The 57,671-nt window shown below is 61.5% G+C and carries 50 protein-coding genes (1 of these 50 running past the window's edge); 20 read left to right on the plus strand and 30 right to left on the minus strand.

Features of this window, described 5'->3' with window-relative positions:
- Window positions 1-340: 340 nt before the first annotated feature.
- From CHU95_RS00465 to CHU95_RS00485, 5 genes are all read left to right on the plus strand, one after another.
- Window positions 341-1,723: an adenylate/guanylate cyclase domain-containing protein gene (locus tag CHU95_RS00465; RefSeq protein ID WP_094452632.1), complete on the plus strand. Its 1,383-nt coding sequence runs from the start codon at window positions 341-343 to the stop codon at window positions 1,721-1,723.
- A 54-nt stretch (window positions 1,724-1,777) separates the two neighbouring features.
- Window positions 1,778-2,968: a vWA domain-containing protein gene (locus tag CHU95_RS00470; protein WP_094452634.1), complete on the plus strand. Its 1,191-nt coding sequence runs from the start codon at window positions 1,778-1,780 to the stop codon at window positions 2,966-2,968.
- Between the two features lie 161 nt (window positions 2,969-3,129).
- Entirely contained in the window at window positions 3,130-4,380 is a 1,251-nt protein-coding gene (locus tag CHU95_RS00475; protein WP_165771916.1) for a murein hydrolase activator EnvC family protein, read from the plus strand.
- Window positions 4,381-4,382: 2 nt separating this feature from the next.
- Window positions 4,383-5,762 carry a S41 family peptidase gene (locus CHU95_RS00480; RefSeq protein ID WP_094452638.1) on the plus strand — a complete coding sequence of 460 codons (1,380 nt, stop codon included), beginning with the start codon at window positions 4,383-4,385 and terminating at the stop codon, window positions 5,760-5,762.
- 90 nt (window positions 5,763-5,852) lie between these two features.
- Window positions 5,853-7,127, plus strand: a complete 1,275-nt coding sequence (locus CHU95_RS00485; RefSeq protein WP_094452640.1) for a divergent polysaccharide deacetylase family protein — start codon at window positions 5,853-5,855, stop codon at window positions 7,125-7,127.
- 24 nt (window positions 7,128-7,151) lie between these two features.
- Here the strand turns inward: CHU95_RS00485 and CHU95_RS00490 are convergent, their stop codons facing one another.
- Entirely contained in the window at window positions 7,152-7,502 is a 351-nt protein-coding gene (locus CHU95_RS00490; protein WP_094452642.1) for a hypothetical protein, read from the minus strand.
- 218 nt (window positions 7,503-7,720) lie between these two features.
- On the opposite strand from CHU95_RS00490, the gene CHU95_RS00495 reads away from it, so the two are divergent.
- Window positions 7,721-9,619: a propionyl-CoA synthetase gene (locus CHU95_RS00495; RefSeq protein ID WP_094452644.1), complete on the plus strand. Its 1,899-nt coding sequence runs from the start codon at window positions 7,721-7,723 to the stop codon at window positions 9,617-9,619.
- Between the two features lie 281 nt (window positions 9,620-9,900).
- On the opposite strand, the gene CHU95_RS00500 is transcribed toward CHU95_RS00495, so the two are convergent.
- On the minus strand, window positions 9,901-10,365 hold the full coding sequence (locus CHU95_RS00500; RefSeq protein ID WP_094452646.1) for an Hsp20 family protein: 465 nt from the start codon (window positions 10,363-10,365) through the stop codon (window positions 9,901-9,903).
- A 304-nt stretch (window positions 10,366-10,669) separates the two neighbouring features.
- Between CHU95_RS00500 and CHU95_RS00505 the strand changes: the two genes are divergently transcribed.
- Window positions 10,670-11,071 (plus strand): DUF1465 family protein, encoded by a 402-nt coding sequence (locus CHU95_RS00505; RefSeq protein ID WP_094452648.1) that lies wholly within the window; start codon window positions 10,670-10,672, stop codon window positions 11,069-11,071.
- A gap of 34 nt (window positions 11,072-11,105) precedes the next feature.
- Here CHU95_RS00505 and CHU95_RS00510 read toward each other — a convergent pair whose 3' ends face one another.
- From CHU95_RS00510 to CHU95_RS00525, 4 genes are all read right to left on the minus strand, one after another.
- Window positions 11,106-11,849, minus strand: coding sequence for a protein phosphatase CheZ (locus CHU95_RS00510; protein WP_094452650.1), 744 nt, complete (start codon window positions 11,847-11,849; stop codon window positions 11,106-11,108).
- A 154-nt stretch (window positions 11,850-12,003) separates the two neighbouring features.
- Window positions 12,004-12,861 (minus strand): 23S rRNA (adenine(2030)-N(6))-methyltransferase RlmJ, encoded by an 858-nt coding sequence (locus tag CHU95_RS00515; RefSeq protein ID WP_094452652.1) that lies wholly within the window; start codon window positions 12,859-12,861, stop codon window positions 12,004-12,006.
- Window position 12,862: 1 nt separating this feature from the next.
- The gene (locus CHU95_RS00520; RefSeq protein ID WP_165771918.1) at window positions 12,863-13,840 is read right to left on the minus strand and encodes a DMT family transporter; all 978 of its coding nucleotides are present in this window, start codon (window positions 13,838-13,840) and stop codon (window positions 12,863-12,865) included.
- 115 nt (window positions 13,841-13,955) lie between these two features.
- Window positions 13,956-14,624, minus strand: a complete 669-nt coding sequence (locus CHU95_RS00525) for a transglycosylase SLT domain-containing protein (RefSeq protein ID WP_094452656.1) — start codon at window positions 14,622-14,624, stop codon at window positions 13,956-13,958.
- Between the two features lie 317 nt (window positions 14,625-14,941).
- Between CHU95_RS00525 and CHU95_RS00530 the strand changes: the two genes are divergently transcribed.
- Window positions 14,942-16,222, plus strand: coding sequence for a methyltransferase domain-containing protein (locus CHU95_RS00530; RefSeq protein ID WP_094452658.1), 1,281 nt, complete (start codon window positions 14,942-14,944; stop codon window positions 16,220-16,222).
- A gap of 54 nt (window positions 16,223-16,276) precedes the next feature.
- Here CHU95_RS00530 and accC read toward each other — a convergent pair whose 3' ends face one another.
- The 4 genes from accC to CHU95_RS00560 form a co-directional block, all read right to left on the minus strand.
- Window positions 16,277-17,623, minus strand: coding sequence for an acetyl-CoA carboxylase biotin carboxylase subunit (accC, locus tag CHU95_RS00535; protein WP_094452740.1), 1,347 nt, complete (start codon window positions 17,621-17,623; stop codon window positions 16,277-16,279).
- A gap of 31 nt (window positions 17,624-17,654) precedes the next feature.
- Window positions 17,655-18,125 carry an acetyl-CoA carboxylase biotin carboxyl carrier protein gene (accB, locus tag CHU95_RS00540; RefSeq protein WP_094452660.1) on the minus strand — a complete coding sequence of 157 codons (471 nt, stop codon included), beginning with the start codon at window positions 18,123-18,125 and terminating at the stop codon, window positions 17,655-17,657.
- A gap of 34 nt (window positions 18,126-18,159) precedes the next feature.
- On the minus strand, window positions 18,160-18,618 hold the full coding sequence (aroQ, locus tag CHU95_RS00545; RefSeq protein ID WP_094452662.1) for a type II 3-dehydroquinate dehydratase: 459 nt from the start codon (window positions 18,616-18,618) through the stop codon (window positions 18,160-18,162).
- Window positions 18,619-19,450: 832 nt separating this feature from the next.
- On the minus strand, window positions 19,451-20,224 hold the full coding sequence (locus CHU95_RS00560; protein ID WP_245837764.1) for a DsbA family protein: 774 nt from the start codon (window positions 20,222-20,224) through the stop codon (window positions 19,451-19,453).
- A gap of 237 nt (window positions 20,225-20,461) precedes the next feature.
- Here CHU95_RS00560 and CHU95_RS00565 point away from each other — a divergent pair, with 237 nt between their 5' ends.
- Window positions 20,462-22,033 carry a DUF3369 domain-containing protein gene (locus CHU95_RS00565; protein ID WP_094452668.1) on the plus strand — a complete coding sequence of 524 codons (1,572 nt, stop codon included), beginning with the start codon at window positions 20,462-20,464 and terminating at the stop codon, window positions 22,031-22,033.
- 84 nt (window positions 22,034-22,117) lie between these two features.
- Here the strand turns inward: CHU95_RS00565 and CHU95_RS00570 are convergent, their stop codons facing one another.
- Window positions 22,118-23,485: a M48 family metalloprotease gene (locus tag CHU95_RS00570; RefSeq protein ID WP_094452670.1), complete on the minus strand. Its 1,368-nt coding sequence runs from the start codon at window positions 23,483-23,485 to the stop codon at window positions 22,118-22,120.
- A 139-nt stretch (window positions 23,486-23,624) separates the two neighbouring features.
- Between CHU95_RS00570 and CHU95_RS00575 the strand changes: the two genes are divergently transcribed.
- Window positions 23,625-24,743, plus strand: coding sequence for a pyridoxal phosphate-dependent aminotransferase (locus CHU95_RS00575; protein WP_245837777.1), 1,119 nt, complete (start codon window positions 23,625-23,627; stop codon window positions 24,741-24,743).
- On the opposite strand, the gene CHU95_RS00580 is transcribed toward CHU95_RS00575, so the two are convergent.
- Window positions 24,730-26,238 (minus strand): alkaline phosphatase D family protein, encoded by a 1,509-nt coding sequence (locus CHU95_RS00580; protein ID WP_133065358.1) that lies wholly within the window; start codon window positions 26,236-26,238, stop codon window positions 24,730-24,732. The genes CHU95_RS00575 and CHU95_RS00580 overlap by 14 nt on opposite strands.
- 228 nt (window positions 26,239-26,466) lie before the next feature.
- Between CHU95_RS00580 and CHU95_RS00585 the strand changes: the two genes are divergently transcribed.
- On the plus strand, window positions 26,467-28,950 hold the full coding sequence (locus CHU95_RS00585) for a glycogen/starch/alpha-glucan phosphorylase (RefSeq protein WP_094452676.1): 2,484 nt from the start codon (window positions 26,467-26,469) through the stop codon (window positions 28,948-28,950).
- A gap of 12 nt (window positions 28,951-28,962) precedes the next feature.
- On the opposite strand, the gene CHU95_RS00590 is transcribed toward CHU95_RS00585, so the two are convergent.
- Entirely contained in the window at window positions 28,963-30,069 is a 1,107-nt protein-coding gene (locus CHU95_RS00590; RefSeq protein WP_165771919.1) for an energy transducer TonB, read from the minus strand.
- Between the two features lie 116 nt (window positions 30,070-30,185).
- Entirely contained in the window at window positions 30,186-31,253 is a 1,068-nt protein-coding gene (locus CHU95_RS00595) for a hypothetical protein (RefSeq protein WP_094452680.1), read from the minus strand.
- A gap of 458 nt (window positions 31,254-31,711) precedes the next feature.
- Between CHU95_RS00595 and CHU95_RS00600 the strand changes: the two genes are divergently transcribed.
- Both CHU95_RS00600 and CHU95_RS00605 read left to right on the plus strand, forming a co-directional pair.
- Window positions 31,712-33,484 (plus strand): DEAD/DEAH box helicase, encoded by a 1,773-nt coding sequence (locus CHU95_RS00600; protein WP_165771920.1) that lies wholly within the window; start codon window positions 31,712-31,714, stop codon window positions 33,482-33,484.
- A 119-nt stretch (window positions 33,485-33,603) separates the two neighbouring features.
- Entirely contained in the window at window positions 33,604-35,220 is a 1,617-nt protein-coding gene (locus CHU95_RS00605) for a peptide chain release factor 3 (RefSeq protein ID WP_094452684.1), read from the plus strand.
- Between the two features lie 12 nt (window positions 35,221-35,232).
- On the opposite strand, the gene CHU95_RS00610 is transcribed toward CHU95_RS00605, so the two are convergent.
- The 7 genes from CHU95_RS00610 to lptF form a co-directional block, all read right to left on the minus strand.
- A complete protein-coding gene (locus tag CHU95_RS00610; protein WP_133065359.1) occupies window positions 35,233-35,733 on the minus strand; it encodes a hypothetical protein in 501 nt (166 codons plus the stop codon).
- 190 nt (window positions 35,734-35,923) lie between these two features.
- Window positions 35,924-36,385, minus strand: a complete 462-nt coding sequence (locus CHU95_RS00615) for a spore coat protein U domain-containing protein (RefSeq protein ID WP_207762328.1) — start codon at window positions 36,383-36,385, stop codon at window positions 35,924-35,926.
- 191 nt (window positions 36,386-36,576) lie between these two features.
- On the minus strand, window positions 36,577-37,431 hold the full coding sequence (gene rsmA / locus CHU95_RS00620) for a 16S rRNA (adenine(1518)-N(6)/adenine(1519)-N(6))-dimethyltransferase RsmA (protein ID WP_094452690.1): 855 nt from the start codon (window positions 37,429-37,431) through the stop codon (window positions 36,577-36,579).
- Window positions 37,424-38,446 carry a 4-hydroxythreonine-4-phosphate dehydrogenase PdxA gene (gene pdxA, locus CHU95_RS00625; RefSeq protein ID WP_094452692.1) on the minus strand — a complete coding sequence of 341 codons (1,023 nt, stop codon included), beginning with the start codon at window positions 38,444-38,446 and terminating at the stop codon, window positions 37,424-37,426. Before pdxA ends, rsmA begins: the two co-directional genes overlap by 8 nt.
- A gap of 3 nt (window positions 38,447-38,449) precedes the next feature.
- Complete coding sequence (locus CHU95_RS00630; protein WP_094452694.1) at window positions 38,450-39,772, minus strand: peptidylprolyl isomerase; 1,323 nt, start codon at window positions 39,770-39,772, stop codon at window positions 38,450-38,452.
- Window positions 39,773-39,822: 50 nt separating this feature from the next.
- Window positions 39,823-40,917 carry an LPS export ABC transporter permease LptG gene (gene lptG, locus CHU95_RS00635; protein WP_094452696.1) on the minus strand — a complete coding sequence of 365 codons (1,095 nt, stop codon included), beginning with the start codon at window positions 40,915-40,917 and terminating at the stop codon, window positions 39,823-39,825.
- Between the two features lie 3 nt (window positions 40,918-40,920).
- Window positions 40,921-42,039, minus strand: coding sequence for an LPS export ABC transporter permease LptF (lptF, locus tag CHU95_RS00640; RefSeq protein ID WP_094452698.1), 1,119 nt, complete (start codon window positions 42,037-42,039; stop codon window positions 40,921-40,923).
- Window positions 42,040-42,358: 319 nt separating this feature from the next.
- On the opposite strand from lptF, the gene CHU95_RS00645 reads away from it, so the two are divergent.
- A complete protein-coding gene (locus CHU95_RS00645; RefSeq protein ID WP_094452700.1) occupies window positions 42,359-43,852 on the plus strand; it encodes a leucyl aminopeptidase in 1,494 nt (497 codons plus the stop codon).
- 74 nt (window positions 43,853-43,926) lie between these two features.
- Window positions 43,927-44,436, plus strand: a complete 510-nt coding sequence (locus CHU95_RS00650) for a hypothetical protein (RefSeq protein ID WP_094452702.1) — start codon at window positions 43,927-43,929, stop codon at window positions 44,434-44,436.
- Between the two features lie 40 nt (window positions 44,437-44,476).
- Here the strand turns inward: CHU95_RS00650 and tatC are convergent, their stop codons facing one another.
- The 7 genes from tatC to CHU95_RS00685 form a co-directional block, all read right to left on the minus strand.
- Window positions 44,477-45,277 carry a twin-arginine translocase subunit TatC gene (gene tatC / locus CHU95_RS00655; protein ID WP_245837768.1) on the minus strand — a complete coding sequence of 267 codons (801 nt, stop codon included), beginning with the start codon at window positions 45,275-45,277 and terminating at the stop codon, window positions 44,477-44,479.
- Entirely contained in the window at window positions 45,274-45,828 is a 555-nt protein-coding gene (tatB, locus tag CHU95_RS00660; RefSeq protein ID WP_094452704.1) for a Sec-independent protein translocase protein TatB, read from the minus strand. Before tatB ends, tatC begins: the two co-directional genes overlap by 4 nt.
- 6 nt (window positions 45,829-45,834) lie before the next feature.
- Window positions 45,835-46,032 carry a twin-arginine translocase TatA/TatE family subunit gene (gene tatA / locus CHU95_RS00665; protein WP_094452706.1) on the minus strand — a complete coding sequence of 66 codons (198 nt, stop codon included), beginning with the start codon at window positions 46,030-46,032 and terminating at the stop codon, window positions 45,835-45,837.
- 142 nt (window positions 46,033-46,174) lie between these two features.
- Complete coding sequence (locus tag CHU95_RS00670; RefSeq protein ID WP_245837770.1) at window positions 46,175-47,347, minus strand: ABC transporter ATP-binding protein; 1,173 nt, start codon at window positions 47,345-47,347, stop codon at window positions 46,175-46,177.
- A 93-nt stretch (window positions 47,348-47,440) separates the two neighbouring features.
- Window positions 47,441-47,851 (minus strand): DUF1850 domain-containing protein, encoded by a 411-nt coding sequence (locus CHU95_RS00675; RefSeq protein ID WP_207762329.1) that lies wholly within the window; start codon window positions 47,849-47,851, stop codon window positions 47,441-47,443.
- Window positions 47,851-49,938 (minus strand): TRAP transporter permease, encoded by a 2,088-nt coding sequence (locus CHU95_RS00680; protein WP_094452750.1) that lies wholly within the window; start codon window positions 49,936-49,938, stop codon window positions 47,851-47,853. The genes CHU95_RS00675 and CHU95_RS00680 overlap by 1 nt, the downstream gene beginning before the upstream one ends.
- 120 nt (window positions 49,939-50,058) lie before the next feature.
- Complete coding sequence (locus CHU95_RS00685; RefSeq protein ID WP_342744685.1) at window positions 50,059-51,030, minus strand: TAXI family TRAP transporter solute-binding subunit; 972 nt, start codon at window positions 51,028-51,030, stop codon at window positions 50,059-50,061.
- 200 nt (window positions 51,031-51,230) lie between these two features.
- Between CHU95_RS00685 and CHU95_RS00690 the strand changes: the two genes are divergently transcribed.
- The 4 genes from CHU95_RS00690 to CHU95_RS00705 are packed head-to-tail and all read left to right on the plus strand — an operon-like array spanning window position 51,231 to window position 54,365.
- Window positions 51,231-51,680: an SRPBCC family protein gene (locus CHU95_RS00690; RefSeq protein WP_094452708.1), complete on the plus strand. Its 450-nt coding sequence runs from the start codon at window positions 51,231-51,233 to the stop codon at window positions 51,678-51,680.
- Between the two features lie 53 nt (window positions 51,681-51,733).
- Complete coding sequence (locus CHU95_RS00695) at window positions 51,734-52,060, plus strand: XdhC family protein (protein WP_094452710.1); 327 nt, start codon at window positions 51,734-51,736, stop codon at window positions 52,058-52,060.
- Window positions 52,057-52,767 carry an XdhC family protein gene (locus CHU95_RS00700; protein WP_094452712.1) on the plus strand — a complete coding sequence of 237 codons (711 nt, stop codon included), beginning with the start codon at window positions 52,057-52,059 and terminating at the stop codon, window positions 52,765-52,767. Before CHU95_RS00695 ends, CHU95_RS00700 begins: the two co-directional genes overlap by 4 nt.
- The gene (locus CHU95_RS00705) at window positions 52,752-54,365 is read left to right on the plus strand and encodes an NTP transferase domain-containing protein (protein WP_245837772.1); all 1,614 of its coding nucleotides are present in this window, start codon (window positions 52,752-52,754) and stop codon (window positions 54,363-54,365) included. Before CHU95_RS00700 ends, CHU95_RS00705 begins: the two co-directional genes overlap by 16 nt.
- A gap of 18 nt (window positions 54,366-54,383) precedes the next feature.
- On the opposite strand, the gene CHU95_RS00710 is transcribed toward CHU95_RS00705, so the two are convergent.
- Window positions 54,384-54,917: a hypothetical protein gene (locus tag CHU95_RS00710; RefSeq protein WP_094452716.1), complete on the minus strand. Its 534-nt coding sequence runs from the start codon at window positions 54,915-54,917 to the stop codon at window positions 54,384-54,386.
- A gap of 57 nt (window positions 54,918-54,974) precedes the next feature.
- Window positions 54,975-55,322: a hypothetical protein gene (locus tag CHU95_RS00715; RefSeq protein WP_094452718.1), complete on the minus strand. Its 348-nt coding sequence runs from the start codon at window positions 55,320-55,322 to the stop codon at window positions 54,975-54,977.
- A 198-nt stretch (window positions 55,323-55,520) separates the two neighbouring features.
- Between CHU95_RS00715 and uvrB the strand changes: the two genes are divergently transcribed.
- A protein-coding gene (uvrB, locus tag CHU95_RS00720; protein WP_094452754.1) for an excinuclease ABC subunit UvrB crosses the window boundary here: on the plus strand, window positions 55,521-57,671 show its 5' portion. The gene runs 42 nt beyond the window's last position; the window shows 2,151 of its 2,193 coding nt (coding positions 1-2,151); its start codon is at window positions 55,521-55,523; the stop codon falls past the right edge of the window.

Raw genomic sequence — 57,671 nt, forward strand, 5'->3', positions numbered from 1 at the left:
TGGTGGCGTTATCGCCTTCCTGAGAACCAAGGATTGCAGGGGGTATGCCAAAGGGTTGGGCGGCGGAGAATGAGGAGTTTCACGCAAAATTGAGCCGAAACCGGGCTGCAGATCGTTGTAATATGCAAAGCATTAAATAAATATTGCACAATGCAACGCAATAAACTAGCCGAACCTGCCATCACCCCGCCATCACTGCTCCTTTTTTGCGGTCTATCGTTGCAGTGGCTTGCGGGATCGGGCGGGGTGGGGTGATGCTTCATCCTGTTCGACGATGACGTTCCCACGATAAACTGGCCAGGGGACGACACCACCGCAGGCATCGGTGGGGAAGGGTGGCATGAGCAACCAGACGGATCGCAATCTGGGAACCGAGGAACGGTTAAAAGCCGTTTTCCAGCGTGAACAGTCGCGCGGGATTGAGGTGGCGACCTGGGCGCGGCTGATTGCGCTGGCCGCCATCTTTGCCTGGGTGGCGCTGCTGGACCAGACAGGGGAGAACACAGCCGGATATCTGGGCATCGCCATTGTTGCCTGTAATGGCTTGGCGCTCTGGGCCTTGCATCGCACCCAACTGTTCCGCCCCTGGCACTTGTTTGCTTCCGTAGCCTTTGACCATTTTGCCATTTCGATGGTGATGACCACCCCCATCACCATCGGTGGCGAAATTCTGTCGCCAGCAATGAATACCCGCACGGTCTGGTACAATGTCTACTTCCTGATGATCGCCAGTTGCGTGATGGTCCAGAGGCCTGCCCTGGTGGTCTGGAGTGGTTTTACCGCGGCTTTGTCCTGGTCCGCCGTGGTGGTCCATGCCATGCGGCAACCGGGCACGTTTACCATGCCGTTTGACTGGATATGGGCCAGTACCCATGCCGATGATTTCCTGTTTGTGATGCAGAACCCGCGATATGTTGATCTTTCGAACTGGCTGACGCAGGTTTTGCTTCTGCTTCTGGTGGCGCTGACCCTGGCAGCCGCCGTTCGGCGGTCGAAGATGCTGCTGGTCAGTCAGGCGGCGACGGAATGCGAGCGGGCCAATCTGGCCCGTTATTTCTCTCCCGATATGGTGGAACGGCTGGCCGCCAGTGACAGCCCCCTGTCGCGACCCAATACCCGCGTGGTGTGTGTGTTGTTTGCCGATCTGACCGGCTTTACGCGGTTATGCGAGAATGCACCGGCGTCAGAGATTATTGATCTGTTGCGTCAGTTCCGCATCCGAATGGAAAAAGCGGTTTTTACCCATGGCGGTACGGTCGATAAGTATATCGGTGATTGCGTGATGGCCACATTCGGCCTGCTGGCGCCCAGCGGACGGGACCCGGCGGCAGCCCTGGCCTGTGCCCATGACATGCAGACAGCGGTGGTGGAATGGAACCGCGAACGGGCTGAGCGTGGCCTGCCGTCGGTTGGTCTCGGGATCGGCGTGCATTACGGGGCCGTGGTGGCCGGCGATATCGGGTCGGATCAACGGCTGGAATTTACCGTGATCGGTGACACGGTGAATGTGGCCAGTCGGCTGATGCATCTGACCCGCGAGTTGGAGGCCGGTATTGTCATTTCGGACGAGGTGGCGGGGGCGGCCCTGGTTACCGATGGCGAGGCGGCCCTGGCGGGATACCGACGGATGGAGGAAATGTCGCTGCGGGGACGCGAAGGCGCCATCGCCCTCTGGTATCGGCCACTGGCCACCGGCCATACGGATGCGACGTGCGCAGCCTGAGGGCTGTGTTATGCTCGCCCCCATACTTTACCGACGTCTGGAACCGCCCCGCCCATGTTTACCGGTTTCTTTTATGATTTGCGCAAGGCCGGCGTGCCGGTCAGCCTGAAGGAATATCTGGCGCTGATGGAGGCCATGCAGGCTGGCATCGCCGGCTATGCGGTTGAGGATTTTTATTATTTGTCCCGCGCCATTCTGGTGAAGGATGAGCGTAATCTGGACAAGTTTGACCGTGTCTTTGCTACGGTTTTCAAAGGGTTGGAAGGCGGTGGTGCGGTCGGGTCGGAGGAATTGACAGCCCGCATTCCGGAGGATTGGCTCCGCAAACTGGCCGAGAAGTTCCTGACCGAGGAAGAAAAGGCCCAGATTGAGGCGCTCGGCGGTTGGGACAAACTGATGGAAACGCTCGCCCAGCGATTGGCCGAACAAAAGGACCGCCACCAGGGCGGCAATAAATGGATCGGTACAGCCGGCACCAGCCCCTTCGGCGCCTATGGCTACAATCCCGAGGGGGTGCGTATCGGCCAAGATGGCAGTCGCAACCGGCGCGCCGTCAAGGTGTGGGATAAGCGTGAATTTCGCAACCTCGATGACAGTGTCGAACTGGGCACCCGCAACATCAAAGTGGCGCTACGCCGGCTGCGGAAGTTCGCCCGTACCGGGGCAGCGGAAACGCTGGATCTGCCCGACACGATCAGTTCAACCGCGCGCAATGCCGGCTGGTTGGACATCAAGATGGTGCCGGAACGGCATAACGCCGTGAAGGTCTTGTTGTTCTTGGACGTGGGCGGGTCCATGGACGACCATATCCGCCTGTGCGAGGAACTGTTCAGCGCGGCGCGGGGAGAATTCAAACATCTTGAATATTATTATTTCCATAATTGCGTTTATGAGGGCGTCTGGAAGGACAACAAGCGAAGGCATGTGGAACGGCTGTCCACCTTTGATGTCATCAACACCTATGGTGCGGACTATAAGCTGGTCTTTGTTGGCGATGCCTCGATGAGCCCCTATGAGATCACCCAGCCCGGCGGCAGTGTGGAACATTTCAACGAAGAAGCTGGCATCGTCTGGATGCGACGTCTGCTGGATAAATACCCGCATGCCATATGGCTGAACCCGTCGGATGAACGTTATTGGACCTACACACAATCCATTGGTCTGATGCGCCAGATCATGGCGGATCGCATGTTCCCGTTGACACTGGCCGGGCTGGATGCGGGTATGCGTGAACTGATGCGGTGACGGGCAGGGAGACGCTGGAACCCATTGCCCCATCGACGCCGTGCATTCTAGTCCGTACACTGGGTCCATCAGCGGGAAATGCCCTGCATGCCAGTTCCAGATCAAAGGCTTGTGCGGCATCCTTCATGTTAAATCTTGTTACGATTCGGGAAGCTGTTTCTGTGTCCCTGCGTTATCCGCCCGTGACCGCCTTGACGCTGCTGCCGGCTCTGCTGGTGGTACCGGCCATGGCGCAGGAGAGACAGCCCGATCCGGCCAGACAGTTGCAACAGGTGGAACGCGACCTGCAGGAGGCGGACAAGGCCAAAGCGCAACTGGATGCCAAGGCCGAAGCTTTGGAAAAGGAACTGGCCGATCTGCGCGCCCGCGCCATTGAGGCCGCCGATCAGCAGCGCAACCAGGCCGATGAACTGGCCCGGCTGGAAACGGCCTTGGGCGAACTGGGCGCGGAAGAGAAGGCCCGGCTCGACCGGATCGAGGCCGACCGGGCCGCCCTGGCCGAGCTTCTGGGCGCTTTGCAACGCCTGTCCCGACTGCCACCGGACACGATGATCGCTGCCCCGCAATCGCCCAGCGACACGGTGAAAAGTGCGCTGTTGCTGCGATCGGCTGTGCCGGAGTTGAAAACCCGTGCCGATGCCCTGTCAAAAGAGCTTCAAGGCTTGGTCGATCTGCGTCGAGAACTGGCGGCACAGAAGGATCGGACAGCCCGCGCGGCAGAAAGCTTGGCCCTGCGGCAAAGAGACCTGGCTGCCCTGGTCGCCCGGCGCGAGGAATTGTCGAAAAGCACAGACACTGAACGGGCGCGTCTGGCGACACGGGTGACAGCCCTGGGCGAACGGGCCGGCGATCTGAAGGACCTGATCGAAAAACTGGAAGCTGAACGCAAGGTTCAGGCAGCCCGAAAGGCCGAGGCCGAACGGCGGCGTCAGGCCCAGGTCGAAGCGGACCGCGAAAAGCGGGCCCGCGACCGGGTCGCCGGCCTGAAACGCGCCCCGGCAGAGCCACAATCAGCCGGCATCCTGGGCGGTATGGTGGCCCCGGTCAGTGGCAAGGTGGTCCGCCGCTATGGCCAGACGGACGATGTGGGAGCAACCAGCCGGGGACTGACCTATAGCGGACGGGCCGGCGGGCCGGTCGTGGCGCCGGCTGATGGAGCTGTGATGTTCGCAGGACCGTTCAAGGGCTACGGGCTTCTCTTGATCCTTGAACATGCCAACGGATATCATTCCCTTCTGTCCGGTCTGGGCCGTATTGACGCCCAGGTCGGACAGCGCGTGCTCGGCGGGGAGCCGGTAGGTCTTCTGTCAGGGGATGGGGCCCCGACATTGTATTACGAGCTGCGGCGGGGGGGACAGCCTGTCAACCCGGCCCGCGGCCTTGCAGCCTCCGACGGCAAAGGACAAGGTTGATGATGAGCAAGCTGTTCTCCACTGCCGCGATCGCGGCCCTGATGGCCTTCTCCGCCCCCCTTGGCCTGACGGCGGATGCGTTGGCGCGTGAGCCGCTGAAGTCGGAAACCTATAAACAACTGGACCTGTTCGCTGACGTGTTCGAGCGGGTGCGGTCAGAATATGTCGAGGAAGTCTCAGACGAGCAACTGATCGAAGCGGCCATCGACGGTATGCTGACATCGCTTGATCCGCATTCTTCCTACCTGAACAAGAAAAACTTTGCCGATATGCGGGTACAGACACGCGGGGAGTTTGGCGGGCTGGGCATTGAGGTCACGACGGAGAACGGCTTCGTCAAGGTCATCTCGCCCATGGATGATACGCCCGCCGCCCGCGCCGGGGTGCAGCCCGGCGATTACATCACCCACCTGAATGACGAGCAGATCGTTGGCCTGTCCCTGAATGAAGCGGTGGAAAAGATGCGCGGCCCTGTCGGCAGCGATATCAAGGTGACCATCCGCCGTCCCAGCATGGCCGAACCGATCCAGTTAAGCCTGACCCGTGCCAGCATCAAGGTGCAGTCGGTGCGTTTCCGGGCGGAGGATAATGTCGGCTATATCCGCATCTCCAGCTTCAATGAGCAGACGCAGCCTGGCTTGGATAAGGCGATGGCCAAGCTCAAGGAACAACTGGGTCCAAAACTGATCGGCTATGTGCTGGATCTGCGTAACAATCCCGGCGGGCTTTTGGATCAGGCTGTGTCGGTGTCCGACACATTCCTGGACAAGGGGCGTGAAATTGTTTCCACCCGAGGTCGCGGCGGCAAGGAAGGCGACCGGTATACCGCCAAACCGGGCGATGTGGCAGATGGTCTGCCGGTTGTGGTGCTGATCAATGGTGGTTCGGCCTCGGCATCAGAGATCGTGGCCGGCGCCCTGCAGGACCATAAACGCGCCATCATCCTGGGCACCCAGAGCTTCGGCAAAGGGTCGGTTCAGACCATCATTCCGTTGCAGGGCCAGCAAAGCGCCATGCGTTTGACGACATCGCGCTATTACACACCAGCGGGGAAGTCGATCCAGCAACTGGGGATCACCCCGGATATTGAGGTGCAGCCGGCCAAGATTGAGGAATTGGCTGCGGCCGGCCAGCGTCGGCGCGAAGCCGACCTGCCCAATGCCCTGCGCAACACTGATCAGGGGGGTGCCCGTCCAGCCCCGGCCCCCGGTGCAGCGGCATCCCCGTCCACTCCCAGCGCGGCCAACCCCACCCCGGCCGCAGCAACACCAGCGGCCGCCACCAGCAATGCCGACGCACCGCCTGTAGATTATCAGTTAGCCCGCGCCGTTGACCTGTTGCGCGGTGTTTCCCTGTTCAACCACCCTAAACACACCAACTAACCGAGCCAAAGCACCCGCACCGTGGCCTTGTTCCCGCTCTCCAGGAAGAAAAAGACAGAAGCCGAACCGGCGGAGGGCGGAAGCGCTGCCGTGCTGGCCGGCCGCCTGGGGGCCAAACGGCCCGCCAAGACACATGACCGTGCGGCCAAAAAGGAGGGCAAACGCTGGTCCTTTGGCCGCAAGGGTAAAAAAGCCAAGGCAGAAGCCGCCGCTACCGATGACCTGGACATGGCCTTTATGGCCGATCCGGAGCCGGGGACCGCCGACAGCGGCGAGATAACCGGCTTGTCGGCTGGCAAAAGGCCCAAGGCGCCGCGTGGCAAACCGTCGCCGCCGATGATCGCCGCCATGGTGCTGGTTTTGACCCTGGCGGGAACGGCCGGGTGGCTGGCCATTCAGGCGCCCGAGACCATGCGTCGGCTGGACGCCGTCCGTAGCCTGGGTCGGGGTGTGCCGGTTCTGCTGCCCGATGGTACCCCGCGCTTTGCCGATACAGCCCAGGTGATGCCAGAGGAAGAGGTGCCGCTGGACCCGGTTGATATGCCCGTAACCCTGAACCCATCGCGCAATGATCAGTTACTGGAGCGGTTGCGCGTGGGGCGGGTGCCGCGGGTGGCACCGGACGGTACTGCCGCGTGGCAATACTACGCCCGCCCTTTTCCACAGGAGGATAAGCGGCCGCGAATTGCCATCGTGGTGACAGGGCTCGGCCAGTCAGAAACAGCTACACATGCGGCCATTGACCGTTTACCCGGCGCCGTCAGTTTTGCTTTCACCCCGTCGTCGGAGAATTTGCAGGCCAAAGTGGACGAGGCACGGGCCAAGGGGCATGAGGTACTGCTGTCGGTACCGATGCAACCACTGGGTTATCCAGCAAACGACCCAGGTCCCAATACGCTTTTGTCGAACCTGTCGGATGAGGAAAATGCCCGTCGGCTGGAGGCTACGCTTGCGGCCTTCACCGGCTATGTCGGTGTGACGTCGAAGACTGATACCGGGACCGATTTCCTGACCCAGCGAGACAGCCTGCGGGGGGTGCTTTTGCAGGTGCAGCGTCGGGGCCTGATCTTTCTGGATCTTTGGCAGGTATCGGGCAGCAAGGCCGCGGCGGTATCGAAAGAATTGTCTCTGCCCCGCGCTTTCAGCGACCTGCAGATCGACCGGATTCCCTCGGGGATCGGTATCGATGCCCAACTGGCACAGTTGGAACGGCTGGCGCAGGCCAATGGTGTCGCGGTTGGCTTTGCCGAGGTCAGCAACCCTGTCAGTCTGGACAGGTTGGCGATCTGGTCGGCGGGGCTGCGTGATCGGGGTATTGTCCTGGCGCCCGTGACCGCGGTGGTGAACCGTCAGGCCGACCGATAGGCGGAACGGCCGACCGGTGTTCGGTCAGCTTCCCGCTGCCCGCTGCATCATCAGCGCCTTTGACACGATCAGGGCGATATTGTCACCGTCCACCTCTATCGATTTGCTGGCGGTACGGGGCAGCGGGATTTTGATCTTGCGGCAGAACAAGATCAACATGGCCGCGACCTCGCTTTCATCCATTTCCACCTCACGATAGAGACTGGACCCTGTCGCCTGGATCTTCACCCCAAGGACCAGCGGATCACGGCTTCGGATCATGATCGGACCCAAAAGGCCCGGTGGCTGTTTGGTCGGAAACAGGTCGCGAAAGGTCTTCACGGCTTCCCGGATGGCTTCCGGGGAAAACATGATGTGGCGGCTGTCAACAATCATCGGGGCAGTGGCTTTCGGTCGGGCAAATCAGGGTGCGAATGTCGCAGACCAAGGTCGGGGATGAATAAGGGCGCAGGTTCCGGCTGATTCAGGACCAGGTTGTGCAGGTGTTTCCGGTCCGGTTCTATCCCATCCGTCCAAGGGCTTTCCATAAGCAGATGGGCGTAGATAGAGCGGCGGATGCCCCACTGATCGCAGAAAATCAACGGGAGGATACAATGACCGGAGCCTATCAGCCTCTCTACGCCCGTTCCTTGTCCGATCCGACGGGTTTCTGGGCGGAAGCGGCAGCCGCCATTGCCTGGGATGTCTTTCCCGGTACGATCCTGGATGACAGTGATATACCATTTTATCGCTGGTACCGTGGCGGGCGGTTGAATATCTGCCATAACGCGCTGGACCGGCATGTGGCCGAAGGGCGCGCGGATCAGGCGGCCCTGATTTATGACAGTCCTGTCACCGGTGTGAAGCAGACGCTGACCTATAAAGGGCTGTTGGACAAGGTTGCCCGCTTCGCCGGGGTGCTGCGCGAGATTGGCGTCGAGAAAGGTGACCGGGTCATCATCTACATGCCGATGATCCCGGAAGCGGTGGTGGGCATGCTGGCCTGTGCGCGTATCGGCGCCGTTCATTCCGTGGTCTTTGGGGGTTTTGCCCCGCATGAACTGGCCACCCGCATCAACGATGCTACGCCCAAGGTGATCTTAACGGCCAGTTGCGGTGTGGAAGGCAGCAAGGTTCTGCCCTATAAGCCGATGCTGGACGCGGCCATTGATCAAGCCAGCCACAAACCCACCCATTGTGTGATTTTCCAGCGCCCGCAGGTGACGGCGACGCTGATGCCCGACCGGGATATCGACTGGAGCGCCGCCGCCGATGCGGCGGAGCCGGCGGCCTGTGTACCGGTGGAGGCCACAGATCCGCTTTACATCCTGTACACGTCCGGTACGACGGGCCAACCCAAAGGCGTCGTCCGGGATACCGGCGGCTATGCGGTGGCGCTGAAATGGACCATGGAACATTTTTACGGGGTCAAACCGGGCGAGGTCTTCTGGGCGGCCAGTGATGTCGGTTGGGTGGTCGGCCATTCCTATATTGTCTATGGCCCGCTGCTGCAGGGTTGCACGACCCTGGTCTATGAGGGCAAACCCGTGGGTACGCCCGACGCGGGCGCCTTTTGGCGGGTCATCGCCGAACATCAGGTCGCCGTGCAGTTCACCGCCCCCACAGCCTTTCGCGCCATCAAGCGGGAAAACCCAAATGGCGAATTGCTGGCGGGGTACGACCTGACCAGCCTGCGTGCCCTGTTCCTAGCTGGCGAACGGTCTGATCCGGATACGCTGAACTGGGCGGAGACCCATCTGAAGGTCCCAGTCATCGATCATTGGTGGCAGACAGAAACAGGATGGCCCGTGGCCGGTAATCCACTGGGTCTTGAACGGATGAAGGTCAAATATGGCAGTACCGCTGTCCCGCTGCCGGGGTGGGACATCCGTGTTCTGGCGCCCGATGGCAGTGAGGTCAAGCGGGGCGATATTGGCGCCATCGTCGCTAAACTGCCCCTACCGCCGGGAACGTTGCCCACGCTGTGGAATGCCCGTGATCGGTTCTTCAAAAGTTATCTGGCAGATTTTCCAGGCTATTATCAGACGTCTGACGCCGGCTTCATCGATGATGAGGGCTATATCTATGTGATGGCCCGCACCGATGACATTATCAATGTCGCTGGGCATCGCCTGTCCACGGGGGCCATGGAGGAGGTGTTATCCGGCCATCCGGATGTTGCCGAGTGTGCCGTGATCGGCGTTGCAGATGATCTGAAAGGCCAATTGCCGCTGGGTTTCATTGTCCTGAAACGGGGCGTCGATCGGCCTTATGCAGAAATCATCAAAGAAGTGGTGAAAAAAGTCCGCGACGAGATCGGCCCTGTTGCCGCCTTCAAACAGGCCCTGGTGGTGGACCGGCTGCCGAAGACAAGGTCCGGCAAAATCCTGCGCGGCACGATGCAGAAGATCGCCGACAATGAACCCTGGAATATGCCCGCCACCATCGACGATCCGGCCATCCTTGAAGAAATCGGTGATGCTTTGAAGGGCGCGGGCTATGCGAAAGGATAGGGTGAGGGGTGCGCTAATTCGGCAACAATGATTACCATTTCTTTACAGTCATCGTTGTCAGCCATCCAAGGCCGGTTGACCCGGCGTCGTCGCACACATAGGGTCCATGGGCTCGTTCGGCAGCGTTGAACGGGTGGGGCTTCAGGGAAACGGGTAAAAATAGAGGGCCGCCAACGTAGCGGCCCTCATTTTTTTGCCCATCATTGCCGGCAGTCAGCCACCGGTGGGACATAAGCCAACAGCCGTGACCCCGGTGCCGGCCGCGCCGTATCACCGCCACATCAAGCGGCGGCCTGTGACACGCCTGGCAGGGCAGGTGGCGTTGCAGTATTGATCTGAATGGTACGGGGCTTCATGGCTTCGGGCACCTCACGCACCAGTTCGACATGCAACAGGCCATTTTCCAGGGCCGCATTGTTGACACGGATGTGGTCGGCAAGCTGGAACCGACGCTCAAAGGCGCGACCAGCAATTCCACGGTGCAGGAATGTGCCCCCCTGAGGTTCCTTGGCTTTACCCTGCACAATCAGCAGGTTGGGGTGCGCGGTGATTTCCAGATCCCCCAGGCCGAAACCCGCCACCGCCATCGTGATGCGGTACTGGTCGTCGCCCAGCTTTTCAATATTGTAGGGGGGATAGGCGTTCTGGCTGTTATCCTCGCCACTCAGCGCGCTTTCCAGCAGGCGTGTCATACGGTCGAAACCGACGGTGGACCGGAACAGCGGCGAGAGATCATAGCTGCGCATAGGTATCCTCCAAGAGCGATACGTTGATGGTCAGGGCTGCCGTCATCGGCCAGCCCCTTGGTGCTGTGGTGTTTTTCGACCCCGACACCGGGCGTCGCCTCCACATGATTTCAGGTAAGCAGCGCCATTTCCCCCTTCAAGAGGGTTGGTTTGAAATTGTCACATGCCGGATCATACGATACCGGGGCCAACCACCACCTTTTGCCGCAATTGTCAGTCGGGATTGAAGGGACCACACTGATATCCGGTGTGGTGGGCAACCAATGTCGGTTGCTTTGGTCCGGATTGAAGCAGGGAGAAACGGGTGAACCGACCGACGGCCTTCTTCAATCGGGCCTATGATGAGACCATGTCGCTTCTGGTCGAGGCCCGCAACTACGTCGCCTATCAGGAGGCAGCGGACCAGCGTGGCTTGCCCCCGACTGTGCGTCTTCAGGTTTCGTATGAAAGTATGCGGGTCACCAGCCGTCTTACCCAGGTCATGGCCTGGATGCTGGCCCAAAAGGCGGTGCATGCCGGTGAGTTAACCCAGGCGCAGGCTGTGGGAGATGAGTACGCCCTGTCCGGTGGCGCCATCTGTGCCGATCCATCCGGCAGTGACAATCAACATCTCCCGATCGCCCTGCGTTCCCTTCTGGACCGCAGTCACAGCCTTTACATGCGGACAAGCCGGCTGGAGGAAATGGTACGACGGAACGTGGCGTGACGTTCCGTCGGTCTGTGGTCTGGTCCGAGCGTGGTTAATCGAACAGTGCGTCGATATCAGCCTGGGAGATGCTGCTGGGCTTGCCTTCCTGCGGGCCGTGCAGAGCCAACCCTTCATCATGTTTGGAGATATCGGGCGGCAAGGGCATCGCCTCGAACTCCTTGGTGTTCCACACGGACATCATGCCGTCGATACGTTCTTCGATAAAGGCCAGCGCCTGTACCACTTTGGTGATGCGCTGCCCCGTCAGATCCTGGAAGTTACAGGCCTCAAAGATCCGCAGGGTAATGTCGTTGAGATCCTTCAGACGGCTGTTCTGATAACCTTCGGGCAACTGTGACCGCACCTCGCTGACAATATCCTCAATCTCTTCGGCGGCGGTGATAATGGTGTTGGTTGCAGTTTCCGTGGCCCGGACCACGGCGGACAGCTGTTCGCTGGCCTCCATGAACGTGTCCTGATTCGACAAGGGATGGCGCAAGGCCGCCATCTCTACCTTTGTCGCCTTGATCCGTCCGGCAATGTCAGAGATTTCGATCTGGATTTTCTCAATCTGGGTATGATCGACGGTCAGGAAACGGTCCAGTTTGGCGCCAAGGGCACCAATCGCCGCCATGACCTCCTTATTGTCCATTTCGATATGCACAGGAGCGGGCGGCAGGGGCGCGGGCAGGGCCGCACCCGACGAACCGCCTGTTGTGTCCCCGCCACGGGGTCCCGGCGACTTTTTGGCCATCTGGATTTCCGCCATAAAGGGCCGCCGCGGCGTATGCACCATTCCAATCTCTCCCCAATTCCCCGATTGCTGAGCGCGACCTATCCGAAAGGTGTCATACCATGGGGTGCAACACAGCCGGGTGCAGTCTGACCGATGGTGAAGGCCGCTGCAAGACGCGAACCATGACCAAAAGATGAAGGAGGCAAACCAGCAATTATGCCGGTTTTCCTGTCTCGTCGCGCAACCAGCGGCAGCCAACAGGCCCGGTCCCGGCGGCTAAAGCGGTCTGCAAAGCCGGCAACAGGTCCGAAAGGGTTTCCTCTGTCTTCCAGGGCGGATTGACCAGAATCAGGCCGGAACCGTTCAGCCGGTCGGAGCGATCATCGTCTGACCAGCACAGTTCAGCAGAGAGCATCTTGGGGATACCCGTATCCTCCAGCATCTGATGGAAGCGCCAGACCGCCGCCCGGTCCTTTACCGGGTACCAGAGCAGATACTGACCTGTTGCCCAACGGCGATAGGCCAAGACAAGCGCGGCGACCATCCGCTCATACTCATCCGGTGCTTCAAAGGGCGGATCAATCACCACCAAACCCCGGCGTTCCTTGGGTGGCAGGTGGGCCTTCAGCGATAGCCACCCATCCATATGGTGAACCGAGACCTGCGCATCTGTCCGGAACAGGTTGCGTAATGTCTGGACATCCTCGGCGTGCAGTTCCGCCAGGAGCAACCGATCCTGGCCGCGCATCATCATACGGGTGATCAGCGGAGAGCCGGGATAGTGTCGTACCGTCGTGGCCCCTTCATTCAACCGGGCCAGCAGGTCCAGGTAGGGTCTTGCCGCGTCGGGCAACGCAGAGGCGCCGGCAATGACACGCCTTACTCCGCGCAACGCTTCACCCGTGCGGCTGGCAGCCTGATCATCCAGATCATAGCGACCGATTCCGGCATGAGTATCCAAGACAAAGAATGGCGCCTCCTTGCCCCGCAACCGCTCCAATACCCATGCCAGGACAGCATGTTTCATGACATCAGCAGCATTGCCGGCATGGAAGGCGTGGCGGTAATTCATTTCACACATTCTTTGTAATGGTCTGGGCCTTGACAGGATTGGTCACGCCCAGCCGGGTTTCGCGCACCGTGATGTAGACGCCGCTGGCGATGACGATCAAGGCCCCTAGCGCCACCGCCGGATGCGGAACTTCGCCCCAGATCAGGAACCCATAGCCTGTTGCCCAGAGCATGGCAGTGTAGTCAAAGGGCGCGATCACGGCCACCGGGGCGTTACGATAGGCCGTTGTCAGGAGCACCTGCGCCAAGCCGCCGACCGTGCCCAGCAGAACCAGAAGGGCTGCATCCTGCGCTGTCGGCATGACAAATTCCCGCGACATGGCAATGCCGGCGACAATGATGCCGGTGAGCATAAAATAGAACACGATGGTGGTGCTGGGTTCTGTGGAAGACAGGCGGCGCACTGAGATCATGGCACACGCCGCCAGAAACGACGAGGCGAGACCGAACAGACTGCCAATGGCCTGCGTTCCCCCCGTCATAATGCCGTGCAAAAGCGCAGCGTCAGGCCGCACCATAATCAGCACACCACTGAAACCCACCACCAAGGCCACGGTTCGTCGCCAGCGAACCTTTTCCCCCAGCACCAGCACACCCAGCAATGTGGTCCATAATGGTGCCGTAAAGGCCAGCGCCGAAGCATTGGCCAGAGGCAGATAGGTGATGGCGGTAAAGCCGCAGGTCATGGACACAACGCCGATAACGCTGCGACCCAGATGGCCCCAGGGGCGCTGTGTCCGTAACGACAGGAGCCCGCCCGCCCGCCAGATCAGCGGCAGCAGGATCACCATGGCAAACAGGGCGCGAAAGAAAATGATCTGGCTGACCGGATAGCGCCCGCCCAGCCATTTGATGCTGGCATTCATGGCACTGAACAGCGTGACGGCCGCAATCATCGCCAGAATGGCGCGGGCGACAGGCGGCAATGTGGCAAGGCGCAGCATGAAGAAAAGGTTCGGCGTGCGTGGCAGACAGTTCATGCCTGCGCCTTCACGCAGGCACATACCAGCCCAACCTTCACATGGCTGACATCGGTTGGTGTGTTGATTCTGTTTGGGAGATTAGCTCTGCCCGGAATGGTCGGGCACAGGCGCGTCAGCCAATGGGCGTGTTCACATCATGCTTTTCAAAAGCCCGGCGTGTGCGCGGGGCAACCGATGGCGGATTGCTGACATCGCACTTACCGGCAGTGCTGATCAGATCGGCGCTGGTATCAGCCCCGAGGCTGACCAATTGATTCTTGATCTTGCACTGATAAGACGCCGCCTTTACGCCCGAGGACCCATTGTAGCGGGTGACGGCAGCGGCCCAGCTCCCCGTTTCACGACGCAATGAGACCAGATATTTGGCCGCATAACGCACGTTGGCTTCCGGATTGACGATCCTTTCAACCGGACGGAAAGCCTGCTTGTGATGAGCCAGGGATAATTGCATGCAGCCGGCAAAGACATTGCCACGCAGGTTGCCCTGGTTGTCACGCAGGTAGGTTGCGGCCTCAGCCTCCGACCGCGGGAACAGCACACGACCACGAACGTTCATAATGAACGGGTTGGGCGTGCCGCCCCCGCCGCTTTCAACCAGCGAAACCGCGAGCAGAATGCCCTTGGGGATATTCATTTCCTTCTCGGCCTCGACAATATGATCCAGGCAACCGGCACGGGCCGGGATCGCCAGAAACATGAGACCGATCAGAAAGATGAAGGCGATGAGCAGGCCGGATTCCTGGCGGGGGCGGGTGGCAACGCGGGATTGGCGCATCGTCATCTCAATCGTCCCTTCCGGTTCCGGTTGTCCGTAGCGGGTCACCCCGCCGGTTCCTCCCGCTTGCCCTGCGGGTCCTGCAATCAGGCCACCGTTACGAAAATGCGGTGGCCGCTCCCTCTAAGTCACCGGCATCATGCGCCGGCCGCATACCAATCCCAGAATTGACGCATTGGGTCAACCAAGAATCGCCCTGGTTGATGCGACTTTGTCACATATCGGTGATTTAAGGGTGTTTGTAGCCCCTGCCAGCGGTGCCGGAACATGCTATAGCGCGGTTTCGACCCTTCAAAAGCCCCAGCCAGATACCGGAATTCGCCATGTCCGATGCCCTTGCCCGCGCCTATGACCTGCTGGATGCCCAGGACCGGTTGGGTGCCATGAGCTGTTTGCGCGAGGCCCACGGGGCAGAGGCGGCCGGGTTACTGGGCGAACTGCTGCTGGAGGATGGCCACGCAGCGGAGGCCGCAGAAGCCCTGTCGCGGGCCCTGGCGGTGGACCCGGCCCATACTCCCTGGCAGCGGGCGCTGGTTACCGCGCTGATCATGGCGGGCCGCCGGGCGGATGCGCTGGAGGCTTGTCGTAGCTTGCTGGCCAGACGGCCTGACGACGCAGCAGGCCATTCCAGCATGGCCCGCCTGACACTGGATTTGGGGGACCGGGAGGCAGCGCTGGCCCATGCGCGTGAAGCGCGGTTCCTGGCACCTGCCGATCTGACGATCCTGGCGGCGACAGGTCATGTGCTGATTGATGCCGATGAGGCGTTGATGGCTGTGGAGATGTTGGACGCCGCCCTGCGGCAGGCACATCCGGCCGATCCGGCGCAGCCAGCGGCCTGGGTTGTTTTGGGCAAAAGTTGGCAGCATCTGGGCGAACCGGATAAGGCGGAAAAAGCGTGGCAATCCGCCCTATCCCTGGATGATGCTGATCCGGCGGGCGCCGCCTCGCTGCTGGCCGGATTGGCCGAAAGGGGAAACCAGACCAGCCTGCCCACAGCCTTTGTCCGCGCCCTGTTCGATACCTATGCCGACCGGTTCGACCGCGAACTGGTGGGAAAATTGCACTATGACGCGCCGCAGGCGCTGCGGCAGCTTCTAACAGATCAAGCAGTGCCGACAGGCGGCCGGGTGCTGGATGCAGGATGCGGGACAGGTCTGGCCGGTCTGGCTGTGCGTGACCGGGCGGATTATCTGGCGGGTTTTGATCTGTCACCCCGCATGGTGGAAAAAGCGCAGGCCCGCGCCGTCTATGATGTGCTCTGGGTTGGCGATCTGGTGGAGAGCATGCAGTCGCGGCCCGCAGCCTTTGATCTGGTGCTGGCAGCGGATGTTCTGGTCTATGTCGGTGACCTGACACCGGTGATGTCGGCAGCAGCCCAAACCCTGACCCCAGCGGGGTATTTTGCCTTTACCTGCGAGCGGTCTGAGGGCGACGGTTTCTGTCTGCATGAGGGCCGGCGCTTCGCCCATGGCGAGCGGCATATAAGAGCGGCTGTAGAGGCTTCGGGACTGCGGCTGGCCCATCTGGCGCCGCACAGTACACGCATCGACCGCGGCGCCCCTGTGCCAGGCTGGATCGCCCTGGCCATAAAGCCGTCATGAAAAACCCCCGATGGCCGAGCCACCGGGGGGCATGAGCGGGGCGGAACCCTCAGATCAACCCTGCTGGCGCTTCATCCAGCCTTCCATCCATTTGATATCGTAGTCGCCATTGATGAAATCCGGCTCTGCGATGATCTTCTGGTGCAGGGAAATGGACGTGTCGACACCGGAGATCACAAATTCCTCCAGCGCACGGCGCAGGCGCATCAGACATTCGTTGCGCGTGTTGCCATGGACGATGAGCTTGGCAATCATGCTGTCATAGTGCGGCGGCACACGGTAACCATCATAGAGTGCGCTATCCACCCGCACCCCCAGACCGCCCGGCGCATGATACTGCTTGATCTGGCCTGGCGACGGCATGAACGTTTCGGGATGTTCGGCATTGATGCGGCATTCAATGGAATGACCGTGGAAGCGAATGTCCTGCTGCGTGTACCCCAGTGGTGCACCCGTCGCCACGCGGATCTGCTCGCGCACCAGATCGACACCGGTGATCATTTCCGTGATCGTATGCTCGATCTGCAAACGGGTGTTCATTTCAATGAAATAGAACTGCCCGTTTTCGTACAGGAACTCCATGGTGCCGACACCGCGGTAGCCCAGCAACTTGGCTGTGCGGGCCGCCAGCGACCCGACCTTTTCCCGCTCCTCGGCGTTCAGCGCGGGCGAGGGGGCCTCCTCCACCACCTTCTGGTGGCGGCGCTGAATGGAACAGTCGCGTTCGCCGAAATGCACCACATTGCCATGGTGATCGCCCAGCAACTGCACTTCGATATGGCGCGGATTGGCGAGGTACTTTTCCAAGTACACCTCGTCATTGCCAAAGGCGGCGCGCGCCTCGCCACGGGCCAGCGAATAGGCTTCCTTCAACTCATCCCGGCTGAAGGCCACCTTCATACCCTTGCCGCCACCGCCGGCCGCGGCCTTGATCAGAACCGGGTAGCCGATCTGATCCGCGACACTGGCGGCCGTTTCGAAACTGTCCACCGGACCGTCAGAGCCGGGGACACAAGGCAGACCACGGGCAATGACCGTCTTTTTGGCGGTAACCTTATCGCCCATGATGCGGATATGGTCAGGCGTGGGCCCGATCCAGGCGAAGCCATGCTCAATCACCATATCGGCGAACTGGGCATTTTCGGCCATGAACCCGATACCGGGATGAATAGCGTCGGCACCGGTGATGGTCGCCGCCGACAGGATCGCCGGGATGTTCAGATAACTGTCCTTGGCAGCCGGCGGGCCAACACAGACACTTTCGTCGGCCAGACGCACATGCATGGCATCGGAATCGGCCGTGGAATGCACGGCCACAGTCTTGATACCCATCTCGCGGCAAGCGCGATGGATGCGCAGAGCGATCTCGCCGCGATTGGCGATCAAGACTTTTTCGAACAGCCCGTCCTGGGGTTTCGCCGTCATGGGTCGATCACTCAATGATCAGCAGGGGCTGGCCGAATTCGACCGGCTGGGCATTGGCCACCAGAATCTGGGTCACGGTGCCACCCTTGGGCGCCTTGATCGGGTTCATGACCTTCATGGCTTCGATGATCAGGATGGTCTGGCCAGCCTTAACCGTATCGCCTTCCTTCACGAAGGGCGGGGCGCTCGGTTCGGAGGCCATATAAGCGGTCCCCACCATCGGCGACTTCACGGCACCGGGATGCTGAGCAGGCGCAACAGCAGCAGCGGCAACCGGCGCGGCGGCCGGAGCAGCCGCCGGGGCTGCAACGGGGGCCGGCGCATAGGCCGGGGCATAGCCCATCGGGGCCGGCGGGGCGGCCCGGCTCAGCCGGATGCGGCGTTCGCCTTCCGAATATTCCATCTCCGTCAGGCCGGACTCCTCCAGGAGTTTGGCCATGGTACGCACGAACTTGGCATCCAGATCGAAGCTCGACATGGTATTCTCAACCTTATGAAAAGGGCCGTGAGTATCAGGACTGGGCCGTGGCGCGAACCAGACGGTCGGCCGCCTGCAACGCCAGGACATAGCCGTGGGAACCCAGGCCGCATATGACCCCCCGGGCGGCCATCGAGACATACGAGTGATGTCTGAACGGTTCGCGACGGAAGATGTTGCTCAGATGCACCTCGATGACCGGCAGGTCAACCGCCGTCAGCGCGTCCAGTATGGCCACAGAGGTGTGGGTATAGGCTCCGGCGTTCAAAAGGATGGCGGACCGGGTTTCCCGGGCCTGCTGAATCCAGGTGACCAATTCCCCCTCATGGTTCGACTGACGGAAATCGATCTCCAGACCCAGGCGCGCCCCTTCAGCACGGCACAAGGCCTCGACATCGGCCAGCGTCTCCGCCCCATAGATATGGGGCTCGCGGGTGCCGAGCATGTTGAGGTTCGGCCCGTTGAGGATAAGGATCGAAGGCTGTTGGGCCAAGTCGGCCGTCCCTTGTGATGATCGCCAAAAGCCGGGGCGTTATAACATGGTCAGCCGCCGGGGCAATGGTCATCGACATGACGTTACGGAAGGTGATCAATCGCCGCCCCTGATCATGGGCTCTGCGTCGCGCTCCGCGCAGGCGCTGGCGACAATCGGATGATGTCACTATTGGCGGGACAAGGGTACCCGCCAACGATAAAAATAATCACCGAGGCGAAAAAACTGGTCTGATTTTGAACAATGTCCAGCGGCCGGTCAGCCGCGACGCGCGGCGCCCTTTTTGTCCATCCACCGACAATCAGGTCGAACAAGCGATCAGGGGTGGCCCCCTCCTGCGGCGGCAGGTCCATATCCGGCACCAGCAATTTGATATCAAAGGTTTTCAGGCCGGCAAAAGCCGCTTCCCAACCATTGGGATCGGTCGGAACAACATGACGCCTGCCGGCAGGATCGACGGCGGTGGCAGCGAGGCCAACCCATCGCCATCGGTTTGAGTTCGCCCATAGAACCGTCACTCCAGGGGATGTATCCGATCCCCCGACGGCGGCCGGTGATCAATGTCTGCTCTCGGGACCGAAAGGGCGGCATGGATGGGTTCGCCCATCTTATGGCGCCGGTCCAGAGCATCCTGGTCACTGGCCGCACGGACCCGGCCAGAACGGTCGGTTCGGGTCGTCTGCACCGATGACGCCGCCGCCGCGCCCACCATATCGCAACGAATCGCAGCATCGAACGCGGTATGCCCGGCGGGTCGCCACGGGGCCCCCCGCAGATCAGACCCGCAGCCGTTGGCCGGGACATAAAGCGGCTCCCGGCCAAACCAGGTTTGTCAGCCACCGACCTTTTTCGCCGCACGGGTGGCGTTGAACAGCGCAATGAATTGTTCTGTTTCAATCGCACCAGGGATTACCGTGTCACCGACCACAAAACCGGGTGTCCCACGGATGCCCAACTTCTGTGCCAGTTCCATATTTGCTTTGATCTCTGCATCGATCGCGGGGTCACCCATGTCCTGTTCCAGCCTTTTCAGGTCCAGCCCAACCCGTCGGGCGGCAGCCCGGATGGCGTCGCTGTCCAGCCGACCTTCATGGGTCATCAGTGCGGTATGGAATGCCTCATACTTGCCCTGCTTGTTGGCGGCCAGGGCGGCCTTGGCGGCTTCCCTGGACGAGGGGGCCAGGATAGGGAACTCCTTATAGACAACACGGACCTTGCCATCGCCCTTCACGGCGGCGCTGCGTTCCGGATGGGTCCGTTTGCAGTAGCCGCAATTATAGTCGAAGAACTCCACCAAGGTGATGTCACCCTTCGGATTACCGCCCACCGGTGACGAGGGTGCATTCTCCAAGGCCTGCCGATTCGTTTTTAGGGCCTCTGCTGTGGCTTTTTCGCCCTCGACCTGCTGTTTTTTTTCCAGAGCCTCCATGGCTTCCAGCAGCAACTCCGGATGGGTCAGCAGATAGTCGCGGACAATCTGTTCTACCGCAGCCTTATCCAGCGGCTTGTCAGCCGCCGAAACAGGCAGGGCAGGGACAAAGGCTGCCATTGTGGCAGCCAGAAACAGAGCCCTGAAACGACGGACAACAGGAAGATGAGGGACCATGGTTCACACATCCAGTGAATGATTGCCCGCACCATGAACCGGCGTCGACACATACGCAACCACGGCGCGGAATGACTGGGCAGTTTTCAAGAGGCTTGCCTCTGAGCGCGACCTATGCCGTGATACGTAAGTGTGCATTCGTACTGGCAATCGCACTGTGTCAATTTGACATGATTGCGGTGGGGCCCGGCTAATGGGACCGGCAGGGTTGTGATCGCGGGGAGTGGCGGCAGTCTGATGGTAGCGGGCGACGACGAATTCCTCTTCAAGGAGGAAGGGCCGGAAGCACCGGTCGCCGCTACGGCCGCTGTATCGCCGCCGGCATGGCTGATTCTGATCGTCGACGATGATCCAGAAGTCCATGCCATGACCCGGCTGGTGATGAAAAAATTCACCTATCGTGGCCGCCCGGTCGAGTTTTTATCCGCCTTTTCAGCCGAAGAGGCGCTGGAGATTCTGCGCCATGACCCCGGCATCGCCATGATCCTGCTGGATGTGGTGATGGAGACCGATGATGCCGGTCTGCGCCTGGTGCCACGCATCCGTGATGAACTGGGGAACAGTCAGGTCCGTATTATTCTGCGCACCGGTCAGCCCGGACAGGCGCCGGAAGATGATGTCATTCACGGCTACGACATCAATGACTACAAGGCCAAGACCGAGCTGACGGCTCAAAAGCTGGGCACAGCCACGGTTGCTGCCCTGCGCTCTTATGAGCATATCACCGAGCTGATGCGGTCCCGGCAGGGCATGGAACGCATCATTGATGCCTCCAGCAACCTGGTCACCCTGCGCGCCATCGACCGGTTCGCCGAAGCCGTGCTTCGGGAATTGGCCCGTGTCCTGGATGTGGCCGCGGATGGGCTTGTCTGTGTGCCGCGCGGTGCGGCGCGGTCTGATGCACAGATCCTGGCTGCCCAGGGGCGGCATGCGGATAGTGTGGGCCTGCCCCTTGGTCACAGCGTCGACCCGGCATTGGCATTCAAAGTGATGGAGGTGCTGCGCGCCCGGAACCATCATTTCGACGACCAGGATGCCATCTTGTGGTTGCGCACAGCCGATGGCCGTGATGCTGTCGCCTGTTTGCATATCGGCCGCCCGCTGGACGGGCTTGAACGCAAGCTGATGGCGGTGATGGCCGCCAAGATTGCGATCGGTTTCGATAATCTGCACCTGTACGAACAGGTAAAAAGGTCCCACAAGGCCGCTGTCATCGCGCTGGCGGCCCTGGCGGAATACAAGGACCCCGATGGCGGGGGCGACCATGGGTTGCGCCTGTCGCGGCTGGTCACGGAAATCGCCCTTGCCCTGCGGCAGCAGGAAGGCTGGAGCAGGATCATCGATGATGAGTTCCTGGACCAGATCACCATGGGCGCCATGCTTTATGATATCGGCATGGTCGGGGTTCCTGACAGCGTCATCCGCAAGGATAGCAGGCTGGATGATGATGAACGTCACCAGATGGAACTGCATTGTGAACGTGGCGCCGCCATCCTGGAAAAGGCATCGCGCCTGGTGGAAGGCAGCAATTACCTGTCGTTCGGCGCTGCCATTGCGCGGGCGCATCATGAACGTTGGGACGGCAGCGGCTATCCGCTCGGGCTTGCGGGGAACGACATCCCGCCCGCCGCCCGCATCGTGGCGGTTGCCGATGTGTATGACGCGCTGACCCACCGCCGTTCCTGGCGCGATGCGGTACCTTTGGCCGAGGCATTAAAAACCATCGGCAATGGCGCCGGCACCCAGTTCGATCCGGCGGTGGTGGCTGCATTCTTTCAGGTGCGTCAAGCCCGCGGTCGGACGCGGTAACATGGGTAGGTTGCCCGATGAGCGTCGCGGCCGGCATTATCGCCGGTCCAGATGGCGACGAGGTCCGGTCATCGCCTTCTGATGTTAGTTATATTCCCGCGATACCGGGTGGCTTTCGACCATAACCCGGATGTCCTGCGCCCGGATCCATTCCGGCGAACCGGCCGGCAGCATCCGTTCAGCACGATCCGCATGGTACTTGGCCGCCCGGATATCGCCACGCGACAGCGCTTCTTCTGCCCGGGCATAGGCCAATTGTGGCTGCATGTCGGCACGGCTGTAGGCCGATGACAGAAGCCGCCAGGTCAGGGCCGAGTTGTGTTCAAGCCGGGCTGCCGCCAAAAGATGGGTGATCGCTTCGTTCAGGACGCGGTCATTGCCCACTTCCAGCAACGCATGGCCCAGCGCATTGCGCAGCAGACCCGATTCCGGGTCCAGACGCACAGATTCCCGATAAGGAATGACGGCATCCGCTGCCCTGCCATCCTCAAACAGAATCTGGCCTTTCAATTCATGGAAATAGGCGTTGTCCTTTTCCTGCGCGATCAGGCCGTCGGTCATTACCAGCGCCTCGCGCACATTGCCGCGCTGATACAGCGCGATGGCCCGGGCATAGCGCGCAGGGATCGACGTGTCGGTCGCAGCGTAATGGCGCAATGCCAGTTCCGGACGCATGAACCCCATGAGTTTGGCCACCATGCGTTCATGCTTGGTGTAAAACTCCTCAGGCAAGCGCTTGCCATTGTTCTGTGATTTCGTTTCCACAAAATTACGGATGGCTTCGATGCGGTTACGGGTCAGGGGGTGGGTACGGACATACTCCACCTGCCGGCTTTCGGGCAGCAGTTCCTGACCGGCCAACCGCTGCATCATTTTCAGCAGGCCCTCGGACGACCAGCCCAGTTTCTCCAGATACTGCATCGCCGCCTCATCCGCCGCCCCTTCCTGGCCACGTGTGAAGGCGAAGAAGGTACGCAGGGCCGCTTCCTGACCGCCGCCCATCACGCCAATGCCGACGTCGGTACGACCGGCGCCGATGGCAGCGGCCATACCCAGCAAGGTAAAGATGCTGGCAATGGTGGCCGCATTCGACATGGCGTCACCGGCGCGGGCCAAGTGACCGCCAGCGATATGGCCGGTTTCATGCGCCGCCACGCCGATCAGTTCCTCCAGCGTCGTATCCATCAGGAAGCCGGTGTGGAAGAACATGTTCTGACCGCCGGCGACAAAGGCGTTCAGGCTGTCATCATTGACCATGGCAATGGTCACCGACTCCGGCACAAGGCCCGCCACCTGCAGGATGGGGGTGGAATAGGTGCGCAGGATATGCTCGATTTCAGTGTCACGGATGAAACTGATCGATCTCTGCGCCATGGCGGGTTGCACCGCCAGGGTCGCCGACATAAACAACGCCACGGCCGCACTGGCAATCCGCTTTGGAACCGCAAACATGTCTCTATCCATCGGCAAGGCCCCTCGGCCCGACAGTAGCCACGAAAAAGATGGCGAGGGAAGGGCGAGATTGAAAGATCCCGCCGTTGGACATGCCTGGGGCGCGTCGCGCCGTGGCAGTGTCGCGCCCTTTATCGTGATGGAGGTGATGCGTGCGGCCAATGAACGCGCGGCGGCCGGTGGCGATGTCCTGCATCTGGAAATCGGTCAACCCGGCACGCCAGCGCCCCGCGGTGTCATTGCGGCCGCACATGCAGCCCTGGACAATGACCGGATTGCCTATACCGACGCCTTTGGCATCCCCGCGCTGCGCGAGGCGATTGCCCGCTGGTATCGGGACCATTACGGCGTATCGGTGCCGGCAGAGCGCATTGCCGTGACCACCGGGTCATCGGCTGGTTTCCTTCTGGGTTTTCTGGCCGCGTTCGAGCCGGGGGACCGGGTGGCGCTGGCCGCCCCAGGTTATCCCGCCTATCGTAACATCCTGCGCGCCCTGGATCTTGTGCCTGTCGAAATCCCGACCGGTCCCGAAACCCGGTTCCAACCGACCCCGGCCCTGCTGTCGGCGATCAACCCGCCGGTCAAGGGCCTGATCGTGGCCAGCCCGTCCAACCCCGCCGGCACCATGCTGTCGCCCGACGCCTTGGCGGCGTTGGCCACCTGGTGCGAGGCCAATGGTGTCCGCCTGATCTCCGACGAGATTTACCATGGTATCGAGTTTACGCCCTTGCGGGGCCAGACAGCCCTCGCCTTCAGCGAGCGGGCCATCATCATCAACAGTTTTTCGAAGTATTTCAGCATGACCGGCTGGCGCCTGGGCTGGATGGTGGTGCCGCCAGAACTGCTGCGGGCGGCAGAGTGCCTGGCACAGAATCTCTATATTTCGGCGCCCACCCTCTCTCAACGCGCCGCCATTGCCGCCTTTGACTGCACCGACGAGGCCGATGGCCATGTCGCCCGCTATCGTCGCAGCCGCGATCTTCTGCTCCAGGAACTGCCGCGCGCCGGATTCGACAATCTTGCCCCTGCCGATGGTGCCTTTTACGTCTATGCCGACGTTAGCGGCATGACCAATGACAGCGAGGCGTTCTGTAAACGCATTCTTGCTGAAACCGGTGTCGCCATCACGCCCGGCCTGGATTTCGACACCGGACGCGGCCACCATTATCTGCGGATCAGTTTTGCGGCGGCAGAGGCCGATGTGGCGGAGGCCGCCCGGCGGCTGGTCGCATGGCGGCGGGGGCTTAACCCAGGGTGACAGCCCAGGTGCCATCCTGGGTTTCCGAATGCCATTCCGCCCGCAGGTCGCCTTCATCCTGGCCGTTGATGGTCAGGTAATTGCGCTGGGCCAGCAGGCGACGGCCGCTGGCTGCCATCGGTTCCATGGTCAGGGTCAAACGGTCCCACAGGCTTTCGCGTCTGGCGGCCAGCCGTTCCAGCAGTTGGATGGCCAGCCCAGCGGGCGGCGGATGCACAATGCCGGAACTGACCAATTGCCGAAGGCGGGTGCCAGGACCGGATATCAGGCCCGTGGCACCCAGATGCACCTCACCCGACAGGATGGTGACGCAGGTGCCACTGCGCCGGGCAAAGTCGGCGAGAATACGCAGAACAGTCCGCCATTCCTCCTGATGCGCGGGGCTGCGCCATTGATCGCGCAGGTCATCCTCCATCCTTTGACGCCCCGGCAAGAGGTTCAACACCCGCTCCGCCAGCCCAAAACCCGGAAAGATCAGCGGCACCGATGACATCAGCAACAGATGGCGGCAAGCGGCAAACTGGTCGAGCCAGAGCGGCAGTTCCGCCAGAGTAGCGGGCGACAGGACCTGCGTTTCCGTCCGCTCGCTGCGCAGGTCGGGGGCCAGAATGCCGACACCGTTCAACAACAGCCCCTGGCTGAATCCTGGCGGTGCTGAAGCCAGCACCGTATCGGATGGATCATCATCACCCATGCCAACCTGGAACAATCGAAACGCCCGGCGTGCGGCGGCATAGATGGCCTGATAAGAGGGGCTGTCCAGAAGTTCCGCCGGATGAGATCCCCAACCGTCAATGATGTCGTGATCATCCCACATGCACAAGGAGGCCACGCCAGCCTGGATCGCTGCTGGTTCCGCCTGGGTCCAGGCATGCAGGTAGGTTGCGATGTACCAGGCATCCAACTGCGACTCCAGGCCGGGGCCGGCCGCCATACCGGTGCGTTTCATCAGCGTCCGGGTTGCCGAAAGCTGTCCCAACGCCGGAACCCGTTCCCACAGGCCATCGGCATAGACCTGATCCCCGCCCATCAGCAGCAGATGCAGCGGCTGCGCCCGATGGCGGCTCAACAAGCGGGCCCACAGGGCATTACGTTTCAGCCCCGCCGCTTCAATTGTGTCTTCATCCTCGCAGCCGCCGCAACTGACAAAGGCGATCCGCGGCGGTATGGCGGTGCCGGGGACCGACAGAGTCCACTGCCGTTCATCATCCTGAAACCGGTAAATAGCTCGTCCATCCTGCAACCCACGCGGTACGGCAAAGTCGTAGCGCCAGAGGCGCAGGATGCCGGACGGGCAGGGCACCCCAACCGGCCCAACCGGCGGCAGGTCCCGCCATTCATGCAGGAACCGCGGCGGTACGGGCAGGGTGACCCCTTCCACCCGCAGATCAGGCGGCTCGGCCTCGCCAGCCAGCAGGAAACAAGCGGAGACGCGCCAACGCTGCGCCGACCCGGTCGCACCCTGGGCACCGCGTGCCCGTAGCAGCGGACCCATCAGGATGACCGGCGGCGCCGGGCGCGGACGGGAACGCTGTTTTGAGGGGGAGTTGGCGGGACGCATCGGCCTCAAATGGGTGACGGACGGACAGGGTCAAGCGGCAACAGCCCGACCGAACCGCGGGCCAGGGACAGATCGATGCTTTTTCCCATTGCCAAGCGGTCGGCGGCAAGGCGGAATGGTGACATCTTTCTGTCATTGTTGCTCTTGAAAGTCTGTCTTCCCATGGATGCCCGTTACCGTTCACGTGAAATTGGCCGCAAGGCGGAGGATGTGGATGCCCTGAAACGTTCCTTTTTGGAATGGTTGGTTTATTCAGTGGGCAAGGATGCCAAGACGGCAACGCGACGCGACTGGTTCACAACCGGCGCCCTGTCGGTGCGGGACCGGGTTGTGGATCGCTGGATGGACACGACACGCGGCGTTTATGCCGCCGATGCCAAGCGTATCTACTATTTCTCCATGGAGTTCCTGGTCGGACGGCTTTTGTCCAACAATCTGGATAATCTGGGCCTGACCGAAGTCTGCCGCGAGACGGTTGATCGCTTGGGTCTGCGGTTGGAGGAGGTGCTGGAAGCAGAACCGGACCCGGCCCTGGGCAATGGTGGTCTGGGCCGTCTGGCCGCCTGTTTCCTGGACAGCATGGCCACCCAACATCTGCCGGCTTTTGGCTATGGTATCCGGTATGAATATGGCCTGTTTGAGCAACGGTTTGACCAGGGCTGGCAGGTGGAATTCCCCGATAACTGGCTGCGCTTCGGCAATCCGTGGGAATTCGCCAGGCCGGAGGTGCTGTACCCGATCCATTTCCATGGCCATGTCGAAACCTATATCGACGGGGCGGGCATGGAACGACGCCGCTGGGTCGGCACCGAAACCGTGCATGCCATGGCGTTTGACACACCTGTCGTCGGTTACGGTGGCGAAACGATCAATACGCTGCGGCTTTGGTCGGCCCGTGCGCTGAGCGATTTTGACTTTACCCACTTTAACGATGGCGATTATCTGAAAGCTGTGGAAAGCAAGGTCCTGTCGGAAAACCTGTCGCGCGTGCTTTATCCCAATGATGCGACGGAAGTGGGACGCGAGTTACGCTTCAAACAGGAATATTTTTTCACCAGCGCATCCATTCAGGACATTCTGCGCCGGTATATGCAGCATCATAAGGACTTCGATGCGCTTCCGGAAAAAGCGGCCATTCAGTTGAATGATACGCACCCGGCCATTGGCATCGCCGAGTTGATGCGCATCCTGATTGATCTGCACGGCCTGGACTGGGACAGGGCCTGGGACATTACCCGCCGCACCTTCAGCTATACCAACCACACGCTGCTGCCCGAGGCACTGGAAAGCTGGCCTGTTGGCATGATGGAACGGGTGCTGCCCCGGCATATGCAGATCATCTATGATATTAATGCGCGGTTCCTGGATAGTGTCTGGGCCCGTTCCGATATCGATACAATCCGCCGTCTTTCACTGATTGACGAAAATGGCGAGCGGCGGGTGCGCATGGGTGGGCTGGCCTTTCTTGGCAGCCATAAGGTGAATGGCGTGTCGGCCCTGCATACCGATCTGATGAAACAGACGGTTTTTGCCGATTACCATCGCCTGTTCCCCGACCGTATCACCAATATGACCAACGGCATCACCCCGCGGCGATGGCTGCACCAGGCCAACCCGGCTTTGTCGCGCCTGATCAGCAGCCGGATCGGCGATGGCTGGATCACCGACCTGGGAAGACTGGCCGTCCTGAAGGAACGGGTGGGGGATGAAGTCTTTCAGGAGGAATTCCGGCGGGCAAAACGCCAGAACAAAAAACGTCTGGCCGCCTATATCGCCCGACATCTGCGTATTGATGTCGATGTCGACAGTCTGTTTGATGTGCAGGTGAAGCGTATTCACGAATATAAGCGGCAGTTGCTGAATCTGTTGCAGACAGTCGCGCTGTATAATGAGATCCGGGACAATCCAACACGCGATTTTGTGCCGGTGACCAAGATCCTGGCCGGTAAGGCCGCACCTGCCTATCACCAGGCGAAACTGATCATCAAACTGGCCAACGACATAGGTCGCGTTATCAACAATGATCCGCTGGTGCGGGGGCGGCTAAAGCTGGTGATGCTGCCCAACTATAATGTCAGCCAGGCCGAAATCATCATGCCGGCCGCCGATCTGTCAGAACAGATTTCGACAGCGGGTATGGAGGCGTCAGGCACCGGGAATATGAAACTGGCGTTGAACGGCGCCCTGACCATCGGCACGCTGGATGGTGCGAATGTCGAAATCCGTGACCATGTCGGAGCGGACAATATCTTCATCTTCGGCATGAATGCACAGGAGGTGCAGGAACTGCGCGACCAGGGTGCATTTGATCCACGCGCTGTCGTCGGCGCCAACCCGCATCTGAAACGGGCCTTGGACATGATCGGTGGCGGCGCCTTCAGCCCCGACGATCCGGGGCGTTTCCGGCCTATCGTGGACGCACTGCTGTACAATGACCATTTTCTGGTCACCGCCGATTTCGAGGATTACCGCAACAGCCACGCGACGGCCGTGACGCTTTACCGCAATAAGACGGAATGGACCGCCAAAGCCATAATTAACACCGCCAGCATGGGCTGGTTCTCCTCCGACCGCACCATTCTGGACTATGCCAAGCACATTTGGGGCGTCGCTCCAGTGCTGCCGGGAGCCGGTGAGGCAGATTGATAGCAGGACGGGTCAGTGGCGTCGCTTGAACCGTGACCCGATCTCCGCTTCTTCATTCTCATACTGATATTGAAACGACTGCACCTGTTTGACCAGGGTACCCGGATCGCCGACAGCGGCTGTCGGCTGATACCGCCAGGTGAGGATGGCTTTTTCGGTGGCAGTCGCGAACTGCGGGTTGCCTGATTTTTTCAACACTTTGGTTTCTTTCACCCGGCCATCCGCCGTCGAGACCAGGAATTCCACCGTCGCCTCGCCGGACACCGACATTCTATCACCGGGCATGTCGGGAACCTCCCGGAACAGCGGCTTTACCTCTCCCGATGGCACCGGCAGGATACGCGTCGCCTCAACCCACTTATCCTCTGTCGCCGAATCGCCCCGTTTGAAGGCGATATAGGCCAGCATGCCATAGGTAGGGCGCAGAACGGCTTTCACCGCGGGGTCATCCTGGCCAGCACCACGTTCGGCAACCGAGATAAACATCGGCTCGGCGCTGTCTTTGCGACCGCTTTCCATGGTTAACAGGGCCTGTTCATAATCGACCATCAGCCGGATGATATGGTTAGCTGGCACGGCTTCGGCCACCTGCGATGCACGATCCAGATATTTGCGAATTTCAACGACATCGACCGTGCCCTTCAACTGCCGTGCCTGAGTCAGCAGCGCGTTGACATGCCCCACGGAATCGGTGCCAAAATTCTTAGCGTAGAGACTGATCACCTGATCCTGGGCGTCGCGGGACGCCTCAAAGTCGCCGGCATTGATCAGGGCTTGGGCCAATTGTTCATGCACGGCGATCAGAGTTCCATCTTCCGGCCCCACATGCCGCTTCAGGGCGATGATGGCCTTGCGGATGGTGGAAGGCGCAGCTTTGGTGTTGCCGGTTTGCAGGAAGATGTCGATGGCGTTCAGCAACAGTCTTTCGTGGCTGGCTGGTTTGTATGTGGGCGACTGCTCATAAAGTTCCGCCGCCTGCCAGGCCAGATCGAAGGCTTCCTGCAAATTGCCGTCCTTCATCTTGGCCACAGAGGCCTTGTTGGCTTCCTGCCAAGTCATGGCTGACACGGGCAGGGCCGATAAAAGCAGAAAACACACCACCAGACTTGCAACGCGCATGGGAAACCCCTGGAGACACATCATGCGCTGGCAAGATATCTCTCACAGGGGTTTATATTCAATAGTGTTTACGTCCCTTTAGTTGCATACTATCGCATGCAGTTCCCGGAATGGTATCAGCTTGCAGCGTTGCTCACGTTTTGGCGGACGGTGATCAGGGAACCGGGCGTTCCCTCATTGGCCGTTGGCTGAAAACGCCAATTCAGGACGGATTTGCTCATCATCGACACATATTTAGGGTCACCACTGCTTTCCAGAACCCGCACTTCCTTGACCTTGCCATCGGCGGTGGAGACACGCAGTTCCATCGTTGCAGAGCCGCTGATGGTGCCGTCATTGATTTCTGGGACCGAGCGGAACAGCGGTTGCGGGCCGCCAACATGCTGCGGCAGGCCGCGCGTTGCCTCGACCATCTTATCTTCGGTATCGGGGTCGCCTTGACGTTGGGCGATGAAGGCCAGCATGCCATAGCTGTCACGTGCCAGACTGCGCACCGCGACATTTTCCGAGCTTCTGGCCTGTCGCACGATGGACCGGAATTGTGCCGCCGCCGCATTATCACGACCGGCATCCACACCCGCCATGGCCTGTTCAAATTCCACCTGAAGCCGGATGGGGTGGTCGGCAGGCAAACCTTTGGTCAGCCCGTCAATCCGATCTAGATAATGCTGGGCTGTAGCCGGGTCCCGCGCGGCCTTGGCCGTGCGCACCAACTCCAACTGGGCGCTGACACTACCCACGCTGTCAGCACCATAATTCTTTTCATAAAGTGTGGCCACGCGTTCATAGATCAGCTTGGCCTTGGCCTTGTCGCCCAGGACCAGATAGGCCTTAGCCAATTGTTCATTGAGCGCGATGGTTTCCGGTGCGCCATCGGCGACATGCCGCCCAATTGCTGCCAATGCTTTTTGCAGCATATCCGGCGTCTTTCCCGGATTCTGGATTTGCAGGAAGATATCGACCGCGTTCAGCAGCAGCCGTTCATGATTGCCCGGTTTATAATTGGGCGCCTTCTCATACAGTTCTGCCGCCTGCCAAGCCAAGTCGAAGGCCGGTTGCAGTTTACCTTCCACCATCAAAGCGACAGAAGCCTTGTTGGCTTCCTGCCAAGTGTTGGCCGCCAGTACTGGCGTCGTCAGCAAGAGCAGGCAGGTCGCGGCGGGGATCAATTTCGTTGCAAACATGCAACCTCCGGCAAATGTCAAGTAAAACCTGAATGTAACTTACGCCGGTTCTGTTTCAGGCTCAAGCCGCGAAAGTGGTTCCGGTAAAAAGTCTGCGATTGGTCCGCCCTGCGCCGGGCGCTGCCCAGCCTTGCCAAGGGCCCGGAACGATTTCGCTGGTGCAGCGGGCAGCGGATGGGCATAGTCCGCCCCGTACCGAGTGGCTGTGGGGCCCCCGGTGGCTACCCATGCCGCCATCAAGATATGCCCCGAATGATGAAAGTCGGGTCGTGTCGCTGCCCATCTCCTGATGATGGTGCCGCCCTTCGCTTTCCGAAACAGTCGAAGCCGCTCCCAGCGCAACCGCTGGCGTCGGGATGATCCCGCCGTCTGGCATCCCTTGCGCTCCAGCCTGCGTTCGGACCCAGGAAGGGCCGGCGGTGCGGAGCGTTTGGCTTTGTTCTAAGAAAGCACGTTCCTTGACCATTACCTTTTCCGAACTCGCCCTTCCCGCCGCCCTGATGCAGGCCGTTGCCGAATTGGGCTATGTCACCCCGACCCCGATCCAGGCCCAGGCCATTCCGGCGGCGTTGGAAGGCAAGGATGTTGTTGCGTCGGCCAATACCGGCACTGGCAAGACGGCCGCCTTTGTTCTGCCCGCCCTGGCGCGTATCGCCGCGTCGGAACGTCAGGCTGGTTCCTGGGGCCCGCGCGTCCTGGTACTGACCCCGACCCGTGAACTGGCCAGCCAAGTGCTGGACCAGGTCCGCCTGCTCTCGAAGTTCGGTCGTATCCAGACCGGCACCGTTCTGGGTGGCATGCCGTATCGTGCCCAGATCGAGATGCTGCGCCGCCGTGCCGATCTGATCGTCGCCACGCCCGGTCGACTGATTGACCATCTGGAAAATGGCAAGGTCGATCTGTCCTGTGTCGAAATGCTGGTGCTGGATGAAGCCGACCGCATGCTGGACATGGGTTTCCGCGACGCGGTCGAGCAGATTTCCAATGCCTGCCCGGCCGATCGCCAGACCCTGCTGTTCACCGCCACCCTGGACCGGACCGCTGAGAAGCTGGCCTCGGCCCTGACCAAGGACCCGGTGCGCGTCGATGTCGCCGGCAAGGCCGTGACCAACACTTCCATCGAGCAGCGCTGGCTGCGCGCCGATGGGCTGGACCATAAGCACAAGCTGCTGGGCCGCCTGCTGGAGGATGAAGCCTTCGGTAAGGGCATCATCTTCATGGCCACCAAGGCTGATTGCGACGTGATGGCCGATCAGCTCTCCGAACAGGGCCACCGTGCCATGCCGCTGCATGGTGACATGCAGCAGCGTGAGCGTAACCGCGTTGTGCAGTGGCTGCGCGACGGCCGTATCAATGTGCTGGTCGCCACCGACGTGGCCGCTCGCGGCATTGACATTTCCGACCTGTCCCACGTGATCAATTTCGACCTGCCGCGTGTCGCCGAAGATTATGTGCACCGTATCGGTCGTACTGGCCGCGCCGGCGCCACGGGCGTGTCCTACAGCCTGTTCACCCGCCATGACCGCAATCTGGTCCGCGCGATTGAACAGTATACCGGCCAGCCGCATATCCAGACCACCCTGCCGGGCCTGGAACCGATGCCCGAGCCGGAGCGCAGCAAGTACCGCCCCGGCGGTGCCGGCGGTCACAAGCCGTATGGCGCCCGCAGCAATCAGGCCGGCAAGCCCTATGGCAACAAGGGCGGTTTCGGCGGCCAGCGCCGTGAAGGCGGCTGGGGCGGTGAGCGCCGTGAAGGGGGCTATCAGGGTGGTGGTGAGCGTCGTGAAGGCGGTTTCCGCGCTGAACGCCAGGATGGCGGTTATCAGGGTGGCGAACGCCGCGAAGGCGGCTTCCGCGCCGAGCGTCGTGACGGTGGTTACCAGGGTGGCGAACAGCGCTCGCAGAGCGAGCGCCTGGGCGGCTGGCAGGGCGAACGCCGTGAGGCACAGCCGCAGGGCGGCGACCGGCCGCAGCGCGCTTGGACCCCGGATGCCAGCCCCGTTGCCGGCGAAGCCCGTGCCCCGCACCCGCACAAGGCCAATCCCTATAAGCCCCATGCCGGGAAGGGCCGTCCCCACGGCCATGGCGGCGAAGGCCGCGCTGATTTCCGGGACGCCGGCCAGGGGGGCGAAAAGCGCCGCGAATTCCGTGGTGAACGCCAGGGCGAAGGTCGGGCCGAGGGCCGCGAAGGCGGCGCCGCCCCGCTGCGCCGTCCGTTCCGTCAGGGTTGATGGCTGAAGGAGAAGCCCCTCTCCCGCCGCTGGCCGGGGGAGGGGCTTTTTCATTTCAAGTTTCGGTCCGTATCCGTTAAGTCACCAACGCCCGTCGCCCCGTTTGCCGAGTAGCATCCATGCCCGACAATATCCTTGAAACTGAAGTCGCCAAACGTCGTACCTTTGCCATCATCGCGCATCCCGACGCGGGTAAGACGACGTTGACGGAAAAGCTGCTGCTGTTCGGCGGGGCCATTCAGATGGCGGGTGCCGTGAAGGCACGCGGGGAGCAGCGGCGGGCACGGTCGGACTGGATGAAGGTGGAGCGGGAGCGCGGGATTTCGGTCACCGCCTCGGTGATGAATTTTGACTATGCTGACCGCACCTTCAATCTGGTCGATACGCCGGGCCACGAAGACTTTTCCGAAGACACCTATCGCACCCTGACCGCCGTTGACAGTGCGGTCATGGTGATCGACGCGGCCAAGGGTATCGAGGCGCAGACGCGTAAGCTGTTTGAGGTCTGCCGTCTGCGGGACGTGCCCATCATCACCTTCGTCAACAAGATGGACCGCGAGGCGCGCGATCCGTTTGAACTGATGGACGAGGTGGAGCGCGATCTGCAGCTTGAGGTCACACCCGCTTCCTGGCCCATCGGGTCAGGCTCCGACTTCCGGGGCTGTTACGATCTGATCCGCGATCGGCTGATCCTGATGGATCGCAAGGCGGGCGATGTGGCGACCGACGGCATTGAATGCCACGGCGTTGATGATCCCAAGATTGATGAGCTGATCCCCGCCGATCAGGCCGCCAAGCTGCGCGAAGATGTGGCCATGGTGCGGGAACTGTGCCCGCCCTTCAATCTGGAGACCTACCGCGAAGGGCATCAGACGCCGGTCTTCTTCGGCTCCGCCATCAATAATTTCGGCGTGCGCGAGCTGCTACTGGGTCTGGCCGAATATGCGCCGCCGCCGCGCCCGCAAAAGGCCGATGGTCGCGAAGTGGAACCAGAAGAAGGCAAGGTCACGGGCTTTGTGTTCAAGGTCCAGGCCAATATGGACCCCAATCACCGCGACCGTATCGCCTTTTTCCGCCTGTGCTCCGGCCATTTCAAGCGCGGGACCAAGCTGAAGCATATGCGCAGCGGCAAGATCCTGGCCGTAAACAATGCCGTGCTGTTCCTGGCACGCGACCGCGAGTTGGCCGAGGATGCGTTTCCCGGCGATATTATCGGCATCCCTAACCATGGCACGCTGCGCATCGGTGATACGCTGACCGAGGGGGAGGAGCTTCGTTATACCGGCGTGCCCAGCTTCGCGCCGGAACTGTTGCAGCGTGTGCGTCTGGATGACCCGATGAAGGTGAAGCATCTGCGCAAGGCGCTGGAGCATTTCGCCGAAGAAGGGGCGTCGCAGGTGTTCAAGCCCATCGTCGGCGCCGACTGGGTGGTGGGTGTGGTCGGTCAGTTGCAGTTCGAGGTGCTGGCCGCCCGGATCGAGGCTGAATATGGCATGAAGGCCCGGTTCGAGACCGCGGGCTATGACGCCGCCCGCTGGGTGGAAAGCGATGATCCCGTGGCGCTGAAGAACTTCATCGACAGCCGCCGTGCCGATCTGGCCGAAGATCATGACGGCGCCTTGGTCTATCTGGCCCGCAATGGCTGGCAGTTGAACCGCGCGCAGGAGGATTTCCCCGAACTGCGTTTCCTGAAAACGCGTGAGCAGAATAAGAGTGTGACGACGGCGGCGGCCTGACCGGGCCGCCATTTATCCTCCTTGCGTCCCCATTACCCGGTACAGGGCATTGTCAATCATGGGCGCGAAGGACCAGTCGGATGCCAGACATTCAAATGTTTCGTCCTTCATGTAGAACAGAAAGTGACGCATCCCGTCCGTATCGGGGCCAAGCGTGATCCAGTCCTCCGGTTGATCCCGCAACGGATCGGGACCGGTCAGTTCGTAGAATTCACCCCATTCCGGGGCTGCCTGGCGATAGCGGCATTGCCCCCTATACCAACCCTCGTCATTGGTTTCTCCCAGCCTGTATTGGCAGCAATTGCTGAACCGGAGTATGCCTTGTTCGCCCTCCTGGAAGGCGGGAAAGGCATAGTGATTCAGGATCAGGCGCATGTGGAGCGCACCGTCCAGTGTCCAGAATTCCGGTGCCGGGGATACAGGCTCTGAATTCCAGCCATGGTTCAGGCGGGTGAAGGTTGGCGGAGCTGGACGTAAGGGCATGCGCCGCCGACGATGTGAAAAGAATGACATGGGCCCGCTGCCTTCCTCGCCATCTGCCCATGCGATATCAGATCACACCCACCATATACAGAACTATGATGACGGGGATCGGGATACCGAGCGCCCATAGCAGAATGCCGCGCATGTTCGTTCTCCTTCCTGGATGGCGATGCCAGATGGAGGGAGATCGGCGGCAGACGGGCAGTTGTTCCCCGAATGGTCAGCGGGCGGCAATGGAGATGGTGATCGTGTCGGCATAGCTGCCGGCGATGGCATCGGCCTTTGCCGGGACGGTCACGGTGAAATTCTTGGTCGTGACCACAAGAGCGGGGCTCGTGCGTGTCAGCACAACACCGGCAGCCAGGGATCTGACGCCTGAATTGTCATAGCTGATGGTGTAAGGAACCTTGTTACCTGCTGCATCCATGAGCGAACCGGCATTCGCCGATGTGATGCTGATCTTGAACCCATTTCCCAGATTGCAGTGTTCGCGCACTCGCGCGACGTTCAGCCTGCTGGTGCCCCTGACAAGATCGATGCTGTTCGTGCTGGTTTGGCTAACCTGGACCGTGCAGTTTGTCTCCACCGTTCCCTTGATCGGAACGCTGTTGACGGCATTGGCAGGGCTGACAGCGCCCAGAATGGCCAAAACCGCCAGGAATGGGCGGAGAAGGTGGGACATGGATAACAACCTCGGTTCGATGGCCTTTTGGCCTTTTGGGCGGATGGTACCGCCCATACCGAACTGAGCAATGCTTGTGCCACCGGAGTGGATGCTGAAAACTGGGGATAAACCGACCTTGGCCAGGGTGTTTTGCTGAAAGAATTGCATAAAGCATGAAAGCTGATCTGCATTATGCAAAGAGTGATGTATCAAGCGGCGCTGCGCGACGCCTTCCAGGCTTTGGCCAGGGCCACAAAGCCCGCCACATCAATTTCCTCCGCCCGCGCCGTAGGGGCGATACCGACGGAGAGCAGCAGGGGTTCCGGTTCCTTCATCACCGATTTCAGACTGGCGCGCAGCATCTTGCGCCGTTGGCCAAAGGCAGCGCCGACCAGCGCCTCCATGGTGGCAAAGTCGGGGTCATCAGCGGGACGTTCGCGGGGCGTCAGATGGACAACGGCGCTGTCCACCTTGGGCGGCGGGGTAAAGGCACGCGCTGGCAGATCATAGAGATTGCGGCAATGGGCCAGCCATTGCGCCATGACGGCCAGACGACCATAGGCATCCGTGCGCGTGCCAGCCACAATGCGGTCGGCCACTTCCTTCTGAAACATCAAGGTCAGTGAGCGGTAGTCAGCGATGCGCTTCAACCATCCAATCAGCAGCGGTGTGCCGACATTGTAAGGCAGGTTGGAGACGACGGCGCGGGGGGCCGGGACAAGATCGACCGGGTCCACGGTCAGAGCATCCGCCTCGATCAGGCGCAGACGGCCGGCCGATGCCATGACCACATCGGCCAGGGCTGCGGCGAAACGCGGGTCGCGTTCGACGGCCGTGATGCTGGCCGCCGGGCTTTCGACCAGAGCGCGGGTCAGGCCACCAGGGCCAGGGCCTACCTCGACAATATGCACACCGGTGAAATCGCCAGCTTCGCGCACGATGCGGCGGGTGACGTTCAGGTCGAGCAGGAAATGCTGCCCAAAGGCCTTTTTGGCCGCCAGATCATGGGTGGCGATCACGTCACGCAAGGGCGGCAGGTGGGACAGGTCGCGGCCGTCACTCATGGGACATACTCTGTTGCCGGCGAGCGGCGATGCGGGATGCGGCGTGAAGGGCGGCAATCAGGCTGCTGGCATTGGCCTTGCCGGTGCCAGCCAGGGACAGGGCCGTGCCATGGTCGGGTGAGGTGCGCACAAACGGCAGGCCCAGCGTGATGTTTACGCCTGTGTCGAAATCCAGCGTCTTCAGCGGGATCAAGCCCTGGTCGTGATACATGCAGACCACGGCGTCATAGCGGGCGCGGGCACCGGCATGGAACAGGGTGTCGGCGGGGAAGGGGCCGGCGGCATCAATGCCGTCTGCCTGCAGCCGGGCCACAGCAGGGGCGATCACCTCAATCTCCTCCCGCCCCATGGCGCCGTTTTCGCCGGCATGGGGGTTCAGGGCGGCCACGGCCAGCCGTGGATGGGCGATGCCGAATTCGGCTTTCAGCGCCCTATGTGTGACGCGGGCGACATGCAGGATGGCATCCGACGTCAGATGTTCGGGGACATCCTTGACCGCGACATGGATGGTGGCCAGCACGACCCGCAACCCACCGCCTTCCAGCAGCATCACGGTGCCGTCATCGGGCAGGCCCGCCAGATGCGCCAGATATTCGGTATGGCCCGGCCAGCGGAAGCCGCAGGCATAGAGCGCGCTTTTCTGGATGGGGTTGGTGACGACACCCGACAGGTGCCCGGCGCGCGCCAGGGCGACCGCCCGGTCGATGGCGGCGATGACCGCCGATCCATTGGTTGGATCGGGCGCACCATAGGTTACCGGTGCGGGCAGGGGGACGGGCAGCAGGGGCAGGCGGTCGGCGAACAGATCGGGGACACGGTCCAACCCGCCCTCATCCACCACCGCCAGCGGCACCTGCAGGCCCAGCCGGACGGCCAGGGCGGCGATACGGTCGGGGTCGTCCAGCAAGACGAAGGGCGGCACCGATGCCGCCCCGCGTTCCATCCAGGCCTTCAGGGCGATGTCGCCGCCGATGCCTGCCGGTTCCCCCATGGTCAGGCCCAGTGGCGCCGCCATGACTTACATCCTGGTCTCAATGGTGGCATTGCGGCGCAGGTCGCGCAGATATCGGCGCTGCTGGAGGTCCATCCGCTCCTGATAGAGCATGTTGCGCACCTGGTCCGGCGGCGGCAGGCTGCCTTCCGGCACAACACGGTCACATACCATCAGCAGCATGGCGCCACGGTCGGTGATCAGGGGGGCCGTCGACTGCCCCACACCCAAGGCTCCCACCAGATCAGCGATCTGTTGGGGAACATCGCCCAGCCTGGTCAGCGGCTGGGTGAATACCTGCGCACCTGGCACCTGCTGGGTGGCCTGCTCCAGAGCCTCGCAGCCGCGCGCCTGCTCGCTCACCTGTTTGGCGATATTGAAGGCGGCATCCTGCTGGGCCTGGTCTGTGCCGGCAATGGGCACCACAAACTGACGGATGGCAACCTGGATGTTTTTCGGGTCCCCGGCGGCGACAATACGCTGATCGCGCAGCCACAAGATATGATACCCAGCAGCGCCCCGGATCGGACGAGAGAACTGCCCCTTCTGCATCTGCTGAAGGGCGCGATCCAGATTGTCTTCCAACTGCCCCTGCTGAATCCAACCCAAATCACCGCCATTGGCGGCACCGGCCGACTGCGAGAACTGGCGGGCCACGGCGCTGAAATTGGCGCCCCGGCCGATCTGATCGACCAGCCGTTCACCCAGACGCTGTACTTCGGCCTCGCTGGTGTTGCTGTCGACAGTCAGGAAGATTTCCGCGACCTGGTATTCCGGTTTGCCCGCATTGGCGCGAACACGCTCAATATAGGCATTGACCTCGCTATCGGGCACATTCACCTGCTGACGCACCACGCGCTGGACCACCTTGCTCCAGGCGATCTGGGCCAGCATCTGCTGACGCATGGTGGTCCAGGGCACACCGGCCTGGGCCAAGGCCGCCTTGAGCTGTTCAATATCCATACGGTTGCGCTGCGCCGCCGCCTCAAGATCCTGGGTTAGCTCATCCTCGGTGACGGACAGGTTGCGTTCCCGCGCCTCCTGGATCTGCAAGGCCTCATCCGTCAGCAGGCGGATGACCTGCGGCAGCAAGCGCTGGCGTGTCTCGGCATTGTCGGGAAGACCAGAGGAAACGATGGCCAGCTGCAGGCGGCCCTCCACATCGGCCACCGTGATCGGCTCTTCGTTCACAATGGCGGCGATGCGGCCAAGCTGGCCCTGCGCACCGATGGCCCCCTGGGCCAGCACAGGCGTCGGGCTGGACAGCAGGGCGATGGACAGGGCAGTCGCCCCCAGGAGGGCGTTGCGCGCGAGGCTTTTCATGGTCGGTCGGGTCACATTCTGCGTCATGGGGCGATCTTATAGAGGCTTGCAGGCTTAAACGCAAAGCGTACCGCTGTTTATCCATCCTCCGTGTGCAGCAAGGCAGCAACGGAAAGCAGGACGGTTACACCGGCAGGGGCCCAGGCCGCCAGCAGAACCGGAACCGACCCGGACATGCCGAGGGCCATGATCACATCCTTCACAATGAATAGTAGCAAGGCGGTGACAATGCCCGCCCCGACCAGAGTCAGGGTGCCGCCGCCGCGCATCTGCCGAAGGGAGAAGGCAGCCGCCAACAGCACCATGGCGGCGTAAAGCACTGGTTGGGCCAGCAGACTGTGCCAATGCAGCCGGTGTCGAACCGGTGACAGGCCCGTCAGTTCCAGGGTGCGGATAAAGGTCGGCAACTCCCAGAAAGAGAGGGTATCGGGGCTGGCAAAGCTGTCCTGAATACGCTGTTCCGTCAGATCTGTGGGCAGTTGATAGCGGGCCAGGAACTGTGCCGACACGCCAGGCTTGTTGTACCAGACCTCTGTCAGGTTCCAGTAACCGGGCACCAATTCTGCCGAAGCGGCATCCAGCCGCGCCGACAGGCGTTGACCCGGCACGGACAGCAGGACCATGACGCGGCGCAGCTCCAGCGTACCGGGGACCACCGACTCCGCGTGGATGCGATAGGCCCCTTCCGGTGTCAACTGTGTCAGCCAGATGCCGGACCGACCCACATCCAAGGAGGAGGTCTGCCCCCGCAGATATCGGTTTTCCATCCGCTCATACCGGGTCAGCATGGCGGCGAAGATGGGATTGAGGACCGTGACCAGCACCATGCCAATGATGGCCGCCCAGGCCAGAACCGGTGCGGTAAACTGCCAGACACTGATGCCGCTGGCCCGCGCCACCACAAGTTCATGGGTACGGGTGAGGCGCCAGAACGTGTACATCGCCGCGAACAGCACGACGAAGGGGAATACTTCCTGTCCGATTTCCGGCAGTTTCAGCAGCCCCATGGTAACAACGATATCAAATGTTGCCTCCGGGCGGTTGGCCGCACGACGCAACAGTTCAACCGTATCCAACAAATAGACCAGCGCCAGCAGGGACGACAGGCCTGCCGCAAACCAGATCAGAAACTGACGACCGATATAAAGGGCAAAGGTGGAAGACAGGCGCATCACTCACCCCCTTCCCGGTTCGCAACGCTGGCGGGACCAAGTCTCGCGCCGCAGATACCAGAGGCCCAGTGGCACGGGCGCCAGCACCAGGATGTAAAGCAGACCCGCCAGGACCGGGACCTTGCCAATCAAGCTGACAATACCCAGGACAGCAGCCTGTAACAGCAGGGCACCAACCGCCGCAGCCGTGATCCGCCGCCCATTGCCCCGGCGGGAAAACTCCCCCGGCAGCAGCGCCGCCAACGCGATCACAGCAAAGGACAGAACCAGGAACGGGGAGGCGAGGCGATTATGCAATTCCGCCCGCAGACGGCCAGCAAAGCGCCGGTCGGTTGGGTCATCCGCGTTTGGTGTCCATAGGTCAGCCAAGGGCCGTTCGCGGGGTTCAACCCAGCGAACCGGCAATTCACGCCGCAAAGATTGCAAATCCACCGCGTAGCGTTCGAACTCTAACCATTCGGTGCGGCCAGTGGCCATGGTGAACTTGCTTTGCATCCCATCAAAGACCAGGACACGGGGCACACCATCGGCATCGTTCAGGGTGCCGCTGGCCGCCGCAATGGTGGTGGTCAGGCCATCGGTCCGCGCATCATGGATCAGGATATCCTGCAAGGTGCCGTCGGGCAGCCGGTCACGAACATAGATGGTCAGCCCATCGGACAGTTCGTTGAACGTCCCTTCGCGCAGCAAGGCGGCGGACATATCGCTGCGCACCGTTTGCCGCATGGCCACGAGGCTGCGCTGGGCGGCGGGCCCCAGATAAACAGACAGGACGAAGCACAGCAGGGTCGCCAGCCCCGCCAAAATCAATACCGGGCGGGCCAAAGCCATCGGCCCCATCCCGGCAGCCCGCATCACCACCAGTTCGCTGTCCTGGGCAAGCCGGCTATAGGTGAACAGGACGGCCGACAGGACACCAAAGGGCAGCAGCACCGGCAGAAAGGTGGGAAACGACAGGATGGCCAGATGGGCAAAGGCCCCGAATCCGGCCCCGCCCTCAACCACCAGTTCCACCAGACGCAGCGACTGGGTCAGCCAGATGGCAGCCGACAGCCCCCCGGTGACCACGAGGGTGGCCAGGAACAGGTTGCGCAGAAGATAGCGGTTGATCTGTGACATCATTTCCCAAATGAGCCGGGGCCTGTTCGCCCCACATATTGCCAAGCACGTAGCGTGTGATTGCGTCCTGTTCGTGGCGGAATGACCGATTATGGCCCCCCGCAGCCTGTTCAGATCATGCCAGACCGGTCTCTGCCTGGAGGAGGTTGCTGACTGGATGGTTTAGCAGAGTTTTTGCACCCGCCCATATGGGGTGGCGTTCGGAAAATCTGCTTAGCTGACCTTGACATGGATACGTGGCTGTTCTTTATCGACTCCTTGCCATGCACACAACCGCCGGCGCCATTGTGACGCCGGTACAAGACAATAAGAGAGCCCCGGAATGAAAATCGCCTTCGCTTCGCCCGGCACGCCGAAATCTGGCATCCTGGCTGTCACTGTTGCTGCTGACCGCGCGCTGGGCGCGTTGGGGCGCGAACTGGATCAAAAGACCGGTGGTCAGTTGACCCGTGCCATGGAACAAGGCCGTTTCAAGGGCAAGGCGGAAGAAGTGCTGTCGCTGGTGGCGCCGTCGGGGCTGGACGTATCGCGGCTGCTGCTGATCGGTGTCGGCGCGGCTGATGCGGTCGATGCCAATGCTGCCAACAATGCCGGCGCTGCCGCTTATGCGGCTGCCCAGAACAGTGGTGAGACCGATCTGGCCATCGCCCTGGATACACATGAGGGGGTGACGGGCGACGCCGGTGAACTGGCCGCCGAAGTGGCCTTCGGTGCCCTGCTGCGTTCCTACCGGTTTGACAAATATCGCACGACCCTGGCCGACGATAAAAAGCCGTCGGTAAAGAAGGTCACCGTGCAGACCGACGCTGCCAAGGCCGCCAAGAAGGTCTGGGATAAGCTGGAAAAGGTGGCCGACGGCATTTTCGTGACCCGTGACGTGGTGTCGGAGCCGCCGAATGTCATCTACCCGGAAACGCTGGCCGATCGCTGCGTCGACCTGTCCAAGCTGGGCCTTGAGGTCGAGGTATTGGACGAGAAGAAGATGAAGAAGCTGAACATGGGCGCGCTGCTCGGCGTGGGTCAGGGGTCGGTGCGCCCGCCGCGTCTGGTGATCATGAAGTGGAACGGTGGCACTAAAGACGAGGCGCCGGTCGCTTTTGTCGGCAAGGGCATCACCTTTGATACCGGTGGTATCTCCATCAAGCCCGCCGCCAACATGGATGAAATGAAGTGGGACATGGGCGGGTCTGGCACAGTCATCGGTCTGATGGCGGTACTGGCCGGCCGTAAAGCAAAGGTCAACGCCGTCGGCGTCGTCGCCCTGGCCGAAAACATGCCCGATGGCAATGCCCAGCGTCCGGGCGATGTGGTGACCACCATGTCGGGCCAGACGATCGAGGTGCTGAACACCGACGCCGAAGGCCGTCTGGTGCTGGCTGATGCGCTCTGGTACTGCCAGGATCAGTTCAAGCCCAAATTCATGGTCGATCTGGCCACCCTGACCGGCGCCATCATCGTCAGCCTGGGCAATGAACATGCCGGCCTGTTCTCCAACGACGATGACCTGGCCGCCAAGCTAACCGAGGCCGGTCTGAAGACGGGTGAGAAGCTGTGGCGCCTGCCGCTGTCGCCCGCCTATGACAAGGATATCGACAGCGACGTAGCCGATGTGAAGAACATTGGCCGCCCGATGAACGCCGGTTCCATCATCGGGGCCCAGTTCCTGCAGCGTTTCGTGAACAAGGTGCCGTGGGCGCATCTGGACATCGCCGGCACGGCCTGGGCCAAGGCCGACAAGGGCATGGTGCCTAAGGGCGCCACGGCCTTTGGTGTGCGGTTGCTGGATAAGCTGGTCGCCACGCATTACGAAGGCTGACCCCAGGTCCGAGGGCAGGGGGCGGTGTGATTACCGCCCCCGGTCCGCTTGTGTCAATTGACGGAGAAGGTTTCATGCGTCGTTCTGCCCTCGCCTTTACGCTTGCCTTGCTGGCTGCCCCGCTATCGCTGGCGCCCGCCCTGCCGGCGATGGCGCAATTGGGCTTGGAACCCAATCGTCAGATGAAAGCGGTGTTGCCCGATGATCCCGATGGCTGGGATATGAGCGATGTCCGCGTCGCCACCGGCGCGCTGCCCATGTATTCAGTTGCCACGGCCGAAGCCACCTATCGCAAGGGCAACATCCAGATCGTGGTCGGGGCCGCCCGCAGTCCGACCCTGTACAAGGCCGTTATGGGGTCGATCAAAGTGCCCAGCACTCTGCCGCCCAATGGAACGGTGGAAGTGGTAAATGGCAAGAAGGCTATTGTCACCGCCTATCCGGAAGCCAAGGTGCCGCTGTATCAGATACAGATCCCCGCCGGGATTGATGGCATTGTTATGCTAACCACCCGCAATGGGAACCTGGACGACCTGCGCGCCCTGGCCATGCAAGTGGATTTCGACCCATTCCCCCCACGGTAACAGGTCGATTAATCACACCGGGTCTGACGTTGGTCTGATGTTAGTTTTCTAACGCTGCTTCGCGTGCGGCCCGGCCCTTTTCGATGCGCCGGGCCATGAATACCGACACTTCGTAAAGCAGCAGCAGGGGGATAGCGAGACCGATCTGGCTGATCACGTCAGGCGGCGTCACGATGGCGGCGACGACAAAGATAATGACAATGGCATACCGCCGCTTGGATGCCAAACCATCGGCCGTGACCAATCCGACCCGTGCCATCAGGGTCAACAGCACCGGCAACTGGAAGGCCAGACCGAAGGCAAAGATCAGCGCCATGATCAGCGACAGGTAATCCGCCACGCGGGTTTCCGCCTGAACGGCCAGGGTGGTAGCGGTGGCTTCCACCTCAAACCCCAAAAAGAACTTCAATGCCATAGGCATGATAAAGAAATAGACCAGACCGGCGCCCAGGGAAAACAACACCGGGGTCGCCACCAGGAAGGGCAGGAAGGCCTTGCGTTCGTGCTTGTAAAGGCCGGGCGCCACAAATTTCCAGACCTGGGAAGCGATGATGGGAAAGGCAATCATGGCCCCGGCCCAGAAGGCCACTTTCACCTGGGTCAGGAAAAACTCCTGCGGGGCGGTGAAGATCATACGACGGTCGGCCGCTCTGGTGCCCAAAGCATCGACCAGCGGATGCATCAAGAATTGATAGATATGCTCCGCCACGGCAAAGCAGGCCAGGAAGGCCACGATCAGGGCGCCGCCACTCCACATCAGCCGATTGCGCAGCTCGATCAGATGTTCGAGCAGCGGCATCTTGCCGGCATCCAGCTCATCCTGTTGGGTCGGTTCGCTCACGGCGTCTTATCCTTGCTGGGGTCCGTGTGCAGGGAAGGTTCAGCACTGACCGAGGCCGCCGCCAGTTTGGCGGAAGCCACATCCGGTGCGGGGGTGCCCGTGATGGGCTTCGCCACCGGTGCGGGGTGGGGTCCTGAAGATGGTACCGGTGCGGGCGCCGGTGCCAGGGCCGCACTAGCAAGATCGGCAATGTCTTCCCCGCTGGCATCGACCAGGGCCGCCACAGGGGTCGGTGCCGGATTGTTCTGCGCCGGACTGGTGAAATCCTCGACAGCCAGGGATTTGCGCATGCCGCCATCCGGGTCGATGCTTTTTTCCAGCTCGTCCGTCAGATTGAAGCTGCGCGCCTTCTGCACCTGTTCACGCAGTTCGTCCAATTCCGCCTGTCGAACCATATCATCGACATTGTTCTGAAACTCGCGGGCCATCGAACGGGCACGGGCCATCCATTTTCCCAGCGTACTCAGTGCCTTGGGAAGGTCCTTGGGGCCAATGACGATGAGCGCCACCACCCCGATCACCAATAGTTCCGACCAGCCGATATCAAACATGATGCCTCAGGCCTTCGGCGCGTCGTCGGTCTTGGCGGGGGGCGGTGCGTCCGGTTCGGCCTTGTTGGGGTCGGACAGGTTGGCCTTGAAGTTACGGATTCCGGAACCGAGATCCCCCATGACCTTCGGCAGTTTGCCGGCGCCGAAAATGACCAGGAGGATCACCAGGATTACCAGGATCTCCCAAACGCCCAAACCACCCATGATCTTTACTCCGCCTGACAAGGGAAGCCATTGCCCGAACCACCGGAAAGGCGCGGGATCATGGCAGAAAGCCCCGGTGGCCGCAATGCAGCCGGCTCACAACCCAACCCCACCAGGGCGTTAGCCATCCGGTGCCGCAGCATCAGGTCCTTGCAAACACGAACGCCTGCCGCGGTTCCAGTGTTACCGAGACATGGCTGCCATCTTCAGGCAGGAAATGGCCAGGAGCGCGGGCATGCAGATGGTGCGGCACGCCGTCGCGGTCGGTCACACAGAGATGGACCAGACTGGTCCGGCCCAGCAGCCGGGAGGCCTCCACCAATGCCAGATTGGGCACGCCCGTCACATCGCCGTCGGCCGCCAGGGTCAAACGCAGAGCCTCTGGTCGGATCAGGATGTCCACGGCTGCGCCTTCATCCAGATGCGGCACCGTCAGGCATCCGACAGGCGTGTCAACCCGGGCCTGATGAACCTTACCCGACAAGTGGTTCACCTCGCCAAAAAAACTGGCCGCAAATGCATCGGCAGGCTTGGTGTAGAGCGCCGTTGGCGACCCCACCTGCACCAGCTTACCGTCGCGCAGCAAGGCAATACGGTCGGCCAGGAACATCGCCTCTTCCGGATCGTGGGTGACGATCATGGTGGCGGCGCCGCTGCGCTTCAGCACATGCAGGGTTTCATCCCGCACTGTCTCCCGCAGACGGGTGTCCAGGCCAGAAAACGGTTCATCGAGCAGCAGGACCGCCGGTCGCGGCGCCATGGCGCGGGCCAGGGCCACCCGTTGCTGTTGGCCGCCCGACAAGGCGTGCGGATAGGAACGCGTAAAACCGTCCATGCCCACCTGTTGCAGGGCGGCCAACGCCCGCGCATCACGTTCCGCCGTCGGCAGACGGCTGAGCCCAAAGCGGACATTGTCCAGCACGTTCAGATGCGGGAACAAGGCGTAATCTTGAAATACCAGCCCGATTCCACGCCGTTCCGGCGGCAAGGAGGCGCCGGGTTGCGCAATCGTCTGCCCGGCAATGGCGATACTCCCCTGCTGGAGGGTCTCCAACCCGGCCGCAAGGCGCAGCAACGTGGACTTACCGCAGCCCGACGGCCCCACCAGACAGACAATCTCCCCCGGTGCCACCGACAGCGATACATCGTTCAGGGCCTGTTTGGCGCCATAATGATGGCTGACATGGTTCAGCGACAGGGACGGAAGCGGCAGCGGCGCGCGTCGGGGGGCGGCCATATCCTGCGGCGGACAGCCGGCCTGACGGTTCCGCCCGGCGGGGTCACGGATCATCTTGTCGCTGATCGTCGTATCCATTCGGGGGCCGACGCCTTCCACCTTGTCCCACAACCCGTCAGGGTCACGTATCCTTCATACTTAGGATGCCAGACAAGGCTTTGCAAACCGTTATTAGTCGCGGGGTGGGCATGCGACCAAACGTACCGGGCCCAGTTCTGGCCCGGCCGCGGGCTGGCCAAGCCAGTCCCGAACGGGAGAGCAGCGGTCCCGCGCGCACAGCATATAGTCACCGACATGATGACTGGCCGCCAGAGTCAGGTCCGGCAGGGGCGGCAGTCGGGGATGTCCAACCCACCAGCCATTGATCAATTTGGCATCGGGCGCGGGTTCCATACCCACGCCGCTGCCCTTTACCCATGATCGTTCCAGGATCAGACCGGCGGCGGTGACGCGGTATTCCTCCCGCCATTCCACCTTTTCGATCGAATGGGTCCAGGACAGGGTGAAATGGTCAGCCGGAACCGGTACAGGCGTCCGGTCACCGGCGATCAGGCACAACATCAGAACGGCTGTTTTGCCCATCAGACCGTCGCCAGACGGCGACCGCGCAGATATTGACGGCCGACGAACAGCGCCGCCAGGGCAAAACCCGCCTCATCCGTCAATGGCATGGCCAGCACCAGCAGCGCTGCCGCCGTGAAGGCCCAGGCCAATTCCCACCATTTCAGCTTGGTCTTGTAGTGGCCAATGGTGACGATCCCCAGCATGCCAATTCCGACCAATGCTTTCACCACCATGTAGGCGGTATCCAGCCAATCCCCGGATTGCAGCATCAAGGCCGGATCAAAGACGGCCATGAACGGCACCAGATAACCGGCAATGCCGATGCGCGTGGCCAGCCAAGCAATTTCCATGTGCCCCGCGCGAGCAATGGGCGAGGCTGCCAAGGCCGCCAGCGCCACCGGCGGTGTCAGGTCGGCCATGATGCCGAAATAGAAACAGAACATATGGCTGACGATCAGGGGGACACCCAACTGCTGCAGCGCCGGCGCCGCGATGGACGCCGTGATGATGTAATTGGCCGTGGTGGGCAGGCCGGTCCCCAGAATGATGCAGGCCACCATGGTCAGCAAAAGGGCCAACAGCAAGTTACCGCCCGACAGATCCACAATGATCCCCGCCAGACCAGAAGCCAACCCGGTCAGGGTCAGCATGCCGATCAGGATGCCGACCAGGGCACAGGCGATACCCACCGCCACCGCCGCCCGCGCCCCATCGGCCAGCGCGTCGGTCAGCGCGACCATCAGATCACGTCCGGACCGGAACAGGAAACAGGGCAGGGCCAGCAGGATAATCACCAGCATGGCCATCTGTTCCGTGCGCAGGCCCGCCTCAGTCAGGCCCCAGGCGCCGAGCCCGAGGCCCAGCCAGAAGGCCACACGCAGCGCCACCGGCCCGATCTGTGCCACCAGCGCCAAGCCCATCATCAACACCACCGTCCCGGCAATGCCCACCACCCCGGCGAACAGCGGGGTGCGGCCCGACAGCAGCAACGTGACCAGGGCGACCAGCGGCAGCAGCAGGTGCCAGCCCCGGCGCAGCGACGGCCATAACTTTGGACACTCGCTGTCCGGCAAGCCGTGCAGGCCGGCGCGCGCAGCTTCCAGATGGGCCATCCAGTAGGCGGAGACAAAATACAGGATAGCCGGGATGGCGGCAGCCTTGCAGACCTCCAGGTAGGAGACACCCAGGGTTTCCGCCATGATGAAGGCCGCAGCCCCCATCACGGGCGGCATGATCTGCCCGCCCATGCTGGCCGTCGCCTCCAGCGCGCCAGCGAATTTCGCGGAATACCCAAAGCGTTTCATCATCGGGATGGTGAATTGTCCCGTAGTCAGGACATTGGCCACACCCGACCCGTTGACCATGCCCATGAAGCCCGACGATACCACCGACACTTTCGCCGCCCCGCCCAACCGGCGCCCGACCAGCGCCATGGACAGGTCGTTGAACAACTGGATGACCCCCGCCTTTTCAAGAAAGGCCCCGAACAGGATGAACAGAAAGATGAATGTCGAAGAGACAAAGGTCGGTGTGCCGAAAATGCCTTCGGTCGAGAAATGCAACTGTTCGATCACCTGGTCCAGATCATAACCGCGGTGGGCCAACAGGTCCGGCATGAATGGTCCGAACATCGCATAGGGAATGAAAGCCAAGCACAGAAGCGGGAGCCCCCAACCCATGATGCGGCGCGCGGCCTCGGCCACCAGCACCGTATTCAACGCCCCGACCCAGAGATCCAAACTGGTCGGCGTGCCCGACCGCAGGATCAGATCATGTTCAAAGATCCAATGATACAGGCCCAGCACAAAAGCGAGCCCGCCCAACAACCAGTCATAGAACGGCACCCGATCCCGGGTTGCGCCATCACGCGCACCGATTAACAGAAACGCCATCAGCAGCAGGAACCCGACATGCACCGACCGCACCACCAGACTGGAGAGCGGGTTGAAGGTGGCGGTCCAGAGCTGGAACAGAGCGAAGGCAACACCGATCACAAAGATGATCCGGCGATGACCAGCGGACAGCCGCCTGATCGCCGAGGTCGGATCATCCTTTTCCACCGCACGGCGGATCGCGTCTTCGTCAATATCCAGGGTTTTGGTCATAAAGGGGACCTCGATCAAACCGTAGGCCAGATCGCGGCATGTGCCGCGTGCTGACAGAACAGGCATTCACTCCAACAATGCCAGGGCGAGGCGTCGGTCCCGACCTGACCTACGCGTCCGTCACAACAACCCCTTTTCCTGATAGAACCGTTTCGCCCCCGGATGCAGGGGCGCGAATTCCGTGGCCGCATCCTTGGACAGGGCAATCTGTCGGGCGGCGGCATGGGCCGACTGCATCACATCCAGGTTTTCAAACATCAACTTGGTCATCTGATAGGCGGCGGCGTCCGACAGACCATCATGGGTTGCCAAAGCATTGCCGGTGACCACGGTGGGCACATCAGCATCCTGGCCCTTGTAGGTGTTGGCAGGGATCATGGCGGAGCGATAGACCGCCTCACCGATGCGCGCAACGGTTTCCGCCGATACCGGCACCACCGTGATATCAATGGCACTGGCCAGATCGCGCAGCGACGCCACACCCAACCCTGCCGATTGCAGGGTTGCGTCAAGCTGTTGATTCTTCATCAAATCCACACTTTCGGCAAAGGGCAGGTACTCTACCTTGGCGAAGTCGCCATAGGTCAGGCCAGCGGCCTTGACCACCGCACGTGCATTCAGTTCGGTGCCTGATTTGGGTGCCCCCACCGAAACACGTTTGCCCTTCAGATCAGCCAGAGAGCGGATGCCCGATGCTTTCGACGCCACGATCTGAATGTAGTTGGGATAGATCACGGCCAGGGAGCGCAGCTTGTCCAGCGGCTTGGCAAAGCCGACCTCCGCATCGCCGCGCACGGCCTGGACCAGCGTATCGGTCTGCGTGAAGGCCAATTCACCCCGGCCGGCCTGCAACAGGTTCAAATTCTCTGCCGAAGCCTTGGTCGCCTGAACACTGAACTTGGTCTGTGGCATGGCCTTGCCATAAATCTGCGACAGGGCCACACCCAAGGGGTAATAAACCCCGCTGGTGCCGCCGGTCAGGATGGTGACGAAACGCGGCGCCTGTGCCAGGACAGGCACGGCACCGCCCAGCGCTGCGGCGGCCGTTCCCAGCCCGAGCCGTCCGAATTGACGCCGATCCATCATCACCATGTCGCATCCTCCCGTTTGTCTTTACCGCACCGGCGCCGGATTGAACGCCCTGCGTCGGGGGCAGTCCGGTGCCCCCGTGGTTCAGCAGCGATCTTTCAGAATATTCCTGCGGCGCGCAACCATACTGCACACCGGATTTTCCTTTTGCTGCATCTTTGTGGCAGGGTGCGCTGCAACGTTGGCAGGGAGTAGAACGATCCATGGATATGGAAGGCGAATATGCCATCCCCGCATCACGCGACCGGGTGTGGTCGGCGCTGAATGATCCTGCCGTCCTGCTGCGATGCATTCCGGGCTGTGAAGAGCTGGACAAGCTGTCCGATACCGAAATGACTGCCAAGCTGAAGCTGAAAATCGGGCCGGTCAGCGCCCGCTTCGCTGGCAAGGTTCACCTTTACGACATGGATGCGCCCAATGGTTATCGCATCAGCGGTGAAGGGCAGGGCGGTGCTGCCGGTTTCGGTAAGGGCGGCGCCACGGTCACACTGGCCGATGCACCCGACGGCGGTACTGTTCTGCGCTACAAGGCGGAGGCCGCGGTTGGGGGCAAGCTGGCGCAATTGGGTGCCCGCCTGATCCAGGGCACGGCAGCCAAGTTGGCCGACGAATTTTTCGCCGCTTTTGCCCGGATTATGAGCGAGGAGGCGTGACATCGCCCCGCCATGTGCCCATCTCATAAGCCTCGTTTCCAGGTAGTTGCCATATGATCCGTGACGATAACGAAGCCATTCTGACCCAGGCCGCCGGCTGGCGCGCCGATGGGATCGCGGTTGCCCTGGCCCATGTCATCGCCACCTGGGGGTCTGCCCCCCGCCCGGTTGGCAGCCTGATGGCCGTTTCAGCCACCGGCGCCATGGCAGGATCGGTATCGGGCGGCTGTGTTGAGGGGGCGGTGGCTCTGGAAGCGGCCAAAGTGCTAAGCGATGGCGAACCGCGATTCCTGTCCTTTGGCATCAGTAATGAAATGGCCTGGGAGGTCGGCCTGGCCTGTGGGGGCAAGCTGGAGATCTATGTGGAGCCAATCCAATGAAGGGCCGGGTTTTCGACGCCTTGCGCACCGCCCTGGCCGAACGCCGCGCCGTGGCCCTGGTCACCGATCTGGGGTCTGGGCTGCAGACCCTGGTCGATATCGAGGGTCGGCAGCAGGGGGATGCGGGGCTGGAAGATGAATTCCTGCCACAGGTGGTCGATGCCATCCGCGCAGACCGGCGCGGGATCGTGGAATTCTACGACGGGCGCTTTTTCATCAATGTCTTTCCCCCGAAGAACCGGTTGCTGATCATCGGCGCCGTTCATCTGGCACAGGCACTGGTGCCGGCAGCGCGGTTGGCCGGATTCGACGTCGTGGTCATCGATCCCCGTGCCGCCTTTGCCACCCCGGACCGGTTCCCCGACACCGATCTGGTAACTGAATGGCCGGATGAAGCCCTGGCGACGCTGAAACCCGACGCACGCACGGCGGTCGTTGCCCTGACCCATGACCCTAAGTTCGACGATCCGGCGCTGATCGCATCGCTGGCCAGCGATGCCTTCTATGTGGGGGTTCTGGGCGGACGGAAAAACCAGGCGGCCCGATTGCAGCGTCTGCGCGCACAAGGGGTGGCCGACGATCGGCTGGAGCGCATTCACGGCCCCGTGGGCCTGGATATCGGCGCCGTCAGCCCCGCAGAAATCGCGGTGTCGATCCTGGCCGACATCATCCTTTGCCTGCGTGGCCATAAATGGAAGGCCGACTGACCATGTGGTTCGGTGTGGTCCCGGTGGCTGATGCCCTTGGCGCGATCCTGGCGCATGGTGTTCACCATGCCGGAAGCCGTTTCGCCAAAGGGCGGGTTATCAGCGCCAGCGATATGGCGCAACTACGCCTGTCCGGTATCGAAACGATCACCGTGGCACGGCTGGAAGAGGGCGATGTGGGTGAGGACGCAGCGGCATCGCGCCTTGCCACCCGACTAGCAGGCGCGAACCTGATGGTGAGTGCCGCCCATACCGGACGCGTCAACCTGTTTGCCGCCCGTGATGGCATCGCCGTCATTGATGCTGCGACCATTAACGCGCTGAACCGCGTGGATGAGGCGGTGACCATCGCCACCGTTCCGCCCTACACGCCTGTGCTGAAAGGCCAGATGCTGGCCACCATCAAAATCATCCCCTTCGGGGTGCCGGAAAGCATTATTTCCAACCTGGAATGGATGCTGGCCGGAAACGGGCCGGTGTCGCTGGCACCTTGGGCCGGTCTGTCGGCAGGCCTGATCCAGACGGTATTGCCCGGCACCAAGCCGTCCGTCCTGGACAAGAGTGTCGCCGTCACCGCCGCCCGTATGGCCGGCATTGGCGGCACCCTGCTGGGGGACGTGCGGGTGGCGCATGCGGTGGAACCCTTGGCCGGGGCGCTGCGCACGGCCGAGGGGGCGATCCTGCTGATCATCGGGGCGTCCGCCATCACCGACCGCCGCGATGTCATCCCGGCTGCAATCGAGGCCGCAGGAGGAACCGTCCTGCATGTGGGTATGCCGGTTGATCCCGGCAATCTGCTGCTGTTGGGAACATTGGACGGTCGGCCCGTCCTGGGGTTGCCGGGCTGTGCACGCTCGCCCAAACTGAATGGGGTGGATTGGGTCCTGCAGCGCCTGGGGGCGGGCCTCCCGGTCGATGCGGCCGCGATCATGGGCATGGGAGTCGGCGGCCTGCTGGCAGAGATTGCCGGACGGCCGTTGCCCCGGGCACTGGCCACCGCCCTCCCGCAGGCACCGCGTATCCATGGTATTGTGCTGGCCGGCGGGTTTGGCCGACGGATGGGTGGCGCCAACAAACTGCTGCGCGAATGGCGTGGGGAACCGCTGGTCCGACATGTGGCGAAGTCGGCCCTTTCGGCACAGTTGGCCGGGGTCACGCTGGTCACCGGCCACCAGGATGGCGAGGTCCGGCGAGCGCTGGACGGTCTTGCCCTTGATTATGCCCATGCATCCGATCATGCAGACGGGATGGCCGCCACCCTGAAGGCCGGGCTGGCGGCACTGCCCGATGATATTGATGGTGTGCTGATCCTGCTGGGTGACATGCCACTTGTCACGCCGGCCATCATCAACCGGATGGTCGCAGCCTACAGCCCCGACCAGGGGCGGGCCATCATCATCCCAACCTGTCAGGGGCAGCGTGGCAATCCGGTCCTGTGGGATGTGTCCTATATCCCGGAGATGCGGAGCCTGACCGGCGACAGGGGGGCGCGTGCCCTGTTGACCACCCATGCCGACCGCGTGTGCGAGGTCGCGGTGGAGGATGCAGGCGTACTCCTGGATGTCGACGTGGCAGAAGATCTGTCACGGTTGGGATGAGTGGCAGCCCGCCTGTGGTCAAAGATACTGGCCCAACACCTTCAAATAGGGCCGAGCCTCCTGCACGAACTGCACGATCTCGTACATGAGGTTGGGCAAGGTCGGGTGGCCCGGCACACGTGCCTGACCCAGCACCATGATCATCTGTTTGTCATCGACAGTGAATTTAGCGTTCTGCAGGTGGGCCGCAGCGCGCAGAATTTTTGACAGGCGCACCCGTTTTTCCGGTGATTCGATGGTGAAGGGCATATACCCCACCTGGGCCCAGACCTGAAACAGGGTATCGTCATCGACCGGGGTCAGGCTGACATGGAACATCAGCCCGTCCAGGAAAAAATGGTGTCGCGACGCCGTGGTCGGGTTGGTCACACTGAAATCGCCAGCCTCATCCATACGGACGGCACCAGGGCCGATGGGCAGGCCCTTTTCCGCCGCGCGCGCCAGCTTGGCCACCGTTTGAAGCGCCTGAGACACCGCGTCACACTCCCCCACCGCCGCGCCGGCCCCCTGCCGGTCGGGTAATACATACTCCGTTATAGGCGTGGGGGCCATTTGGTCCAGTGAATTTGCATCACCCTATCTCGAAGAACAGCCCAATCGGACGCCCGGTCACCGCGATCCCGTCAAACGCCAGCAGGTCACAAGACCGATGGCAAGAGCGACAGCAGCCGCCGGGGCAAACCAAGCCGGATGGTCCAGAGCGGTAAGGTTGACCGCCACGCCAAAGGCCAAAAAGGCGGCGATACTGCCCGGCAGCCACCAGCGGCGCTGGCCCGCCACCTTGATGGCGGTGATGCCGCCTATGGCCGCCGCCAGCAGATAGGCCAGAACCGGCGCCATAAACACGCTGTCGCCACTCAAGATGCGGTGGCCCACCATCTCCACCGCCATGATGATCAGGATGCACAGAATGACACCCACCAGCACACCCGCCACCTGCTTCACAATGCCCGCCATGGCTGTCACCCGTCCGACCGGTTGGATTGTTCCATAAAAGTTAACCACGAACGCACCGCCGGTTCCAGGGCAGGCCGTGTCAGATACGTGAACAAAAACAGATCAAGCCCCTTTTCGGCGCCGCCGGAGAGGCTTAGATTACCGGCCATGACCCAGACCGCCCCCGATACCGCCCGTGACCTTGTCTCCGATACCGCCATGCCGTGGCGCGTGAAGGTGGAGGAGAGGCCGTTCATCGAACCCCTGACCGTCGTGTCGGAATACACGCCGGCGGGCGATCAACCGCGCGCCATCGAGGAACTGACCGACGGTCTGATGCGCGGAGAAAAGGACCAGGTCCTGCTGGGCGTCACGGGTTCGGGCAAAACCTTCACCATGGCGCATGTGATCCAGCGGGTGCAGCGCCCGACCCTGATCCTGGCGCCAAACAAGACACTGGCGGCACAGCTCTATGGAGAGATGAAAAGTTTCTTTCCAAACAATGCGGTAGAGTATTTTGTTTCCTACTATGATTATTATCAGCCGGAAGCCTATGTGCCCCGCACCGATACTTATATCGAGAAGGAAAGCTCGATCAATGAACAGATCGACCGCATGCGCCACGCCGCAACCCGCGCGCTGCTGGAGCGGCAAGATTGCATCATCGTGGCCTCGGTCTCTTGCATTTACGGTATCGGCTCGGTCGAAACCTATTCGGAAATGACCATTCCGTTGCAGGTTGGGCAGATCCTGCACCGTCAAGGCTTTCTTCAGAGATTGGTTGAGCTTCAATACCGCCGCAATGATGCCGGCTTTGGCCGTGGGTCTTTCCGGGTGCGCGGCGATACGATCGAATTGTTCCCTGCGCACCTGGAAGACCGCGCCTGGCGCCTGTCACTGTTCGGGGATGAGTTGGAGGCGATTAATGAGATCGACCCGCTGACCGGTGAAAAACTGGCCTCCATGAAGGAGGTGCGCATTTATGCCAACAGCCACTATGTCACGCCGAAACCAACCCTGTTCCAGGCCGTGGAGCAGATCAAGCGTGATCTGAAATTACGGTTGGAAGAGCTTGTTCCACAAGGAAAATTACTTGAAGCACAGCGTCTGGAGCAGCGTACGACCTTTGATATCGAAATGATGGTGGCGACCGGGTCCTGTGCCGGCATCGAGAACTATTCCCGCTATCTGTCGGGCCGCAATCCGGGCGAGCCACCGCCGACCCTGTTTGAATATCTGCCCGAAGATGCGTTGCTGATTGTCGATGAAAGCCATGTGATGGTGCCGCAGGTGGGCGGCATGTACCGGGGCGACTTCATGCGCAAATCGACCCTGGCCGATTATGGTTTCCGCCTGCCATCCTGCGCCGATAACCGCCCGTTGAAGTTTGAGGAATGGGACGCCATGCGTCCGCAGACCGTTTTTGTCTCCGCCACGCCCGGCGATTGGGAGTTGGAGCGGACAGGCGGTGTGTTTACCGAACAGGTGGTGCGCCCTACCGGCCTTGTCGACCCCGAAGTCATCATCCGTCCCACCGATACCCAGGTGGATGATGTGATGGCGGAGGTACGGGAGGTGACGGCCAAGGGACTGCGTGTGCTGGTCACCACGCTGACCAAGAAGATGGCAGAAGCGCTGACGGAATATATGATGGAGGCGGGCATCAAGGTCCGCTACATTCACTCCGACGTCGAAACCCTTGAGCGGATTGAGATTATTCGTGATCTGCGTCTGGGCGTGTTTGATGTGCTGATTGGTATCAACCTGTTGCGCGAAGGGTTGGATATTCCTGAATGCGGCCTTGTCGCCATTCTGGATGCCGATAAGGAAGGATATCTGCGCAGCCGGACCAGCCTGATCCAGACCATTGGTCGCGCGGCCCGTAACGTCGAAGGCCGCGCCATCCTTTATGCCGACCGCGAAACCAACTCCATGAAAGCAGCATTGGAAGAAACGGCGCGGCGTCGGGCTAAACAGTTGGAGTATAACGCGGTCCACGGCATCACGCCGGAATCGGTCAAGAAGAACATCTCTGACATCCTGGGCAGCGTCTATGAGCGTGGCGACCGGGTGGAGGTGGATACGGGTGCAGCAGAAGGCATCGGTCTGGCCGGCAAGGACATCAAGACCATCATCGCCGAACTGGAAAAGAAGATGCGCGCCGCCGCCGCGGATCTGGAGTTCGAGGAGGCGGGTCGGATCCGCGACGAAATCCGCCGCCTGGAAGCCATCGACCTGGGCCTTGCCCCTGGCGCCAGCCCCATTCGCGCATCAGCCCAAGGCGAAAAGCCGCGCAACAGCCCCAAGGCCGAGAAGGGTGGTCGCACCAAGGGGGCCGCCAAGACCAAGGATGGCGGGCTGAATGTCGGT

Origin of the sequence: Niveispirillum lacus (assembly GCF_002251795.1) — a bacterium.
Lineage (GTDB): Bacteria > Pseudomonadota > Alphaproteobacteria > Azospirillales > Azospirillaceae > Niveispirillum > Niveispirillum lacus.

Excerpts from the sequence above, each read along its gene's own strand:
- CHU95_RS00465 (WP_094452632.1), top strand. The coding sequence starts at position 341 with ATGAGCAACCAGACGGATCGCAATCTGGGAACCGAGGAACGGTTAAAA.
- CHU95_RS00470 (WP_094452634.1), top strand. The coding sequence starts at position 1,778 with ATGTTTACCGGTTTCTTTTATGATTTGCGCAAGGCCGGCGTGCCGGTC.
- CHU95_RS00480 (WP_094452638.1), top strand. The coding sequence starts at position 4,383 with ATGAGCAAGCTGTTCTCCACTGCCGCGATCGCGGCCCTGATGGCCTTC.
- CHU95_RS00490 (WP_094452642.1), bottom strand. The coding sequence starts at position 7,502 with ATGATTGTTGACAGCCGCCACATCATGTTTTCCCCGGAAGCCATCCGG.
- CHU95_RS00495 (WP_094452644.1), top strand. The coding sequence starts at position 7,721 with ATGACCGGAGCCTATCAGCCTCTCTACGCCCGTTCCTTGTCCGATCCG.
- CHU95_RS00500 (WP_094452646.1), bottom strand. The coding sequence starts at position 10,365 with ATGCGCAGCTATGATCTCTCGCCGCTGTTCCGGTCCACCGTCGGTTTC.
- CHU95_RS00510 (WP_094452650.1), bottom strand. The coding sequence starts at position 11,849 with ATGGTGCATACGCCGCGGCGGCCCTTTATGGCGGAAATCCAGATGGCC.
- CHU95_RS00515 (WP_094452652.1), bottom strand. The coding sequence starts at position 12,861 with ATGAATTACCGCCACGCCTTCCATGCCGGCAATGCTGCTGATGTCATG.
- CHU95_RS00520 (WP_165771918.1), bottom strand. The coding sequence starts at position 13,840 with ATGAACTGTCTGCCACGCACGCCGAACCTTTTCTTCATGCTGCGCCTT.
- CHU95_RS00525 (WP_094452656.1), bottom strand. The coding sequence starts at position 14,624 with ATGACGATGCGCCAATCCCGCGTTGCCACCCGCCCCCGCCAGGAATCC.
- CHU95_RS00530 (WP_094452658.1), top strand. The coding sequence starts at position 14,942 with ATGTCCGATGCCCTTGCCCGCGCCTATGACCTGCTGGATGCCCAGGAC.
- accB (WP_094452660.1), bottom strand. The coding sequence starts at position 18,125 with ATGTCGAGCTTCGATCTGGATGCCAAGTTCGTGCGTACCATGGCCAAA.
- CHU95_RS00560 (WP_245837764.1), bottom strand. The coding sequence starts at position 20,224 with ATGGTCCCTCATCTTCCTGTTGTCCGTCGTTTCAGGGCTCTGTTTCTG.
- CHU95_RS00565 (WP_094452668.1), top strand. The coding sequence starts at position 20,462 with ATGGTAGCGGGCGACGACGAATTCCTCTTCAAGGAGGAAGGGCCGGAA.
- CHU95_RS00570 (WP_094452670.1), bottom strand. The coding sequence starts at position 23,485 with ATGTTTGCGGTTCCAAAGCGGATTGCCAGTGCGGCCGTGGCGTTGTTT.
- CHU95_RS00575 (WP_245837777.1), top strand. The coding sequence starts at position 23,625 with ATGGAGGTGATGCGTGCGGCCAATGAACGCGCGGCGGCCGGTGGCGAT.
- CHU95_RS00580 (WP_133065358.1), bottom strand. The coding sequence starts at position 26,238 with ATGGGTCCGCTGCTACGGGCACGCGGTGCCCAGGGTGCGACCGGGTCG.
- CHU95_RS00585 (WP_094452676.1), top strand. The coding sequence starts at position 26,467 with ATGGATGCCCGTTACCGTTCACGTGAAATTGGCCGCAAGGCGGAGGAT.
- CHU95_RS00590 (WP_165771919.1), bottom strand. The coding sequence starts at position 30,069 with ATGCGCGTTGCAAGTCTGGTGGTGTGTTTTCTGCTTTTATCGGCCCTG.
- CHU95_RS00595 (WP_094452680.1), bottom strand. The coding sequence starts at position 31,253 with ATGTTTGCAACGAAATTGATCCCCGCCGCGACCTGCCTGCTCTTGCTG.
- CHU95_RS00605 (WP_094452684.1), top strand. The coding sequence starts at position 33,604 with ATGCCCGACAATATCCTTGAAACTGAAGTCGCCAAACGTCGTACCTTT.
- CHU95_RS00610 (WP_133065359.1), bottom strand. The coding sequence starts at position 35,733 with ATGTCATTCTTTTCACATCGTCGGCGGCGCATGCCCTTACGTCCAGCT.
- CHU95_RS00615 (WP_207762328.1), bottom strand. The coding sequence starts at position 36,385 with ATGTCCCACCTTCTCCGCCCATTCCTGGCGGTTTTGGCCATTCTGGGC.
- rsmA (WP_094452690.1), bottom strand. The coding sequence starts at position 37,431 with ATGAGTGACGGCCGCGACCTGTCCCACCTGCCGCCCTTGCGTGACGTG.
- pdxA (WP_094452692.1), bottom strand. The coding sequence starts at position 38,446 with ATGGCGGCGCCACTGGGCCTGACCATGGGGGAACCGGCAGGCATCGGC.
- CHU95_RS00630 (WP_094452694.1), bottom strand. The coding sequence starts at position 39,772 with ATGACGCAGAATGTGACCCGACCGACCATGAAAAGCCTCGCGCGCAAC.
- lptG (WP_094452696.1), bottom strand. The coding sequence starts at position 40,917 with ATGCGCCTGTCTTCCACCTTTGCCCTTTATATCGGTCGTCAGTTTCTG.
- lptF (WP_094452698.1), bottom strand. The coding sequence starts at position 42,039 with ATGATGTCACAGATCAACCGCTATCTTCTGCGCAACCTGTTCCTGGCC.
- CHU95_RS00645 (WP_094452700.1), top strand. The coding sequence starts at position 42,359 with ATGAAAATCGCCTTCGCTTCGCCCGGCACGCCGAAATCTGGCATCCTG.
- CHU95_RS00650 (WP_094452702.1), top strand. The coding sequence starts at position 43,927 with ATGCGTCGTTCTGCCCTCGCCTTTACGCTTGCCTTGCTGGCTGCCCCG.
- tatB (WP_094452704.1), bottom strand. The coding sequence starts at position 45,828 with ATGTTTGATATCGGCTGGTCGGAACTATTGGTGATCGGGGTGGTGGCG.
- tatA (WP_094452706.1), bottom strand. The coding sequence starts at position 46,032 with ATGGGTGGTTTGGGCGTTTGGGAGATCCTGGTAATCCTGGTGATCCTC.
- CHU95_RS00670 (WP_245837770.1), bottom strand. The coding sequence starts at position 47,347 with ATGGATACGACGATCAGCGACAAGATGATCCGTGACCCCGCCGGGCGG.
- CHU95_RS00675 (WP_207762329.1), bottom strand. The coding sequence starts at position 47,851 with ATGGGCAAAACAGCCGTTCTGATGTTGTGCCTGATCGCCGGTGACCGG.
- CHU95_RS00680 (WP_094452750.1), bottom strand. The coding sequence starts at position 49,938 with ATGACCAAAACCCTGGATATTGACGAAGACGCGATCCGCCGTGCGGTG.
- CHU95_RS00685 (WP_342744685.1), bottom strand. The coding sequence starts at position 51,030 with ATGGTGATGATGGATCGGCGTCAATTCGGACGGCTCGGGCTGGGAACG.
- CHU95_RS00690 (WP_094452708.1), top strand. The coding sequence starts at position 51,231 with ATGGATATGGAAGGCGAATATGCCATCCCCGCATCACGCGACCGGGTG.
- CHU95_RS00695 (WP_094452710.1), top strand. The coding sequence starts at position 51,734 with ATGATCCGTGACGATAACGAAGCCATTCTGACCCAGGCCGCCGGCTGG.
- CHU95_RS00700 (WP_094452712.1), top strand. The coding sequence starts at position 52,057 with ATGAAGGGCCGGGTTTTCGACGCCTTGCGCACCGCCCTGGCCGAACGC.
- CHU95_RS00705 (WP_245837772.1), top strand. The coding sequence starts at position 52,752 with ATGGAAGGCCGACTGACCATGTGGTTCGGTGTGGTCCCGGTGGCTGAT.
- CHU95_RS00710 (WP_094452716.1), bottom strand. The coding sequence starts at position 54,917 with ATGGCCCCCACGCCTATAACGGAGTATGTATTACCCGACCGGCAGGGG.
- CHU95_RS00715 (WP_094452718.1), bottom strand. The coding sequence starts at position 55,322 with ATGGCGGGCATTGTGAAGCAGGTGGCGGGTGTGCTGGTGGGTGTCATT.